Genomic DNA, 56,805 nt, shown 5'->3' with positions numbered 1-56,805 from the left:
ACCTGCCGTTGCCCGCACCTTCCTCCGGCTTAGCGCCGGCAGTCCCCCCAGTGTGCCCGGCTTCCCCGAAGGGAACCGCTGGCAACTGGGGGCGCGGGTCTCGCTCGTTGCCTGACTTAACAGGATGCTTCACAGTACGAACTGACGGCGGCCATGCACCACCTCTCAGCTAGTCTGGTAAGGTCTTCAGCCCGACCTTCATCCCGCTGTCTCCCCCGGTAAGCTTCCCGGCGTTGAATCCAATTAAACCGCAGGCTCCACCCGTTGTAGTGCTCCCCCGCCAATTCCTTTAAGTTTCAGCCTTGCGGCCGTACTCCCCAGGCGGCGGGCTTAACGGCTTCCCTTCGGCACCGGGCGAGCTCGAAGCTCGCCCGACACCTAGCCCGCATCCTTTACAGCCAGGACTACCCGGGTATCTAATCCGGTTCGCTCCCCTGGCCTTCGTCCCTCACCGTCGGACCCGTTCCAGCGGGGCGCCTTCGCCACTGGCGGTCCCCCTGGGATTATAGGATTTCACCCCTACCCCAGGGGTACCCTCCGCCTCTCCCGGTCCCAAGGCCCGCAGTATCCCCAGCAAGCCCCACGGTTGAGCCGTGGGATTTCGCCAGGGACTTACGGGCCCGGCTACGGACGCTTTAGGCCCAATAATAGCGGCCACCACTCGGGCCGCCGGTATTACCGCGGCGGCTGCCACCGGCCTTGCCCAGCCCTTATTCCCGGAGCTCTTTACACTCCGGAAAAGCCGTGGCGATGCCACGGCACTGGGGGTCCCCCCGTCGCGGTTGCCCGCATTGCGGAGGTTTCGCGCCTGCTGCGCCCCGTAGGGCCTGGACCCGTGTCTCAGGGTCCATCTCCGGGCTCCTGCTCCCACAGCCCGTACGGATCTTCGGCTTGGTGGGCCGTTACCCCACCAACAACCTAATCCGCCGCAGACCCATCCTCGGGCGCTAAGCGCTTTCGGAGATGGGACATTCCAGTACCCATCCCCTATGGGGGATTAGCCCCAGTTTCCCGGGGTTATCCCCCACCCGAGGGCAGGTTGTCCACGTGTTACTGAGCCGTCCGCCGGTGCTTGCATCCCCGAAGGGATGCAAGCCCCTAGACTCGCATGGATTAGTCCCAGCCGGATAGCAGCGGCCTCTGGCAGGATCAACCAGAATTGGCGGGGGCTAAAGCGGTGAATACATCCCTCGCCTGCCGGTTTACTCTGCTGGCAAGCCCACATCAGACCGCATTTCACCTGCGGTCCTCCCACAATATACCGTGGGTAGGAAGGCTTCCCCTCATCACGGGCTTACGCCCTTTCGGGGCACTTGCCGGACCCACGGTTTTTCGCTCTTGGCAACATCTTATTTGGTTTTTAGGTTTATAAGGCTTTTGCTCAAGCCTTCACCTTTAACCAACCTGTGTGATGTAAATAGCTCCCGCATCAATCGATATTTAAGACTTTTGGCCATTTTTAGATGAATCTTTTCGTGATTTTTTCTGTAAGATGAGCTCAAGATACGACTCTCTGATACTGTCCTCCCTTGAGTAGCCGAGCTGCTCAGCAATATGAAAAACTTTCTCCTTCACCCCCAAATTCTCGGCCTCAATCTCAATTTCAACAAACTTTCCTAAGTCCTCCACCTCATCAACGCAGATTATGGCATCTCCAAAACCATAGATTTTCCTGAACTTCTTAACCTCGGCAACAGGTTTGAATCCGAGCCTCTCAAGAATCCTTCTCGCTGATTCAAAATCTTTCACTTTGAGCTTAATTTCCTCCCTGCTTTTGGTTTCTGCATCAACTTTGGGACCTTTGTAGGTTAGGGTTATCCCCTCAACATCTCTCCTTATCCTGATTGCTTCATCGGTCTGGGCAAAATCCCTGCATGGATGAGCGAAGTAAACGTCATGCTCGTGTTTTTCTATGATTAGTTCTGCTATTTCTCTGACTTTCTCCTCCACACCTTCGACGTATGGGAACTTTGCCTCAACCTCCATCTCAATCTTTTTATACCCGCCCCTTGGGGCTTAAAAAGGTGGTGTTAATGATATCGGATGGTGACTTCATCAGGCTCAGCTATACCGCGAAGCTTGAAGACGGGACGATTGTCGATACTACAGACGAAGAGGTGGCAAAAGAGCATGGGATATACAACGAGAACGCCAGATACGGAGACATCTACGCTGTGATAGGGAAAGGACATATCCTGCCGGGACTTGAGGAGGACATCAAGGGCAAGGAAGTGGGGTACAAAGGGACAGTTGAAATCCCTCCGGAAAAGGCGTTCGGTGAGTACAACCCAGAGCTAAAAGACACCTTCAGCATAAACAGGTTCAAGGAGAGGCCAGAGATTGGGCAGAGGGTTAGAATCGGAGACAGAATTGGAACGGTTGAAAGAATAGTGGGAAGGAGGGTAATAGTTGACTTCAACCACCCCCTTGCAGGCAAGAAAATCGTATTCGAGTACGAAATCAAGGAAAAGCTTGAAAAGCCGGAGGATAAAATCAAAGCCCTCTTCGTCATCCATACAGGCATCGACGTCAAGGATGTCAAGATTGAGGGCGAGAAGGCCATTGTTGAGGTCTCAAGTGACGTTTACCTGAACCAGCTCTTTCTCATCGGCAGATACAGAGCCGTGAAGGAAATATTTGAGGCAACGGACGTTAAGGAAATCGAAATCGTTGAAAGATTTGAGAGAGAGCAGGAACTGCTAAAGCTCGGAGAGGAACTCAAGGAGACAGAGAAAGAAGCAAGTGAGGAAAAAGAGGGATCCAGGAGTGAAGAGAAAGAAGAATCAAAGGAGGAGGCTTAAGCCCCCTCTTTTAACCTTTATTCCTCCTCAACACCAAAAACTGATTCGTAAAGCAGCTCTACAATATCAACGACCTTCACATCAGCTTTTCTGACTTTTGCGGCATCCTCAAGCATCATCAGGCAGAATGGGCAAGCTACTGCGAGAACGTCGGCAGCCACTATGCCCACCTCATCTACCCTCTTGAGGGAAGGTCTGAACTCCACGTCTCTAACAATGTTGCCTCCTCCAGCTCCGCAGCAAAGGGAGTTCTCACGATTTCTCAGCATCTCGACAAGCTCAACACCGGGAATTGCTTTAAGAGCCTCTCTTGGTTCATCATACAGCCCGTTGTACCTTCCCAGATAGCACGAGTCGTGAAAAGCGACTCTCGCCTCGATTACCTTCCTGAACCTCAAACTCGCATCCTGAATCGCCTTAAGCAGAACTTCGGAAATGTGATAGACCTCAAGCCCGTAATCGTTTTTGAAGGTGTTGTAGCAATGCGGAGAGATTACAATGACTTTCTTCACACCATACTCCTCAAAAACAGCCTGGTTTTCCTCCTTAAGCAGTTCAAAAAGTCCCTCCTCTCCGACAGCCTTGACATCGTTACCGCAGCAGCCCTCCTCCCTCAGAATGGCGAAGTTTACCCCAGCAGCCTCCAGCAGTTCTCCAGCTTTCCTCGCAACCTCCGCAATCCTTTCATCAACAACCCCGCAGCCTGCAAAGAAGAGATAGTCGAACTCTCCTTCATCGGCAAACCTGAACTTGCCCTGATGCCACTCTCTCTTCTTTGCCTTCCCCACTCCAAAGGGGTTGGCGAACTTCTGAATGCTCTCAAGCATCTCCCTCACATCTCCCGGAACTCTGCCTGTCTCTATAACCCTGCTCCTCGCCTCAACAATCAAATCTGTGATAGGTATTCCCCTCGGACATCTATCCTGACAAACGTGGCAGGTGGTGCAGTTCCAGAGCTCCTCGCTCCAGAACTCTCCCTTGGAAATATAGCGCGCTATGAGCTTTCTGACGTTCATGGTGTATCGCATGCTGCAGGATGAGCTGCACACTGCACACTGCATGCAAGCGGTGAGAGAAACCATAGTTTAACCTAAACCTTCTAAATAAAACAGTTACTTTTCCACTATTCTTTCCAGCCTTCTGACAGCCTGCCTCAAGTCGTCATGATTGTCAAAGTAGAGGGTTCTGACGGAAAAAATCCCCGCTCCCTTCAGCCTTATGACTTTTTTCTCTTCATCCACTTCAAATCCCTTGATCTTTTTCAGGTTGGTCTTGAAGGGTTTGTAGTAAACGTAATCTCCCTCGATGTAGTAATGCCTCGGCTTTCCAAGGGTTATGATGGCATAGAGAGAGACGAAAAATGCGAAAAATGCTGCAACTATAAGCGATTTCCCAAGTTCTGCCCCAGTAGCTATTTTGTAGGCTGTGAAGCCAAATCCTGCAGCAATTATTAGCAAAACAAAGATTAACCATTTTCTCCTTGCTGCGGGGTTGTTCAGGGCCCGGTAAGTCCAGATCAAGTTCCGCACCTCCAGTCACTCAAATACCTGATTTGTTCCTCAGTCAATTCGTCAATCTCCACTCCCATCGATTCGAGCTTCATTCTCGCAACCATCCTGTCGAGCTCTTCAGGCAGTCTGTAAACCCTTCTTTCCAGCTTTTCCCAGTTTTCAGCGATGTACTTGGCAGCAAGCGCCTGATTGGCGAAACTCATGTCCATAACTTCGACAGGATGACCATCGGCAGCAACAAGGTTTACCAGCCTCCCCTCTGCAAGCAAATAAACCCTCTTCTCTCCCAAATCGTACTCGGTAACGTACTTCCTCGCCTCCCTCTTCGCCTTTGCCATTCTTTCAAGTGCCGGAATATCAATCTCCACATTAAAGTGTCCTGCGTTGGCGAGTATCGCTCCATCCTTCATCCTTCTTATGTGCTCCTCCCTGATAATGTCCCTGTTGCCGGTAGCCGTGATGAAGATGTCTCCAATCTTCGCCGCTTCCTCCATTTTCATAACTCTGAATCCATCCATCACTGCTTCCAGCGCCCTGATCTCGTCAACCTCAGTAACAACGACATTTGCTCCCATTCCTCTTGCCCTCATTGCTACTCCTCTGCCACACCATCCGTAGCCTGCAACAACCACAGTCTTGCCTGCCATCAGCAGATTTGTGGCCCTGATTACTCCATCAATTGCAGACTGACCCGTACCGTAGCGGTTGTCAAACAGGTACTTCGTGTAGGCGTCGTTAACAGCTATAACGGGGAACTTCAGCACCCCCTCCCTCTCCATAGCCCTGAGCCTTATCACTCCCGTCGTTGTTTCTTCACTCGCTCCTTTCACGTTCTCAGCGTAGCTCTCCATCTCTCCATGCAGGAGAAAGATGAGGTCAGCACCGTCGTCAATTACGATGTCTGGCCTTATCCTTATCACGTTTCTCAATGCTTCGTAATATTCGTCAACATCCATTCCCCTCTTTGCAAAGCATGCAATCCCGATTTCTCTCAGAGCATCGGCCACGTCATCCTGAGTGCTCATCGGATTGCAGCCTGTAATCGCAACCTCCGCTCCTGCATCGACAAGGGTTTTAACCAGAACAGCAGTCTTTGCCTCCACATGCAGAGCCATTCCCACCTTAAAACCTTCTAACGGTCTCTCCTTCCTGAACTGGTCTCTGATTTTTCCCAGAACCTTCATGTAGCGCTCTGCCCACTCTATCTTCCTGAATCCCTCCATTTCTCACACCTTCCTCACGAACTCATCCAGCCTGTCTTCAAGCTCGGAGAGCCAGTCTATCCTTCCGGGCTTATACCTTTTCCTTACCTCCTCATCTCCCCTTATGATGCTATCAACAGCATCCGCAACTTCATCAACGCTCATTTCAGTCGTGTCTATCTCGTAAACCTCTCCAGCATGTTCAAGTGCCTCTACGAGGATTGCATCAAGCAACTCCGCCTCAACATTCTCCATTAGCTTCTCCTCACTCCATTTTCTTTCACTCAACCTTTCCTTCAGCACAGCGGGATTACATCTCAGAACGATTGCCAAATCCGGCTTTAAAAGGTGGGAGAGGTGTCCTTCAACAACCCCATCAAAATCCATCTTGGCGGCAAGCTTCTCAACATCTATAACAAGCTCCCCTTCCACTTCATCAACTACGCAGTCGTACTTTTTTGCCAGCTCAACAACGCTCGCAACTCCATACCCTCTCCTCCTTAACAGCTCTGCAACACTGCTCTTTCCCGTTCCGGGTGTGCCGGTTAAAGCAATCAGCATTCAAGCACCTCTTTCAACGCCTGTAGGAACATGTCGTTCTCATCAGGCTTTCCAACGGTAACGCGGATGTGGTTTTTGCAGCCAGCAAAATTACTGCAATCTCTCACTATCACTCCCCTCTTCAGAAGCTCCTCAGCAAAGTTCTTAACAGGACTTTCGAAAAAGAGGAAATTCGCCTGAGAAGGGGTAACTTCAACGCACTTCTTCAGCTCTCTGTACAGCCTCTCCCTCTCCGCCTTAATCTTCTCCACGCACTTTCGCATCCACTCAATATCGTCAATGGCTGCTTCTGCCGCCCTTGCGGCAGGAGTGGAGAGGGGGAAGGGAGTCATAGCAGCCTTAAATGGACTAACAAGCCATTCAGGCAGAAGAGCATACCCTATTCGAAGGTTCGCCAGTCCGAAAGCTTTGGAGAACGTTCTGGCAATAACAACATTTTCTGCATCTACGTCAATTGAGAAGTCGGAGAACTCCACGTAGGCTTCATCAATAAAAACGATTGCATCAGTTAACTGCACGATTTCTTCTATAATCTCAGCTTTCTCGGCATTTCCCGTAGGGTTGTTCGGATTACAGATGAGTATGAGTTTTGTTTTATTATTTATGACATCGAAAATCGACTCGTCGATCTGGTAGTTCTTCCCTCTCCTGACAATAACTTCCTTTCCACAGCTTAGCTTGGTGAGTATGTGGTAATAGGGGAAGCTCGGAATCGGAATTACAACCTCATCACCCTCGTCAATGAGAATTTTGAAGAGTGTTTCGAGAATCCCATCAATACCTGCGCCAATCACTATTCTTTCCACATCCCATCCGGTGTATTCAGAAATCTTCTCTCTTAACTCTCCGTAATCGGGATTTGGATAGATGTGCAGATCAGAATAGCTCCTGAAAGCCTCAATTGCTTTCGGACTTGGGCCGTAGGGATTCTCGTTTGAGGCGAGCTTTACGACTTTTTCAAGCCCGTATTTCCTCTTAACCTCCTCAATGCTCTTGCCGGGGATGTATTTGGAAAGCTCAACACACTTCCTCAGCAACCCTCTCACCGCACAACCTCAATCTGAACTATATCCCAGTCCTCGTCAACACCCTTCAGCGTTGAAACCAAAGCCTCGATAACTCTGCCGAAAACCTTGGTCACGAATTCGTTCATTTCAATGTCTTCCCCATCGACAACAAGCCTTACCTCCATCGTATCACCTCCTTAAAACTCTCCTTAAATCGCTTATAAAGTTCTTAATAACCTCTTCCGTGACATGGGGCATAACAACGAACCTGATTGCTTTGGGCTCTCTTATGGTTGAGATGACCCAGTTCATCCTGTAAAGCTCCTCCTTAAATCTCTCCGCTTCATCCGTTCTGAATGACACAACATTCATCACAGGTTCAATCACAGGCTCAAAGCCCAGAGCCCTCATCTCTTCGACGAGGATGCGCGTGTTCTTCAGACATGTTTTAACAACCTCCCTCATCCCATCAAAGCCGAGGGATTTGAGAACCGCATAAGCTGAAGCAACTCCCGTGCCAGGCCTCGTGCCGGTTAGTGTGCACTGAGTTTTTGAAGTCAGATAGGGAGTTTCAACTTCCAAGGCCCTCAAGTAGCTCTCATCTTTGAAAATAATCCCTCCAGCAGGAATTGTCGCCATCCCCATCTTGTGCGGGTCGATTGTTACGGACGATACGCCCTTATTCTGGAAATCGAACGGATATGGATCATCCATGAACGGTATTACAAGCCCTCCGAAGGCCGCATCAACATGAAGCTCCACCTGCCTCTCCTCCGCAAGCTTTGAGAGCTCCACTATGGGGTCGATCTGCCCAAGCTCGGTTGTTCCCGCTATACCAACAATTGCAACCGTGTTTTCATCCATCAAGTCCTCAACCTGCCCGACGTCAACCTTGTACTCCTCATCAACTCCTGCTCTCCTGATTTCTACCCTCAGAATGTCTCCGATTTTCTCAAACGAGAAGTGTGCGGTCTTTGGAATTACTATGTTGGGGTTATCCTTTCTTTGAACGTTCCTTGCAGCCCTTATCCCCTGAATGTTCGCCTCCGTCCCTCCAGAGCAGATGTAACCTGCAGGAGTTTTGCAGTGGAGGATTTCGCCAATCAGCTTCATCAGCTTGGCCTCAAGCTCAACTGTCCCCCTGAAAATACCCGGATCTCCGAGATTGGTTTCTATGAACATCCTGTGAGCCTCAACCGCAACTGGATGAGGTATAGTGCACATGGAGCTAAGAACTCTTGAGTAGGGAATGTCCTTTTCCCTGTAAGTCCTCAGCTCATCGATGACGTCCATGCCAAACCTCGGAAAAGTGTAATAAATACCTAACTAATGTAAGCTCGGTGAAGGTTGCGGTTCTCGTTGGAGGAGTGGGAAGGAGAATAGGCAAGGAAAAGACTGAAATCACGCTGTGCAGTAAGAAGCTCATTGAGTGGGCTCTGGAAAAGTATTCACCCTATCAAACCGTGTTCGTTTGCCGAGATGAGAAGCAGGCAAAAAAGCTCTCCTCAAGGTACGATGCGGAGTTTATATGGGATATCTATAAAAACGTTGGCTCAATTGCCGGAATTCATGCTGCCCTAAAACACTTAGGAAGCTGCGTTGTCACCGCAATAGACATGCCTTTCGTCAAACCCGCGGTTGTTGAGCATCTCTACAATGAAGGCAAAAGGCTAGGCTGTGATGCTCTCCTCCCAAAGCACGAATATCCGGAACCCCTACTCGCCTATTACTCGGAAAGAGCCGTTGATGAGGTTGAGAAGGCAATTCTTAGAGGAGATAAGAAAATACTCATTCCATTAGAGAGGTTGAACGTCGTTTATTATCCGGTGGAAAACCTGAGAAAGTTTGATAAGGAACTGATTTCATTTTTCAACATTAACACTCCTGAGGATTTAAAGAGGGCTGAGGAGCTATGCTCAAAGATGAGTACGGGAGAGTTGTAACGAACCTTAGGATTGCTGTAACGAACAGATGCAACCTCCAGTGTTTCTACTGTCATAAAGAGGGGGAAAAAAATCCCGGGGAGGAAATCAGTGCGGACAGGATAATTGAGATTGCCAGAGCATTCCGCGAGCTTGGAGTGAGAAAGCTCAAGATTACAGGTGGAGAGCCACTGCTTAGAAAGGACATTCTTGACATAATCCAGAATCTTCCCGACTTCGAGGAAATTTCCATGACAACCAACGGAATTCTCCTCGAAAAGTATGCGGATGAGCTGAAGGAGTGTGGGCTTAGCAGGGTAAACGTCAGCCTTGACACACTCAACGCGGAGAAGTACAGGTGGATAACGAAGGTTGGGGATGTGGAGAAGGTAATAAGAGGAATCGAGAAATCGTGTGAGGTTGGGCTAACTCCGGTAAAAGTGAACATGCTCGTTATGAAGGGAGTTAATGAGAACGAGGTGGAAGAGCTTCTTAGCTTCACGAATTCCTTTAATGACAACCACATAAGGGCAATCCTTCAGGTAATTGAACTCGTCCCCTTTCCCGGATTCGAGAAGTACTTCTTTGACATTTCGGCAATTGAAGAGGAGTATGCAAAAATCTCCACACAAAGGAGAATCAGGGCGATGCACCGCAGAATTCAGTACTTCACCCCCAAAGGTGTTATTGAGTTTGTGAAGCCCATGGACAACACAGCCTTCTGCATGCACTGCAACAGAATGAGGGTCACTTCTGACGGTAAGCTCAAGCCCTGTCTCCTGAGGGATTACGCAGTAACGATCGACGGAAAGCACGGAGAAGAGTTGAAAAAGGCGATAATAGAGACTGTAAGAAAAAGAGAGCCTTATTTCAAGGGATAAAATGCGGCCTCATGTTTTTGTGAACGTTGCAGCCAGCCTTGACGGCAAAATAAGTGATGAGAACAGGAGGCAGCTGAAGATCTCGTGTGAGGAAGACTTAGAAGTCGTGGACAGGTTAAGAGCCGAGAGTGATGCCATTATGGTCGGGATAGGCACGGTTATTGCTGACGACCCGAGACTTACGGTGAAGAGTGCGATACTGAGGGAAAAGAGGGTTAAGGAAGGTAGAGAGCCAAACCCGCTGAGGGTTGTTGTGGACAGCAGGTGCAGAGTGCCGCTCAACTCCAGAATTCTGAACGATGAGGCGAGAACTCTGATTGCAGTTTCCAAACTTGCTCCAGAAGATAGGATAAAGGATGTTCAGAAGCTTGCAGAAGTTGTTGTCTTCGGAGAGGATAGAGTAGACCTCTCCGCCCTGCTCGATCACCTTTACGAAAAGGGTGTCAGAAGGCTGATGGTTGAGGGAGGAGGAACACTCATCTCCTCTCTTATCTCAGAAGACCTCGTTGATAAGATGAGAATATATTATGGTCCCTTATTCATCGGAGGTAAAAATTCTCCGACAATCTGCGATGGCAACTCCTTCATTAGAAGGTGCAGGATTGAGAAGATTGAAAGAGTAGGGGAGGGGTTTGCTGTAACGGTTAGGTTCTGATGAGATTGGGTAGTGTTAATTTCTGGTTATAAGTGTAAACTTCTTTGTGCCAGAGGTCTGATTTCAACAAAAACAAATATTTCTTCAGACGACACAAAAAGACAATCTTTCAATCCCATCTTGGTCTGATTTCAACGATCTCGAATGGCACAAGATTGGGATTATAAGAGAGGTCCTTTCAATCCCATCTTGGTCTGATTTCAACTATCATGAGCCAATAACTGCATAGATAGCTGTATTCCCTTTCAATCCCATCTTGGTCTGATTTCAACTAGAGACCCGCAAAACTGCCAGCGCTGCGCCTACCTCGCTTTCAATCCCATCTTGGTCTGATTTCAACTGCAGAGGGGATCGGAAAATTAAGGATAGTGCGTTATTTCTTTCAATCCCATCTTGGTCTGATTTCAACAGCCCGGTTGACTTCATAAGCCAGTTTGGAGATTTGACTTTCAATCCCATCTTGGTCTGATTTCAACGTAACGGGCTCGTTGACGGGCACATTGACGGTAAGCCGGCTTTCAATCCCATCTTGGTCTGATTTCAACTTGATGGGCAGCTCTGGGAGGGCATACTTAATAAAATCTTTCAATCCCATCTTGGTCTGATTTCAACATGTCTTATGATAGATTTTACGAGATAATGAACAAACCTTTCAATCCCATCTTGGTCTGATTTCAACCTGCTTGAGGCGGACTATTGCTCTGTCGAGTTCTTTCCTTTCAATCCCATCTTGGTCTGATTTCAACACACAGCATCAGCCCTTACGGGCTGACCACACATTCTTTCTTTCAATCCCATCTTGGTCTGATTTCAACTGTCAAGGTAGAAGAAGTATCCTTTTACTTTGCTCCAAACACTACTCTTTCAATCCCATCTTGGTCTGATTTCAACAAACCCTGCAACAATTCCTTGGGTGTTGGTGGAGGGGTTGTCTTTCAATCCCATCTTGGTCTGATTTCAACTCTTATGTTTTGGACGAGGAGGACCGCAAAGAAGTTGCTTTCAATCCCATCTTGGTCTGATTTCAACCGGTGTTGATCCAGAGTATGAAGTATGCTGACCCCTTTCAATCCCATCTTGGTCTGATTTCAACGGTGATCCTTAGGAAGACGATACTGAAGAACGTGAAGCATCTTTCAATCCCATCTTGGTCTGATTTCAACAAGATAACGGCAGAAATTGACAGGTTGCGAGGCAGCGTCGAGCTTTCAATCCCATCTTGGTCTGATTTCAACGTTGTAGCGGACAAGTATGTAGAGAAACACAGACATCTTTCAATCCCATCTTGGTCTGATTTCAACCCTCTCACTCCTCCTCGAAAATGGAAAGGAGCTCTTCCTTTCAATCCCATCTTGGTCTGATTTCAACTTTTACTTTGTACTCCCTGCTTACTTTTTCGTACTCTCCTTTCAATCCCATCTTGGTCTGATTTCAACAGTTTTTGATTTCCGAAGCTCCTCCCGTATCGGTACTTTCAATCCCATCTTGGTCTGATTTCAACTCCTAACTTTCGCTTTTGCTCCCCGCCGGACTTGCACCTTTCAATCCCATCTTGGTCTGATTTCAACCCATTCCTGTGCCACTCCTGACAGGCTTTGATCTCAACCTTTCAATCCCATCTTGGTCTGATTTCAACAATCGCCAGAAGCAGAAAAGTGCCTGTCAGGAATACTCCTTTCAATCCCATCTTGGTCTGATTTCAACCACGCAGCTATCGCATGCAGATACAGGATATGCATGCCTTTCAATCCCATCTTGGTCTGATTTCAACAAAGATCTATTCAATTGAACCGAGAGAACTTGATGAGCTTTCAATCCCATCTTGGTCTGATTTCAACTCTCAAGCACCTTAACGACCGGTGGGAGGGATTTACCCTCTTTCAATCCCATCTTGGTCTGATTTCAACTCGGACACAATAGCACAGATGACTGTGGATTACTTTCTTTCAATCCCATCTTGGTCTGATTTCAACTTTCAAGATCCTCAGCCATCATTTTCTCTACAACCTCCTTTCAATCCCATCTTGGTCTGATTTCAACACGGCAACGACGGGCAAATATACGGTGCAACGAGCGCTTTCAATCCCATCTTGGTCTGATTTCAACCGGACTCTTCCTGGCCTCTTTATCGCCGATTGAATCCACTTTCAATCCCATCTTGGTCTGATTTCAACCCTCACTACTGGGCTCTCCTTTATTTCCGGATACCTCCCTTTCAATCCCATCTTGGTCTGATTTCAACGCCAGCAAGGTCGAAGAGCTCCGCCTCGAGGTGCTGACTTTCAATCCCATCTTGGTCTGATTTCAACACAGGGTGAAGAGGAAGTACGTCCCCCTCAACTCGCTTTCAATCCCATCTTGGTCTGATTTCAACGCTTGCAATGTTTGGAGTAACGGTAGTGGCCATTTTCTCCCTTTCAATCCCATCTTGGTCTGATTTCAACTAAAGCTCCACGCATTGAGAAGCACCTTGATAACCTCTTTCAATCCCATCTTGGTCTGATTTCAACTGCGTAAAGCCCCTCTCCCTTGTCAATGTCTCTAATCCTTTCAATCCCATCTTGGTCTGATTTCAACGGAAAGAAATACAAAGCAATAAAATCGGCGAGACGGCCTTTCAATCCCATCTTGGTCTGATTTCAACCCTTGACGAGATATGGGACAACATCCAGTTGAAGCTCCTTGAAGTCTTTCAATCCCATCTTGGTCTGATTTCAACTAGCTATAGCTGTAAGTAAGGATATTAGCTCTAGTTGATAAAAACTTTCAATCCCATCTTGGTCTGATTTCAACAGCAGGAAGCCGAAGAGGATGAAGTCGACGCGGACGGACTTTCAATCCCATCTTGGTCTGATTTCAACGAAGATATCAGCGAGGAGTTCTGGAGCCTCGGCTCGCTTTCAATCCCATCTTGGTCTGATTTCAACTCGGAGCCTCTGAATACGACTGGTTCAACAAGCACGTCCTTTCAATCCCATCTTGGTCTGATTTCAACGGTTAGCTCCGCAACCAGATGTGAACAGAGAAGAGCCTTTCAATCCCATCTTGGTCTGATTTCAACATAGACGTGAATACTATGCGCAAAAATATGGAATCAAGTTTGTCTTTCAATCCCATCTTGGTCTGATTTCAACGCAAATAAGCGGAGATATGAAGCCAGATAAAGTTAACTCTTTCAATCCCATCTTGGTCTGATTTCAACGATGAGAAGGGCGGCAAGAGCGATTTTCTTGTATTTGGCTTTCAATCCCATCTTGGTCTGATTTCAACTTGGTTGCAAAGATCGGCTCTTGGATGTTATACTTCTCTACAACCTTTCAATCCCATCTTGGTCTGATTTCAACGATGAGAAGGGCGGCAAGAGCGATTTTCTTGTATTTGGCTTTCAATCCCATCTTGGTCTGATTTCAACTTGGTTGCAAAGATCGGCTCTTGGATGTTATACTTCTCTACAACCTTTCAATCCCATCTTGGTCTGATTTCAACCAAAGAGTCCCGTGACGAACCCTACAACGATGAGTATCAGAATCACCTTTCAATCCCATCTTGGTCTGATTTCAACCTATGATCAACCCAAAGACTTCATCCACTTGATCAAGGCTTTCAATCCCATCTTGGTCTGATTTCAACCGCTTGGCCTGCCGAGCATGAAATTGCGTTCATCCTTGCTTTCAATCCCATCTTGGTCTGATTTCAACGAAGTTAGGAAAACACTAATGGTCGAGAAGTTTCTTTCTTTCAATCCCATCTTGGTCTGATTTCAACCGTTTTTCGACCCATACACCACGTACACTATCTTCTCTTTCAATCCCATCTTGGTCTGATTTCAACAATTAACGGGTATACAATGTCCATCATGCCGTAAACTCTTTCAATCCCATCTTGGTCTGATTTCAACATGCAACACCGTAATGAGCTTAAACGAGTGGCTTAAAACTCCTTTCAATCCCATCTTGGTCTGATTTCAACATGTTCACCTCTTGCACCTGAGCTAGAACCAGTTTCTGCTTTCAATCCCATCTTGGTCTGATTTCAACGCTCTATGGGTGAGATTTACGACCTCTTCAAAAGCTCTTTCAATCCCATCTTGGTCTGATTTCAACTTTATTGCACCACTACTTGTAGCTTTGCAGGCACTCTTTCAATCCCATCTTGGTCTGATTTCAACACGTTGCCCTGCTCCTTACCGATACGGGAGGAGCTTCTTTCAATCCCATCTTGGTCTGATTTCAACTGTTTTGAGTGATGATAGAGAAATAACTCTAACTTTAGACCTTTCAATCCCATCTTGGTCTGATTTCAACCAAAGTGGGTCTCCCCATGAGATAGCCTGATTGTCCTTTCAATCCCATCTTGGTCTGATTTCAACCTGCGGCTCAGAGGAATGCGATTTTTGCGAGTATCCTTTCAATCCCATCTTGGTCTGATTTCAACCCGAGCTCGAGTCCGAACAGATCAGCGAGAGGGTACTTTCAATCCCATCTTGGTCTGATTTCAACTTGGAAATGTACGTAACTCTTGAGGAGATTCAGGCGACTTTCAATCCCATCTTGGTCTGATTTCAACACTCCACCTTTAGCCGATGATGCCAATCTGACGCTCCTTTCAATCCCATCTTGGTCTGATTTCAACTGACGTGCACTCTGTGCCATGTCCGTAAACGTCGTCCTTTCAATCCCATCTTGGTCTGATTTCAACAAAGGAGGGGCTTAAATGACAGATGACTTTGAATTACTTTCAATCCCATCTTGGTCTGATTTCAACTCAACCTTGAAGGTGAGAGTGGCACAATCAGCCCCGCAACTTTCAATCCCATCTTGGTCTGATTTCAACCCATCCCTCACACCTCTAAAAAATAGAATTAGACTCCTTTCAATCCCATCTTGGTCTGATTTCAACGTATTGCGTAGTTTGTTAGATACTTTTAGACCGTTAATCTTTCAATCCCATCTTGGTCTGATTTCAACCGTCGGAGACACGTTTGCATCGAATGGTGCTTGGAACTTTCAATCCCATCTTGGTCTGATTTCAACGTAGTGTAGCGGAAATCATACCGGGCTTTGGAGGGTGAGGGCTATAAGACCTACTTTCAATCCCATCTTGGTCTGATTTCAACTGGATACGGGAACAACGGGACAATAAACAGTGCTACGTGGATAAACTTTCAATCCCATCTTGGTCTGATTTCAACATATAGTAGCTTCGTATTTAGGGATTCATAGTGATGCAAAGAACTTTCAATCCCATCTTGGTCTGATTTCAACTATAGCCTTTGCCACCATCTTTTGCTCTTTTGTCAACTTTCAATCCCATCTTGGTCTGATTTCAACACTGTAGTGTCAGTGCCTTCGACGACAGACCTGATCAACTTTCAATCCCATCTTGGTCTGATTTCAACGTCATTGAGATAAGACTTGATTTCCTTAGGAGAGATGACTTTCAATCCCATCTTGGTCTGATTTCAACAAGCTTGTGCTTCTGTTGTATTTTCTTCGTTATAAAGCTTTCAATCCCATCTTGGTCTGATTTCAACTGGTGCTCTATCATCCGCCGAGTATGCTGTATCAACCGCTTTCAATCCCATCTTGGTCTGATTTCAACAATCAGTAATATTTTCTCCATTTCTAATTTAAAGGTTTCTTGTTCCTCCTTTAGTTTATATACAATCGCGTATCTTTAAAGTTGCAGGTTGTTTATAATGATGTGCGATTTTTATTCTGAAGACCTATTTCAATTTGGGATGACCAAACCACTCTTTAGCGAAATTAGAGTTAAATCAGCATGGGTAAGCATAACAATAAAACTCAGACCACCTCATTTTCAAAGCAAAGGAAATAAAAACTAAAAATGTATACAATAAAATTCAGAAATAAATCATTTTGCGACCGGCTCAGACACTTGTTTTCTAGAATTAAACCTTTTCTAAGCACCCTTTAACAGCCAAAAGTATTAGTGGTAAGCTATTTATTGTACAGCACAGATTAATTTTGTGATGATTGATGAAATGTATATCAGAGGAGTGGAGGTTAACTACTATTTCGTGTGCAAAACCAAACTGTGGCTTTTCAGCCACAACGTGAATTTGGAGAGGGAAAGCGATCTAGTAAAGCTTGGAAAGCTCGTCCATAAGGAATTTTACCAGAGGGACAGAAAGGATGTCCGGATTGGGCCAATAGCAATAGATGTTGTTAGGAAGGGAAATGAGCTTGAGATTCAGGAAGTGAAGAAGGCAAAATCAATGGAGAAGGCAGATGTTTTTCAGATGCTCTACTACCTCTTTTACCTTTCAAATCTCGGGATATCTGCTAAGGGGAGAATTACGTATCCAAAGAGTAAGGAAGTCTTGAACGTCGAGCTGGACGAGGAGAAGCTAAGAGATTTGGAGAAAATTCTGGAAGAAATCGATGAGTTGAAGAAAAACAAGGAGATGCCTAAGCCTGTAAGGAAAAAGCACTGCAGGAAGTGCGCCTATTTTGAATTCTGCTTTGTAGGGTGATAGAATGAGGAAGAAGAACTTCTATATAGTTTCTGACGGAAAACTAAGAAGAAAGGAGAACACGATATACTTTGAGAGTACTGAAGAGAGGAGACCGATTCCGATAAGCTCAATATACGCCATATACGCTCTCGGCTCGCTTACCGTAACCTCTCAAGCTTTAAACTATCTGGCTAAGGAGGGTGTATGCGTGCACTTCTTCAACAGACACGGCTACTATACCGGCTCGTTTTACCCCAGAGAGAGTCTAATTTCGGGTGAAGTGGTGGTGAGGCAGGCGGAGCACTACCTTGACAGGGAGAAGAGGCTATATTTGGCAAAGGCGTTCGTTGAGGGCAGTATAATGAACATGGCACGTGTGCTGAGGAGGAGTGGGGAGGATGATGCAGGAGTGATTTCAGCTCTTCAAGGACTTGGAGAGGCAGAGAGCGTAGAGGAGGTGATGGGAATTGAGGCTGCAGCAAGGACGGAATACTACTCAAAGTTCGATAACATTCTGACCGGAATGAAGTTCGAGAGGAGGAGCAGGCAGCCGCCGGAGAACGAGGTTAACGCCATGATCAGCTTCGGAAATTCTCTTCTGTACTCTGCAGTCCTGACAGAAATCTACCACACCCAGCTCCATCCGGCAATTAGCTATCTTCACGAACCTTCTGAGAGGAGGTTCAGCCTCTCGCTTGACATTGCGGAGATTTTTAAGCCTCTACTCGTGGACAGACTTGTCATCTCTCTCGTCAACAAGAAAATGGTCGGTGAAGGGGATTTTGATGAAGAGTTCAGGGGCGTTCTTCTGAGTGAGAGCGGAAAAAAGAAATTTCTAAAGGCTTTCAACGATAGGCTTGAGAGGACCATAAAGCACAGAACGCTTGGCAGAAAAGTCTCCTATCAGCGGTTGATAAGGCTGGAGTGCTACAAGCTCGTTAAGCACATCTTGAATGCCGAGAAATACAAACCTTTCGTGATGTGGTGGTAGTATGTATGTGATAATCGCCTACGATGTCAATGTTGATAGAGTGAATAAGGTAAAGAAGTTTCTCAGGAAGCACCTGAACTGGATTCAGAATTCGTTGTTTGAGGGCGAGCTCACGCAGGCCGACCTTGAGGAAGTCAAGATGGGGCTGAGGGAGATTATAAACGAGGAGGAGGACATGGTTGTTATTTACAGGCTTAGGAGTGCTGACGCGATGAAGAGAGAAGTTTTGGGGATGGAGAAGAGCAGCATGGATGAAATAATCTGAGCAATGCCCAAACTTCAAATACAGTAAAATATAAAACAAACAAAACAAAGAACAGTACAAGAAAAAATCGGGTACATCATCGAAGCTTTGAATGAGATTCCACAAAACCCTGAAAAACCAATAGAGATCAGCGGAACCTTCTACAACCTCCTAACGGCAATAGAATCAGCCATGGATATTTCCGCAATGCTTGTTAAAGATCTTGGAAAAAGGGGTTGAGGATGACTACACAAAATATAGAGATACTGCACGAGATTGGAGTGATTGATAAGAGACTGACCGAGAAGCTCAAAATGTGCAACGGGCTGAGAAACTGGCTGGTTCACAGATACAACAAAGTGGACAAACAGCTCGTTCTAAGTTCAGTAGAAGAGGTGAAAGAAATTCTGGTAGAATTCGTAAAGAGGGTGGAGAATGTCCTGCCTTGAGAAGGTAAGAGAGGATCTCAGAGCAATTTCAGATTTTGAAGCTGTTATTTTCGGCTCGTACGTTACCGGAGAGTTCAGAGAGGGATCAGATATTGATGTTGCAGTGATTACGAGGATCAGAGATAGGAAGAAAAATGTGGAAATTCAGAAGAAACTGTTCGTTCTTACCAGACCCCATATGATCTGAGAGTATTTGAGCTGCTGCCCATCAAGGTAAAGGCCTCGGTTATGGATGACTATATTGTTCTGTTTGGAGATGAGCTTGAGATTTCCGAATACTTCTACTACTGGAGAAAGATTTGGGATAACGTGAAACACAGGATCAGCTATCACGAAACCCTTGAAGAAAAGATTAGAGCGATTGAGAGGTGTAAAAAGCTGGAGAAGATAATGAGGCCAAAGAGGTGAGGGGGCAAATGATGTCCGAGAGCGATGAGATTTCAAGCTTTAAGAGCGAAAGCGACACTCATAAAAGAGAGATAGTGAGAAAGAAGAGTAGAGGTGAGGTTAAAGCTGAGGAGATAGTAAGAGAGTTTAGAGAGGGTAGATATGGAAAAGATCGTGGTTGATGCCCGTCAAAGTATATTCAGATTATCAGTTTTTACACCATAATCAAACCCTATTTCATAGCTGTACGGGTATCTGCAAATCCAGAACGCTCTTTTCCTTTCCGGCGTCTCATAGAGATAGAAGGCTCCACCACCAGAGTTTAAATCCTCTAGTAAATAGTAAAGTGGTATTTTAGCCGTATTTTGAACTCTCAAGGCATTATCTCTACTCTCTTCAAAAATACATTCCGGAATAACGTCTACATACTGAACATTCTCTTCTCTAACTTTAAATCTCAATCCTTCTTCGCTTTCAGTTGCAACCTTTCTCCAGTGCTCACCGAACACAGCGCATTTTTTGAAAAATATAAGGAGGTCGCTTTTTCCGAGCTCATATTCTGCATAAGCAAGGTCACACAGCTCTTTTATTTCTTTATAACTCACTGGCTTCTGGTAATTCACAATAATCTCTCTAGATTTGTTGATTAATTTTTCATCGTATGGTAGGTGATTTTCTGGTATGTAAATTTTCAGTTTGTGTTCCACTTCATTCTTCCAGAATTTTCCCTTTCTGTTGAGTCTTCCTGCCCTTTGGCCAAGAGCGTCGGGTGGAGCAAGCTCTGAATGCATAACATCGCATGAAATGTCAAGTGAGATTTCTATAACTTGCGTAGCAACAAGAACGAAAGGTTTTTGCTTAATTCTTTGATAAATCTCGTTCTCCTTTTTTATTCTGTCATCATACGTAAACTGAGAGTGATAAAGCATAATATTCGGCTGGTTAAAGGACTCCTTTAGCTTCTCCTTTAATTTCTTGTAGAGATCCTTAGCCCGCTCTACAGTATTCAGAATCACAAATTGCGTTAACCCTTTTCGATAATTTTCTGCAATTTCTTCCAATACCTCACTATCAAATATTGTCTCTCCATCCAGTTCAATTTTAAACGGCTGGAATTTCAATCCTTCCCAGTCGACTACATGTTCATAATCATGAAGTTTTTTGAGCATAAATTCTGGAAGTGTTCCCGACATTACCAAGTGTGGAATGTCCATTTTTCTCAGGAGTTTGAAGAGAGCGAGTAAGTGCTCCAGAGTGTACTTTTCGTAGTAGTGTACTTCATCAAAAATGATAACTGCGTTTTGTAAGTTGCCAAAAGCAAAATCTGCTTGGCTGAAGCCCTTAACGAATGAGTAAATCAGATGGTCTACAGTTGTGATGGTTACTGGCTTGAAGAAAATATTCCCCTTAAAAGTCTCGCTTCTGAGCTCTTCCGCATCTTTTTCCTCATCAAATTCTTCTTCTTTTTCCTTTTTAAGCTCATCTCTTAGTTTAATAAAACTTCTTCCATGATAAAGTCCAACATTTTCTTTTCCAAATTTGAAATCGTGAATAAAACGATCATACATTGCATTGCTTGTAGTTTGAGTTGGCATCGCAAAGATAATCTTGTTTCTTTTATGCTTCTTGAGAATATTGAGAGCCCATAGAAGTGCCGCTTCGGTTTTACCTCTCCCGCACGGTGCAAATAAAGTTACGAACTTTCCCGAGCTCATTACCTTTTTCTGGAATTCATAGGGCTCTCTGTCTCCAAGAACCGCTTTTACAGGGTCATCTATTTGCAGTACAGGAACATATTCACCTGCATCCTCGTCTTTAAGAACCGCGCCAAAAACGCCTCCCTTTTCCTTGCCATTCTCAACGAATTTTCTGAAGCCAACACTTGCGTAATCATCGCATGTCTGGAGTATTGCAAAGATGTATGAGAACACTGACTTCACTCGCTCCCAATCTTTATTTTCCTTCACGTACATATTTATTTTCCTGACAAACCTCTTCCGAGCTTTCTCGATACCATTCCAGCTAAATTTCGGGATGTCATTAAGAGTGAAGCCGTCGAATTTGAAAAATTCATCAAAACCCAGTTCTTTGTATATTCTTGCTGCATCTGATACAAACTTTCTGATCTCCTCTTCCAGAAAAGTTGGTTTTTCGAATTGGTTATAATCTGAGTAAAGATTGTCGTAAAGCTGCGTATGATGCCCTAAAATAGGGGCAAGTTCTATAGGGACATCAATAATCGTGTCGGTAAAGGAATCGTGGAGCAGAAAGAATCCATAGTATGCGTGAGGATACCTTTGCGATCTTCTGTTCTGCCTTATGTTTTGCTGGAACTCCTTGGTTAATTTGCCGATGTCGTGCAGATAAACAGTCAGAAAAAGATTTCTTAGAAATTTTTCTTTATTTAGTTTCCATCTTTCACAGAACTGATCTACTATTTCACGATTTCTTTTAATGTATATCTTCAGTATTTTGAGTGCGTCTACCGTATGACCTTCCAGTGTCTGAAAGTATTTTTCTCCGTTTTTGTTGATTTCAAGTTTGGCTATTGGTAAGAATTTCAACGATCTCACCTTCCTTAGATTTGATCTCATTTAAAAAATCTATTCCGTCTTGGATAATGCAAATTTGAGCTTTTACGTAATGGTACCAATATCTAAGATAGCTGGCACCAACTAAATTGTTAAGATATTCTTCCGCGGCTCTTAATTGTTTGATTTCGCTCGAGTCGTGAGCAATTCTTGTATTTCTAACATATCTCACACCCCTTAAAAAGTCGGAACCACAAATTTCTCCAATCTTTCTAGGTACAGACTCTACTAGTAGTTTATTCAGATCAACGATAAAATCATTAAACGTTGATTCGTCTAATGCTAACTTACCATACCATTTTAAGGCGATTTTTGGAGTGTTATGTGTACTTCGAAATATAGTTTTTTGATCTTTCCATAAAAATTATGATCAACTTCGCACCTTAAGTTTATCAACTTAGTCCATTCTTCTCTTTGTAAGTTTTCAAAATATTTTATGACAGGTGTATCTTTTAATTTGTCGATTTCTATTTCAAAACCATTAAAAATCCACAAATCATCTTTAATCTGTTCAAATCCTACGCTTTGTAAAACTTCAATTTGATCAAAATTCAAATTACAGACATAAATGACTGTATATCCTTCTCCGCCTGATTCTACTTTTTGATAGTCCAAAACATCTACTTCAAGAGCATTTTTCAAGAAATCCTCAACAAAATCATCTATACTAGTGGGAATCAAGTCATCCATACGCTTTCTCCTTCTCCAAAACTCATAGTTTTGAAGATTCCTCTAACGGGGCTTTGTACGGGAATCGACACCGTCTTATACACCACATCAAACCTTCTCCCGACTTTCACGAATTTATACGGAACTTTTTCCACCACGCAACCCTCATGGACACCACCAACAACGCTCCATAGTTCCTTTGTTTCTGTCTCCTCCACTTCTACTGGCTCAAAAACATCTAAATCTACGAGATCATCCGAACCTCCAAGATAGAGGGGTCTTGCCGGATTTAAAAGAGCTAAATACGTTTTCCTGATTTTATCTTCATCTCCGACCAGATACACCTCGTAACTGGGCTCAACCAGAAACTCTCTGAACATCGGTGATGACGGAAAAGTTCTTTCGTATTTCCTGCCGGTCCCCTTCAGCTTCAGAATCTTTGCCATCTCCCTGCTCTTCTCAAATCTCAGCGATTTTATCCCGATCTTAAACCAGTTCTGAACCCTCAAATCATCCCTAGACAATCCAAGAGCGTTCGAGATCACACCTCTAATTGTTGTGTAAGGTGGGATAACATAAGTTAAAATAAGGGATGTTGATGTCGGTTCTCTAAATGTGGCAAAATACGGGCAGTCGATTCTGAACTTCAACCCGAGCAGTGGCATAGTAATCACAGCTCTTGCTTGTTAAGGTAATTCAGAGCTTCTTTTATCGCCTCGTTGGTACTCTTCACTTTGACACCAAGCTCTTCAAGCTTATTTCTTACTTTATTCTCGTTCTCAACAACACCAGGCAAAATTCCAGCGATAATTTTCGGGCTATATTCCTTAACATCGTTGATAACTGCTTCGAGCCTCTCTAAATCAAGCCCACCATTGTTTAGAGCGAGCGCCTTCTGAAGTCTGTGCGAATATACATCTTGGAAAGCTATTAGAATTACGTCTGGTGTGAAATCCGTAAGCAATCTTGCCTGCTTTGAATAGTCTGAAAGATATCGAAGCACCTCAATGACCTTGGATACTCTCTTTTTCCTTGTGTCTGTATCTGCATAGTATTCTATTTCTACGCTTCTTGTTTTCTCATTGACTTTTTCTTCCCCTCCAACCCTTGCAACATCTATCGCGATGCCGCATTTGTACAAATTAACTCCGATCTCCACGTTAACGATATCCCCCCTCATCTCTCCTTTTTCCATCCTGTGCCTTCTTGTCAGGAAATCCACCACAGCGTTTTCTTCGAAGGGCAACAATCCCATAGCCGGAGAAACCTTTACCGGAGACACTCTTGTCATTGCACCGCCTGGATGTCCTTGTGGATAACCCGGAATGACGGTTCCTTTTTTGATGGTCGTCATAAAGCCAAAGAGGTCACATCCGATACAGTCTTTGATGTTTCCGCAAGTCTCCCCTTTATCGTTTGGAACGCACATATATTCTCCATCAAGATTTCTTCTGATTGCTTCTTTGAAGTAGTATCTCATTGCCTGTCCAGAAACGTACGGATATTCTACACCATTTTTCTTGTATTTCTTGATGTCAATGAAGTTTGCCTCTCCCTCCCCAGCGTTTAGATTCGTTAGGTCTGTTTGAGACAACCAGACCACCTCAATACCCCTCATCTCCTTCACCTCCTTCTGATCTCTTCCCCAATTTGTCCAGAGAGTAGTACATTGAAGCGTAAACGACGATTAAATCCCTTACCTCTCTCCATCCATCTTTGTTTCTCTCAACGATTTCCTTAGTGAGCTGAATTACCTCATCCAGCGCCGTTGGCTTTATCTTTTTAAGTTTCTCTTCATTCAAACTCGGTAGTTTCCTTGAGATCTCTCGGAGCACGCTCCAGAACTCATTAATAGTTCTTACCTTGTCCAGTTTGTATATAGGTGATGCATTGTTTTCTGAAATTTTTGCTACGATTCTCCCTACATTTCTAACAGCATCAAGCTTATCCTTCTCAACACTCATTTTCTTCCACCTCCATTCAAAAATTAACTCCTCCAAATTTTGTCTAACCTCAGAAGAAAAGAAAACATAACCTCCTTTCCTTGGAAGTAGACTGTTTGTAAACTTCCTAAAATCGTCCAGTAAAAAGTATTTTGATAAATTTTCCTGAATCTCTCTCGTAGTATCCCAGTCTGTAGTGTTCTTGTTTTGGGAGAAGAAATACATCTTTCTCATAAGGTCCGAATAAATTCTCTCCAACTCTCCACTCTCTTTTAGCTCTTTTATCACTCCGAGAATGCCTTCATCGATGTTCAGGAAATCTATTTTCACGTTCTTAACCGCTCCAAATGGTATGTGCAACACAGCCCAGTTACTGGCAATTATTTCATCTGTTGCGTTCTCAACAAACTTTTCGTAAAAACACAGTAGCGTCGAATACTCTCCAGGAGTGTTTTCAACATCTTGGGCTTTGGGATTTACCTTAATATTGGAGTACCTTTCAGCATTATTCAATATTCCTGCATTTATACAAAGCTTTTTGAACTCGTGAAGGTCTTTGAGATTGTCGAAATAGGGCATAAATAGATATGACTTCTCTCCTGGGAACGTTCTGTAAATCAGCGCCTCATCCGTCCATTCAAGGATGCCTATAAAGTAGCAGAGAGGACATAGATTGTCGTAATATTCCTTAAGCGATAAAACTCCATCTCCTTTATAACTTCTTACTCCACTTAAACTGGCTATCTTTGTAACAAATGGATAGTTCGCCTGCTGGAGTTTTTTAATACTTTTATTGTATTTCCTCCCGCACAGAATGCACGTGTTCTTTCCTTCCTTTAAATCAAAAACACTAGAAATAATCTCGGCTGTTTTTTCAGGCTTATAAATTTCTTCTTTTAAAGCAACCTTGCCGCCGACCTTTTTCTCTTCCTGAATGATTACATGATCTTTCTTAACCTCTTTTTTAATCCTTGTTTTTTTATCCTCTTCAATAACGATTAAATTCTGCCTTTTGTGAATCACAATGCTTGTCAGCTCTTTAACGAACTCCTGTATATCTTTTATCCTGAGTACCATCGAGTTTTTTGTTAATTCTACTTCGCATGATTCCAATTCACTAAGAATTCTGTAAAAATTCTCAACTCCGCTATCCATCCATGGGTCGTTAAATACGTTGATTTCAATGTTCATACAGGTTTCCCCTCTACAACCCACCATACGCCCTCCTCACAACATCAACAACAAATTTGGCATCTTCTATAGCCTGCAAAGCCTCTTCAGCAGTCATCAAGCGGTATGAAATCTTCAGCGCCGTAAAAGCTCAACTCCCTCTCTTTCCTAAGTCTTTTTGATATCTGAGCGATCCTCTTTAAATTTTTCCTTATCTCTTCTGGCAGCAGGTCTTTATATTTCTCTAAAATCCTGCTCACATCGTGTATTTTTGGGACGTCTATTCCAGCATTTCTCAAAACGGCTTTCAGCACTAGCTCTACAACTTCTTGGGCTTCTCTAACCACATCTGCATAATCACCTTTGCTGTAAAATACCTCTAAAACTTCCAGTCTTATATTTGCCCTCTTTAAATAATCCTGAGAGAGCCTATCCAAGCTTTTCACCTCCCACAAACTCGCCCTTTTTTATAACCCACATCCACCTGCCCCCTACGAATTCCTTGTAGCTCCCCCACTTGCCCATTTGCTCGCGAACTCTCTCCAAAATGTTTCTAATGAAATCACCTCTGTCAACAATGATAATTGAATGCTCAACCATATCCAGATAAACAGGATTGAAGTATTTGGCCTCCTCTTCAGACAAAATGATGGGTGATAACTCCATAAATATGCCCTCGTCAATAAGTCTATGGGCCAGAAACTCCAATGGCATTTCAATGTTCTCTACAAATTCTCTAATCCTTTCGTGTCTTGGTTTATTAGTTTTTAAGATCAACAAGATATCAAGATCTGAGTTTAATCTATTTTCCGCTCTCGCATAGGAGCCAAAAACAGCGAGAGATACAAGCTGGTCGCCATAGAACTCTACAATCCTTTCCAGCACTTTTGCTACATATTCTTTGTGAGATTGTGAGAAAAATCTAATAGTTTTGATCTTTTCGGTTATTCTAATATCTCGTGTCATACCCCACATCATACCACCTTCACCATCCCAAAGCCCATTGAGTTCTTGCTCCCGAACCCCGCCTTGTATCCTACATCAAGAAGCTCCTTGCTCCCCTCTGCTACGAAAACCATCTCGGAGCAGCGGTGAAACGTGTTCTTTATCCTCAGCCTCTTCGGCTTCACAGAAATCGGCTTTATCCTCAACTCAGCATCTTCCGGCTCTCTACCGTGGAGGGCGACGTACTTCTTCACGAGATTTCTCCTCAGAATCTCATAGAATCTCGCATCTGACGGGTAGAGGTCGACGCTCCTTCTGGAGTAACCCTGATGTTCAACTGTTGTGACGGTTATCGGGCTAAGGGTGACGAACTTCTCTTTCTCTCCTATCTTCTTCTCTCTCAAAACCTCAACACCCGTGACGAGAAACTGCGCATCTCCAACACTCACCTCTGGATTAGCCAGAACCCCCTCGACGAACTTCTCGCACATCTCGTTCTTTGGTGAGGAGAAGAAGAAGTGGGCTGATCCCTTTATCACCATCCACTCTCCGTCAATTTTGTAGTTTTCAGCAAAGAGCTTGCTGAAGGTGAAAAGCTTGGGGCCGTAAGGACTGTGGAGTTCGAGAGAAAGGGTCTTGTCTACAGAGCTTATCGCCCGATATATGAGGGATGCGAGATAATAAGAGTAGTTCAGGTCAATCTTGGCCACACCCTCAGGGGGTGTCAGATCAACCCTTATACGCATAATAATAGCAAAACATGCTATTATTTAACTTTAACTTAGATTTGTTGACGAATCCAAAATCGAGGAATTGTAAACCACGTTATCGACCGATTTTAAAATGGGGCCGCCGAGATTTGAACTCGGGTCACCGGCTCCCAAAGCCGAGAGGATCACCAGGCTACCCTACGGCCCCTCAGGGATAAATAAAGGCCGTGGCTTTTAAAGCCTTTTGCTCTTCAATCTTATTGAATTAAACAGTATGGTGAAGTATTTAAATCCTGCCTCCTTCATGACAGAAAGATACACTTTATCATGGTGATAAGAATGGCCTACAGCGAGCTTTACTGGCAGAAGGAGGAAGTAATGCCAAAGAAAGAGCTGAGAGAGCTTCAGCTTAAGAGGTTGAGGTGGGTAGTGAGGCACGCGTACGAGAATGTAGCTCATTACAGGCAAAAGCTCAAGGCTGCGGGAGTTCATCCTGACGATATAAAAAGACTTGAAGACGTCGCAAAGCTGCCATTCACCACGAAAAAAGACTTTGCCGAAAATTACCCCTTCGGGCTGTTTGCAGTGCCAAAGGAGGAAATCGTCAGGCTTCACACCTCAAGCGGGACAACTGGAAAGCCGAAAGTTGTAGGATACACAGCCAACGACCTTGAAAACTGGATCAACCTTGTCGCGAGATGCCTCTACATGGTCGGAGTGAGAAAAAAGGATGTTTTCCAGAACATGGCAAACTACGCCTTTTTCACAGGTGGCTTAGGAATTCATGATGGAGCGGAAAGGATAGGAGCGATGGTCATCCCCGCAGGTGTGGGAAACACACAAAGGCAGGTTAGATGCATGGCCGATTTTGGGACAACAGCAATACACTCCACTCCTAGCTATGCGCTCCACGTCAAGGAGGTTGCTGAAGAACTCGGCCTAGATGATAAGCTGAGCCTGAGGATTGGATGTTTCGGTGCAGAGCCATGGAGTGAGAACACGAGAAAAAGGCTTGAAGATGCTTTCAACATAAAAGCCTACGACAGCTATGGCTTGAGTGAGATGAATGGCCCGGGAGTGGCGTTCGAGTGTGAGGAGCAGAACGGGCTGCACATCTGGGCAGACCACTACCTCGTTGAAATCATCGACCCAAAGACGGGAGAACCTGTTTCTGATGGAGAGAAAGGCGAGCTTGTCCTCACATCTCTGACAAAAGAGGCTTTGCCAGTGCTGAGATACAGAACAGGCGATATAACCTTCATAATGGATGAAGATTGCTCCTGCGGGAGAACGCATCCTAAAATACACCGCATATTGGGCAGAAGCGACGACATGATAATCGTAAGGGGAATAAACGTCTTTCCGAGCCAGATAGAGCATGTGCTGATGCAGATTCCTGAGGTTGGAGACCACTTCCAGGTTGTGATTACCAGAAACGGCAGTCTTGATGAAATCACCGTCAGAGTTGAGGTCAGGGACGAGCTTTTCACAGGTGAGCTTTTCGACTTGCAGAGGCTACAGCAAAAAGTCCAGAGGGAGCTTCAGAAGGAGCTTGGGCTGAGGACAAATGTGGAACTGGTTGAGAAGGGGACGATTGAGAGGTCAAAGGGGAAAGCCAAGAGAGTTCTCGATCTCAGAAAAGAGCTCTGAAATGTGCATTCTGTGCATATTTATTCGCATAAAATTTTTAGCTTTTTAATTCATTAAGTTTTTCATGGATACATTCTCCAAGTTCGAGAAACTGATTGTCCTTCTTGCAGCTGCTATTGGCTGGTCTCATGACGCTGTGGGGCTTACATTGCTAAACTTCCTTGCTGAGCCTATAATGAATGACTTCAACGTTGGAACGCTCGAAGTTGGGTTCATATTCTCCGCCCAGTACATCTTCTGCATATTTGGAGCGATGCTTTTCGGAGAGATGGGGGACAGGTTCGGAAGGAAAAACGCTCTGATTCTTTCGATACTCTGGGTTGCGGTTTTCAGCGTACTGTCAGCTTTTGCCCCTAATTTCTGGACTCTTGCAATCTTGAGGCTCATTTCGGGAATGGGGGTGACCTGGGGGCTTGCATTCACCTACATGAGCGAGTTCTACTCCCCGAAAAGAAGGGGGTTGTTCGGAGGGCTGATTCACGCAACCTTCGTTTTCGGCTTCATCCTTTCTGCACTTTCAGTTTCCCTGATATACCCGATTTACGGCTGGAGGGCATGCTTTTTCGTTACACTCTACCCCATCCCATTCCTGATACTCTTCGCCAAATACCTGCCGGAGTCGAGAATATGGGAAAAGCATGTTGAAGAAGAGAGAGCGCTTAGCCTTAAAGAGATAGCCAAAGACAGGAATCTTTTAAAAATGCTCGCTCTTGCAACCTTCCTGTTCTGGCTTGCGGAATTTGCCTATCACGCAATAGTTGACTGGTCTCCAACGTTTATCATAAGGCAGTTCGACTACCGCCCAGAAGAGGCAAGCTTGATTGTTCTGCAGATTTCCCTTGTCGCCATGGTTGTTCTGCCATTTTTCGGTCTCATCAGCGATTACATCGGCAGAAGGTCGAGCTTTGCCTTCTCTGCCTCAATTGGGCTTATCGGATGTCTCATGCTCGCCTACTTCACGCTGATAAACTACAACCCCAGTCTTGCCTTACTTTCCCTTTTCATCATACCTGTTGGTTTTGGCTCACACGCCCTTTTTGGAGTATGGAGCAGCGAGATGTTCCCCACAAAAGTCAGGGCGACAGCTACATCCGTAATCTTCAGCGTTGCAAGAGGTCTGTCTGTGGGCGGGCTAATTGTCGGCTACGTTGCGACTTTCTCAAGCCTGCTTTACGGAATGTTGCTTGGGGGTATCGCGTTCCTTCTCATGTGCATATTCCCGTGGCTTCTTCCTGAAACGAAAGGGAGAGAGCTGGAGGAATTCTAACAGGTGGTGTTATGAACGGTGCTGAAGCTGTTGCAAAAGCTTTGTTGAAAGAGAGAATAGACTGTGCCTTTACTTTGCCAAGCGGGGAAATTCTGCCAGTCTGTGAGTATTTGGAGGCCGAAGGTGTGAAAGTAGTATTTACAAGGCACGAGCAGGCTGCAGGCAATGCCGCTGACGGCTACGCTAGAGTTACAAGAAGGCCGGGTTTCTGCATTGTCCCCACCGGTCCCGGACTGGCAAATCTGATGCCCGCCTTAGCTCAGGCGTATTACGCCTCAAGTCCTGTAATAGCTATCGCAGGGCACAGCAAGTACGAGAATCTCGATAGAGAGGCTTTCGAGGAGATTGACGGCTACCTCTGGGTGAGAGAGTATACAAAGTGGTCAAGGCTCGTACCCTTCACTCACAGACTACACGAATACATCCAAGAGGCTTTCAGGAGAGCGCTGTCCGGGAGGTGCGGACCTGCACTTCTCGAAATCCCGAAGGACGTCTTGAATGCGGACTTTGAGGGCGAGGTTGAGTTTGCAGAGCCGAGTAACTACAGATACACCGGCAGGGTGGGATGTGAGGATGAATACATCCACAGAGTTCTTGGAATGCTGCAGAACGCAGAAAAGCCCCTCTTAGTGGTTGGGGCTGGAGTTTACTGGAGCAGAGCAGAAAATCTGATGCGAGCGTTTGCTGAAAGGCTTTCAATTCCGGTCTGCGTGAGCGGGCTGGGAAGTTGCTGTATCTCTCCAGACCACCCCCTGTTTGCTGGTCAAGCCTCAGCGTCTCCTGCGGTGATGCAAAGCGATTTGGTTATTGTCGTTGGGACGAGGTTTGACGAGTTCTTAGGCTTTGGACAGAAGTTCAGAGGCAAAGCCGTGCATGTTGATGTAGATGCTTACGAGCTCGCCAAAAACAGGTATGTTGATGTTGCAATAAACTGTGATGCAGGATTCTTCTTCTCCAAGGCTCTGGAAATGCTTAAGGGTGAGAAGAGATTCGAGAACTGGACCAGACCTATAATGGAGGGAGTGGACAGGATGTTTGATGAAGCAGCAAAGGGAGAAGAGAAGCCCATGAAGCCCCAGAGGCTCATGAAGGAACTGAATGAAGTCTTAAGAAGGGATGACATTGTCATTCTCGACGGAGGGGAGACTACGGCATGGGGTTTACTTTACCTCAAAAAAGGCAAGATTATAAGCTCCCAGGGGCCATTCGGTCATCTTGGGGCTGGCATTCCGATGGGAATAGCTGCAAAGGCGGCTGAACCTGAAAAAAGAGTTTTTGTTGTCACGGGAGACGGGAGCTTCCTCTTCAATGGCGCTGAGATAGACACGGCAGTCAGGCACGGCTTGCAGATCGTTGTTATCGTGGTAAATGATTCAGCATGGGGACTTGTTAATCACACGAGGCTTCTTTCGACCAAATCACCGGAAAGGGCAATGTATGGGGTTATGCTCAACCCGAACGCCAGGTACGACAAGTTTGCCGAAAGCCTTGGTGGGTATGGGGAGATTGTGGAGGAAGCAGAGGATGTGAAGAGTGCTGTGAACAGGGCTTTTGACTCTGGATTGCCTGCGGTTCTGGACGTGAGGGTAAAGCTCGAAGAAATATCGCCCCTCGCCTACCTTCTTACCGGTTCGGAGGGGTAGGATGGCGGTACTGATCACAGGAGGAGCAGGATTTCTGGGAAGGGTTGTAGCTCGACACTTCGAATCTCCGGTAATTCTCGATTTAAAGGAGAGTAAGGAAGGTGTTTTCGAGTTTGGTAGTATTACAGCATGGTCAGATATTGCTGAGGTTTTCAGGAAGCACGATATTGATGGCATTATCCATACCGCAGCAGAGCTTTCTATAAAGGCTGAAAAAAGTCACATGGATGCGTTTAGAGCAAATGCTGAAGGAACACTAAACGTACTCGAAGCGTGCAGGATTTTTGACGTGAAAAAAGTCGTTTTCACCAGCAGCCATTCCGTTTACGGCCCGAAAAGCTATCCCTTTACCGAATTCTCCTACAGAGACCCAACAACCTTTTATGGAGCAACCAAGGCGTGCTCCGAAATTCTCGGAACTTACTACAGATACAACTACGGGATAGACTTCAGAGCTGTGAGATTGCCAATCCTCATAGGTCCCCTGAGGAAAGGTTTGGGGGCAAGTGTTGTTTTCTCATCCCTAATCGATGATGCCTTCTTCAAAGGTTCGTCCGTTATATCTTTGCCCCAGGAAGCCAAGCTCCCGGTTCTCTACGTGAAGGATGCTGCAGAGCTTGTTTTCAAGCTTTACAGTAAAGATTGCGTTTCACAACCTATATTCAACGCTGGTGGTGTTGTCCTCTCAATAAAGGAGATCATGAAAGCGGTGAAGAAATTCATACCTGAATTCAAACCAAAATTCAGGATTGATGATGAAAGCAAAAAAATAGCTCAGCAATGGACGCTCATGACCGAAATGGTGGAGAAAACAGGAGTTATTGACAAATACAGCAGAATTGAAGAGCTTGACTGGGAGATAAGGTGGAAAAATCCAGAGGAAATTGTTGAAGACCACCTTAGAACGCTTGCAGAGGTGAAAGAATGAAGGTTATGGTGGTTGGAGCGGGGCTAATGGGAAGAGGGATTGCTATGGCCATTGCAGAGAAGCATGAAGTTATTCTGCAGGATGTCAGCGAAAAGGCATTGGAGGCTGCAAGAGAGCAGATTCCAGACGAGCTTTTGAGAAGAGTGGAGTTTACGACCTCCCTTGAAAAGGCCAGAGACTGTGACATTGTGATGGAAGCTGTTTTTGAAGACCTTAACACCAAAGTTGAAGTTCTAAGAGAGATTGAAAAGCTCACCAAAGCTACTCTCTGCTCCAACACGTCTGTTATAAGCGTTGATGATATAGCGGAGAAACTTGAGAATCCGTCGAGGTTTATGGGAGTTCACTGGATGAACCCGCCACACGTGATGCCCCTCGTCGAAATCGTTATTTCGAAATACACGGACAGCGAGGAAATCTCCTTTGTGGAGAGTTTTTTGAAAGGGCTTGGAAAGGAGGTCGTTGTTTGCAGAAGTCAGTCCCTCGTAAACAGGTTTAACGCAGCCGTTCTCAGCGAAGCCTCGAAAATGATTGAAGAAGGTGTAGGAGGTGAGGAGATTGACAGAGTTTGGAAGCACCATCTTGGACTTCTCTACACTCTCTTTGGCCCTCTTGGCAATCTCGACTACATCGGCCTTGACGTTGCCTACTACGCCTCCCTCTACCTCTACAACAGGTTTGGCGATGAGAAATTCAAGCCACCTCAGTGGCTGCAGGAGAAGATAGAGAGGGGAGAGGTAGGAGTGAAGGCAGGAAAGGGAATATACGAATACGGACCTAAGGCCTATGAGGAGAGGGTTGAGAAGCTAAGAAGACTGCTGGAGTTTCTGGGACTGCAATGAATGAGCCAACAATTGCTGCAATGTTCCTTCTCACCTTAACCGCTTTTACAGTCAGAGTTGTGACAGGCTTTGGCAGCGCCATTCTGCTCTCTCCAATCTTCTCCAATTTGATGCCCCCCAAAGAGGCCGTGGTTCTCATAATCCTCCTTGAATCATTTGTTAACCTGATTTTTCTTTTCAAGGAGAGGATGAACTTCAGTCTGAAGGAAATCTATCTGGGAGCCTTCTCCGGGATAGCCGTGGGAATTCTTTTCTTCGGCTTCTTACCTCAGGAAATCATTGGACTTGCGATAGGAATTGGGATGGGAATTATGGCTGCCGTCATGCTTTTTGGTGTGGACTTAAAGGTAAAAAGAACCAAACCACTTTTCCTCAGCATGGGTTTTCTCAGCGGAGCAATGGGGGTTATAACTGGCGTCAACGGCCCTCAAATCGTAATCGCACTTGCAAATCAGGGCTATGCGGCAAGCTACATCAGGAGCTTTATGATTACGTATTTAGTGGTCATAGATACCGTCACGCTCTCAGCGTTTTTCGCCTTTGGCCATGTTAACTCCGAAATTCTGGCCGATTTTTTCACTCTCGCTCCCTCCATCCTCATCGCATACTTAGTGGGGAGCAGAATACTTTTGAGGACGGATGGGGAGAGGTTGAAGAGGATAATTCTTGGAGTTGTCGTTTTACTCTCTTTGGTGGTGAGTCTGAGATATGGAGGTGGTTTGATTGGATGAAAGCTTTGAATTTTTCTGTGTGAGAATCGTTTTCGGATGGGGGAGGCTGTGCAGCCTTGAGGAGGAAGTTGAGAGGCTTAAGGGTAGAAAAGTAATCTTCATCGTTGACAGGGCTGTCAAAAAGTTTGTTGAAGAGCAGGACTTCAGCTTCGACTACGAGGTTTTTTCGGATGTAGAGCCAGAGCCAGAAATAAGCGTTGTTGATGAAATCGTTGACCAATTCACCTTCGACACAGTGGTGGGTGTTGGAGGAGGGAGCACTCTTGATGTTGCAAAGCTTACAGCTGTTGCCGGAGGAGAAAAAGTTAAAGCGCTGGATTTGATGGAAAAAAAGCTGCCTGAGAGAAAATGCAAGCTGATACTCTGTCCAACAACGGCAGGCACAGGTTCTGAAGTCACAAAACTCGCAGTCTTCAAAATTCCGGGAAGAGAGGTTAAGTATGTCTTCGACGACGAATCTCTCTATGCCGATACAGCTTTAGTTGATCCAAAGCTTACGATTTCCGCACCTCAGCACGTGACAGCAAGCTCTGGTATAGATGCACTCTGCCACGCCATCGAGGCGTACACGTCTCTATACTCAAATCCAGTCTCGGACATGTTTGCTGAGAGGGCTTTCAGAATTATACCGAACGCTTTGAGGGAAGCTTATGCGAATGGTGGGAATGTTAAAGCCAAAATTCAAATGGCATTTGCTTCTCTTCTCGCAGGAATTGCCTTCAACTCCGCCGGGACTTCATTGGGGCATGCGCTCGGCTATGCGCACAACCACATCCACAACAGCCCCCACGGCAGGAGTGTAGGGATGACGATGCCTTACGTTCTGCAGTACAACGCCATCGCGAACCTTGAGAAGCATGCGAGGATTGCGAGAGCCCTCGGTGAGGAGGGCAAATCTTTGAGAGAAACAGCCCTTAAAGCAGGAATCGGTTTTGCCAAGCTATTAAAGGATGTTGGAATTCCCTACAGGCTGAGTGACGTTGGAACGAGTGAGGATGACGTTGAGGAGATTACCGAAAGAATTTTCCTTAGCGAAAAGCACGTTCAGAGAAATCCCAGAATCGTGAGAAAAGAGGATGTTAGGGAGGTCGTGAGAAAGTCAATTAACGGACTTCTTTGGGAGGAAGAGTACTGAGAAGCCGTTTACGGTTATGGTATCGACCTTCATTTCATACTTTTTGCTGTAGTACTTTTCGTAGAGATACCTTAACAGGTTAAGGTGGAGTTTCGAGACGGCTTCGCTTCTCATGTCGTGATAGAAGACGAAGTTTATCTTCTCCCCGTCCCTCTGCACCTCAGCATGCTCAGCCCTGTTCAACAGGTTCCAGAGCTTTCCAACAGTTTTAAGCAAATCTTCAAAATCGAGGTCGCTTATCGGCTTCTTCGAGAGGTACTTGACGGCCATCTCAATCATACTTTCTTTCACAGCCCTCTCAGCATCACACTCAGCGAGGGCGGTGTAGTGGTCCTTCGCACACAGCATGAAGTTCAGCTCTTTGACAAATGCGAGGATTAGTATGTCATCTTCTCTTAAACTGCTAAGGTTGTCAGAAGCATAAAGCAAATCAACTGCCTTTTCAACTACGCTGCTTGTTGTCCTGTATTTTTTCTTCAAATCCTCGATTTTCCTCACTGTATCAGATGACACTGTCGTGTGAAGCCTGATTTTTACCATGGTTTTTTATCGTTCCACACCTTTAAAAACCTATCCCGAAGAAATTTTTTATATTGGTAAATCTACTGAAAACATGCAACCGGTTGGTCTTGACATTGGCACGAATTACACCAAGATAACTGCGGATGGTAAAAATGTTCTGCTTTATCCTTCCATTGTGGCTTATGGTGAAGAGAAGGACTGGAGTCTGAAGGGGGAGACTAAGAGCGTTTATATTGGCGACGAGGCTCTTTCCATAGTCCAGTCGATGGAAAACGTTGAAGTTCTCAGACCCCTTCATGAGGGTAGGGTGCTGCACACTTCTTACCTCGAACTTGCAAAATACGGTCTAAGCAAACTCAAGGTGAAGAACGGGATTATAGCAACAGGGCTTCCCGTTAAATCGTCTCGAAAGGAGAGAGAAGAGCTGAAAAAAGAGCTTGAATCCGCTTTAAATTCGAAGGTTCTGATATTTCCTGAGCCTGTTGGAACTATGGCTTACATGGGGATGGAAACCGGAGTGTGTGTCGATATAGGCTTTGGAACGACTGATGTGCTCGTAATTGCAGACATGGAGTACCTCAAAGGAGATACGATGCTGATGGGTGTTGACAAGCTTTACGAGAACCTTGAAGTCGCTGTCAGAAACAGGATTGGTATCAGCATAACTCCTGAAGAGATGACCAAGCTCCTTACTACAGAGGGATACGAAATTGGAAGGATAAGGGGAGGAAAGAAGGTAAGCGTCAGCAGGGACGAAATAATGCCGGAGTATGAAGGCTACGTAAAAACGTGGGTGGAAAGGATAGCGAGCAGGGTTAAGCTCGTTCTTGAGGGATTATCGACGACGCTGGTGGAGAACTTCGCAATTACAGGTGGAGGAAGCATGCTGCCCGGAGTTTACGAGATGTTCAAGGAGAGCTTCAGCGATATTGGGGACGTCAAAAGACCTGATGAGCCGATAAAGGCTAACTCCATCGGATACTACATCCTCGCTAAGTCACTTGTTGAGGAGGAGAAAGGAGGAAAGGTGGAGGCTGAAGCCGAAATTCTCGACGCTGAAGAGACCAAGAAAGGGAGGAAGAGCAAGAAATGAAGATAACAGTGGAAATTCCGCCAGATATGGAAAGACTGTTGATGAAAAAGTGCGAGGAGTCTGGCGTCACTCCATCCGAGTTCGTCTACCTTCTTCTTGAGTGGTACTTTTTCAAAAGGGGAAAGAAGGCAGAGGTTACAGGCGAGTTGAACGAATTTATGAGGGTGGCTAAGGAGGTTGCAGATGAGAGGGTGAGGTTCTGCAAGTTCAGCGATGGAGCTTACTGCGCTGTTGAGACTTTCGAAGACGTGTTTTCTGACAAGGAGCCCACACCCATATCTCCCTACAGGTGTCTTTTCTGCTTATACTACGTTGACAAGAGAAAAGATAAACGCAGAACTGAGTTCAGGGAGCTCACGGAGGCGAAGATGTACGACCTAGCAAAGATCGCAGCGAAGTTCGTAGTTGAACTCTACGGGGACAGGCTCGGATACAGACCGAAAACGAAGTCTGAAAGCATCGTCGAGTCCAAGGAAGAGAAAAAGGATGAGAAACTACCCAAGGTCAAAAAACTTCTCGATTGGTAAGGTTGGTCTGAACATAAACGGCGATTTGAGCGAAAAGGAGATAGAGGAAAGAGTCAAAATTGCCGAAAAGGCCGGAGTCAGAGTAATATGGATTGGGGAATTTGAGGGATTTGAAGACCCATTCAAGGTGGCTGATGTTGTTAGCTCATGCAGTAATCTGAAAGTCGGATTCGGGGTTCTTTCAGCACAGAAAGGTTGTGAAAGAATAGTTTCGGGCGTTGAAAGGCTGAGAGAAAGATACGGTGACAGATTCATTGTCGGGGTAGGAGCGGGAAGCTACGCAGACCCAAAGGAAGGATATGGGAGGCTCAAAAAATGTTTAGATTTTTTGAAAGATCTTGACGTTCCTGTTGTTGTCGGTGCAGGATCCCCAATGACCACCGCTCTCTCTAAAGGGACGGATGGCGTTCTGTTTAATTCGGTGAAAGAGGAGTTCATATCGTGGCTTCTCCGCTATGCTGACACACCATTCAAGGCAGCCTACGGTCCTGCTTTGATTTTACCGAGCAACAATGAAGAAGACCTGTTATTAGCAGCAGCAATAGTCTTCACAGGTAGCAGGAGGCTCATAGAGGAGTTCCAGTTTGAGAGAATTGCTAATGAGCTGCTGAAAGTGGACATCATGTCCCTCGTTAGAACAAGATGGGAAGGAGGAAGTATTGCGGACTGTGAGGGGGCCGAGGCTCTTTTCAAGTATAGAGACTTCCTGCTCGATAACTTCACCATAAGCGGGAGTGCTGAAGATGTGAAAGCAAGAATAAAGTCCTTGCTTCAACTCTGCGACCATGTCGTGCTCGCAGACCCCTTTTTCCGCGATATTGAATCCGTCAAAAAGCTAAAAGAAGTGGTTGTATGAGGAACGTTATCAGATTAATAAACCCATATGATGCCGGCCTTTTTCCCGAAGACTTTCCTGACAAAGAGGTTGTAAACCTCGCCTCGAATGAGAATCCGTATGAACCGAGTGAGGAGGTTAAAGAGGCGTATTTGAGAGCCGTAAACAAGATTTCGAGATATCCAAAAGCAGATTACTTCCGGCTGAAAGAGGCGATTGCAGAATATACGGGCTTTGAGGTGAAGAATATAGCAGTAGGTTGTGGGGCTTCTGAGATAATCTCGTGCATCTGCAACGTTATAGTTGAGGAGCTTGACAGAGTCGTGATTCCGATGCCTTCCTACACGCTCTACTCCATCTATGCCATGCTCCGCAACGCATCCATCAGCTTTCCCGTTTTTGAGAAGTACAATGTTGATGCGGAAGCCATCGCAAAGGAGAAGCCGAAGCTCGTGTTTTTGTGTTCTCCCAATAACCCCACAGGTAACAGTTTAAGCAGGAAAATTGTCGAAAGAGTTGCTGAAAGTGCGGATTATGTTGTGCTTGATGAAGCGTACGTCGAGTTCAGCGACGATTCCAAGATAGATATGGTTGAGGAGTTTGAAAACCTCATTGTGCTCAGGAGCTTCTCCAAGTTCTTCGCCTTGGCTGGAATGAGGGTTGGGTATGCTGTTTGCAGTGCAGAGATTGCAGAGGCAATTGAGAAGGTCAGACTTCCCTTCAGCATCAGTCATCCGGCAGTAGAGACGGCAATTGCTGCATTAAAGTCACTGGACTACTACGAGAACGTCAAGAAAGAAATAGTCGCTGAGAGAGAGAGGTTGATTGCGGGGCTTAGGAGAATTGACTGGCTCGAAGTTTATTCATCCGATGCCAATTTTGTGCTTGTAAAGGCGAATAAAGAGGGCGTAGTGGAGAAGCTGGCTGAGAAAGGCATCCTTGTCAGAGATGCGAGTGTTATGGGGCTGGAAGGGCTGCACATCAGGATTACAGTTGGGAAACCTGAGGAGAACGACAGGCTAATTGAGGCTTTTAAAGAAATTTAAAAGAGGTCGTCAGATGTAAGTACCTCAACACCGTCAACCTTCATTTTCCTGTCGCTCACAACCTTGGCTTTCAGTTTTTTGGCAGCAGTTATGCATTCTGCAAGCTCAACGCCATAGTCGAGGTACTTTGCAATGTCCTCTTCCGGAACCTCAATAACTTCGAGGTTCATTTTTAAACCAACCTTTGGCGGAAGTTTTCTGTAGCTCTCTCTTGTAACATAGACTTTTCCACCGTAATTCCTCTTATTTAGTTCCAAAACACCCTTTGAGTCAGCCACAATTCTCAGTGGAAGTTCGGGAAGTGGCATTGAGAGCAATATGTACACTCCAGCAGTCATCAAAATCCAGATTACAACTAGAGAGACTATGGCAAAAATTCCTCTCACGAATTCCTCAAGTCTGATAACGTTGAGAAGAACGAGGGCAAGGAAGCCAAAGAGTACGAAAGACGTTGAGATGAGTAAAGCTGCTACGGTGTCTCTTCTCCTTACCTCTTTGATCAGCTCTTCAAGCACAACCTCGAACTCGTCCAAATCAACCACCTCTCAAAAGCATTGGTATGCAGCCGTTTCTCACAGCTATTTCGGCCACATCTCTTCTCGTCGTTACCAGCGGTCTCTTTATCATGATTGCAGCGGCGATTGATTCCGCATACTTTCTCTCCAATCCCATATCTATGAACCTCTCCACAAGTTCTTCATCGGGAGATATAATAATGCTTCCGGGCAGAGCATTGGATGGTGTGGAGTATATCCTCCTGCCGTAAGCTCTCAGAAGTGCATAGTTTTGAGGTGTGACGGCCTCAGATGTAACAACAACACCCCTTCTGGTCATCAGGGGAACGAAAACAACAGCCATGAAAAGTACGTAAGTTGCAGGAAGCATCATTGCAACGTAGCTTTCCAAAACCTCAACAGGAATTTCCGGGACAGTTAAAGAGGGAAGAGAAACAGATATTGGCAGTGAGACAGGCTGTGGCTGTGCTGGCTGCGCAGGTTGGGCAGGTGGAACCTGGCCACCAGATGATGGTCTACCACCACCAGCACCTCCAGCACCACCCCCCGCTCCGCCTCCTCCTCCACCTGGACTTGGAAGTGTTTGGGAGAAGCCTTTCAGAGTTGCCCAGCCAACTATGTAGTTGCCCTCCACAAAGGTGGCAGGCAAAACGTAAACCTCACATTTATCGGAAAGTCTGGCCCTAGCCTTTGCGTAAAAAACCGGAACCTTATCGCTGGTCAAAGAGCTCTGAAACGTTCTGTTTCCCCCCGGTGGAAGATGGAAAGTTTCGTTAAAAAGGGGTTCTCTCTCGGTAAAAGTGTAATCGTCAATTTTCAGAACGTACCAGGCATCGAAGCTCACATTGACATCCTGATCGAGTGGGTTCTTTATTTTGAATTTTGCAGACCAGTTATCTCCAATTTGCTCCTTTTCGATTGATATAAGCAAATCCACTCCGTAATCAACAGGTACTGAACTCTTAAGCTCAAAGGACATGTCTGAATCGGGTATTTGAACTGAATTTCCTGAAACCAGGATTGAAAACGACCTTTCGCCATAGGCAGGGACCTCAGAGCGGAATTCTAGAGCCTCTCCAACTTCACAGCCAACACATTTCAGAAAATTGGCTGGTTTGGGTATTGTGAGGTTTACTTCAACACTCTCAGCGTAATTATTCCTCATGGTGAAAGTAACGTTAACACCACCACCCTCCCTTTTTGCGGTGCTAACGACTTCAAGGGGGAAATTTTCTGGAGTGAGAGTCTTGTAGGGGTCTATCTTTAGGTTTGAGTTTGCAGAAATAAGCGGGATATAAACGTATTCCCCCCTGTAGGAGAGGTTGACATCGTAAAGGTCGAAGGTGTAAGGGTTCGTGAAGTTGACCACAATCCAGTCCCTTCCAACCTGCTGGGTGGCGTTGGGGTAGAATACAACCTCTCTTATTTCGTAAATGCAAGCCGTTGTGGGAGTAATAAGGATGGCCAGGATAAGAAGAAATTGTAAGGGCTTCATCTCCTTAACCCTATAACCAGCAAAATCAAAAAGAGGCCCAGCAATGCCCCCCATATTACCACGTACCCTCTGACAGGCATGGTTGGAAGCGGTAACATCGAGAATTCTGCCGTGTAGAATGCTATGCTTCCTGCTGGAAGACTTCCCCTCCACATCGGAGAGTTTCCAGCTGGTGGTTCAGCAAACGTGAGCTTCCAGTTCGAGTTGACATTGATTTCGAGGTTCCTTATGTCCGTGTCCGTGCCAATAGGAATGGTAACAGACTTGAAAAGCAATCCGCTGTCAACTATGTCTGCGTTGTACTCAACAGTAAAGCTCAGAGTTTTTCCAGGTTCTATCGGATACCAGATTTCGTAAACAATTACAGTGTAGTCCTCCTTCTCCTCCACACTAACTTTAAAGGTTTTGCCGTCAGAATAAGCCTTAACGTCTGAAACTTTCACAGCTTTCCTCTGCTCTGTAAAAGGAACTGAGATGAAAGCAACCTTTAGCGGTTCAACCTTCTGGAGCCTTATCTCACCTATACCCGGCACAACAGGTTTGTCGATTAGATTTTTCAGAGTGATGTCATAACGAACATGTGCAAGGGAGTTAACATCCACAGTAATTTTGAAGTCGGATATTTCCTCAACTTTCTGAGCCTGAGCGGTTACAGGCAAAATTAGGAGCAATGCAATCAGCAATAACTTCCTGACCATCATTTTAAAAAAAGTAGGTGAAATTTAAAAAATTAACTTCTTTTTCTGTAACTAACGATAGCAACCAGTCCAGCAAAGGCCGTTGCGAGGGCCATCACCGATTCATAGCTCGTTGCCTTCGCACCGCTTACAAGGGTTATCTTCGGTGAGGTCTGCTCGTTCATGGAGAGCATTGGGTCAATACCGACCAGGAACGCATCGAGGACTTTGAAGTCTCCAGACCCTTGCACCTGGTAGAAGATAACCACTGACTGGTTGGCGTCGATTTCATCGTAATCCATGTAATCTCCGTCTCCATTGGCTCCTCCTTCAAGCGGGTATAGTCTCCACCAGTATCCTTTAGTATATCCGCCCATTGGATTATTGACATTCCCGATTCCCGAAAACATGCTTGAATTATTAACCCAGTTGCCGTCTTGCCTCACATCTGTCCAATTGTCGTTCCAGTTATACTCGCTAAATCTTTCAGGAATCAAATCGTAAACGTAAACATACGGAGATCTCTCGCCTCCAAGGTTTTCCACAACCAGCCAGACATCGAATACATTGTCTCCAGCACTTGCATTTGCCTGAACATACTTTGTAACCTTAACGAGGTATGTTCCGATGACGTATATCTTCTCAATCACTATAAAGTCGCTGCCGTATGTAATGTTTGCAGCATTAGCCGTGTTGCTTGCTGTTCCCCATCCATTTGTATCATCCTCTATCAGCTTAAAGGTGGCGTTTGCCCAGATTATGGGAACTTGGTCGTATGTGAATTCCATATTTCCAGTGGTGTAAGATGTGGATTCTGTAAGCTGCTGGTTTGGCTCGTAACCACATATTACATTTGGTGAGTCTAGAGCTGTTCCTCCGCTGCAGTTCAAATTGTTAAAGTTGTTATTCTGCACATAATTTGAGAAGTCTCCCTGCTGAGTTGCCCAAAGAGTGACATTCGTAACAACATACGTAAGCCCACTTGCAGTGTTGGTTATGGTGGCATTGCCCATCCAGTTGTTGTTTGCATCCGGACCGCTCTTGTTTACTGCGATACTGGCATTTCCGAATGCAAAAACATCCACAACTTTTGCTCCACTGACGTTTCCACTGCTTATACTGAACTCGAAAACCGCAAAGCCAAACGGCTCAAACCGAGTGGTGAAGGCGTCATTGCTCGTGTAGTTTCCTTCGACCTGGAACGATGTGTTAACTGAATTAGAGGGATTATTGAGATTAAGGCTGATTCTTGAAAAGACAATTGTACTATCAGCCGCTCCTGTGTAGTTTCCTGAATATGTATTAACATTTCCGTTGTTTGTTGTGGGTGTACCTACAACTTTCAGCGTCTTCCAGTTTTGGCTTCCGAAGTGCATTGTGTCATTGCTTAAATATTTGACAATTTTCATAGATGCTGTTGCTGTGTTTGGTAGTTGTGTATTACCTAACCAAGTGATATTGGGTGAAACATTAAGATACACAGTCCACGTGAATTCCCCTCTCGAAGGAATCTTGAACGGATCGTACCTCTCCTCCACAACAAACGGTGCTCCATCAGCGAGACCTGCTTCACTGTCATTAACATCGTAGAAAACACTCACAGTTTCACCGGGCGCTAAAACCGGTATGTGGATAAAGCAGTTAGCTCCACTCGTATTGAAAACTCCCTGTTTGTTTATTTTGTCAGGAACTGCAAGCGAAGAACCTGCAGAAACATCCGTCCTTGAACCCTCATAAGAGCATTCTCCCTTCAGATTCGGAATGTCTACTGCAACCCACACATCGTACAGATAATCATCCGGATCGTTGTTCGTTATGTTAACGAACCCCGTTACGTTTGTCTGGTAGCTGAACTGAACGTTGCCGTTGTTCTCTATGCCATCTGGTGTAACAGTGCTCCCTATCTTCTCCTCTATGTTAACCTGCAGTGGTGCTGCCGCTGAAGTGTTAATGGTTATTATTATGAGTGTAATTATTATCCCTACGAGCCCTATTTTCCGAAATCTCTCAACTGCCATGCTTGTGATGGTAATAAGCATATATAAAAAATTTTCGAGTTTTTGAATACATCGCAAATGAAGAATATAAACCCTACCGGAAACGTTTAATACTTCCTCGATTTTCTGATTCTGAAATGACTGAAAACGGCAGGTACGAGTACATAGTCATCGGCAGTGAAGCTGCCGGTGTGGGACTTGTCAGAGAGTTGACTGCTGCGGGAAAAAAGGTTCTTGCCGTTGACAAGTCCAAGGAAAAGATTGAACTGCTTGAAGATGAGGGATTCGATGCTTTAATTGCGGATCCGACCGATGAGAATTTCTACAGAAACCTTGACCTTGAGGGTGTTTCTGCTGTCCTAATTACAAGTTCTGATGATGAACTGAATCTGGAAACCGTTAAAGCGTTGCGAAGCGCTTCGGACGTTTACACAATTGTGAGAGTCTCTTCACCCAAAAGAAAGGAGGAGTTTGAGGAAGCAGGGGCAAATCTGGTAGTTCTTGTGGCTGACGCCGTAAAACAGGCTTTCATGGATAAAATAAAGAAGATGGAGACGCTGAAAAAGATAGAAAAGCTCAAGAATATAATGGAGTCGCTGAGAGGTAAGAGGCTCGGCATTTTTACCCACGATAACCCCGACCCGGACTCAATGTCGTCAGCATACGCCCTGAGGGAAATTGCAAAGCAATTTGACGTTATCGCGGACATTCTTTACTACGGAGAAATCTTGCATCAGAAAAACAGGGCTATGGTCAACCTGCTCGAAATACCAATGATTCGGGCGGATGAGGTTGAGTTAAGCCACTATGACGCTTTTGCAATTGTCGATTCTTCAGGGCCCGGAGTTAACAACTCAATCCCGCCTGAAATAGACATCTCCATCGTAATCGACCACCATCCTGCAGAAAAGGTCGTTGCAGACTTCATCGACCTCAGAGATGATGTCGGAGCTACTGCTACGATTCTGACGGAATACATAAAGGAGCTGAAAATAACTCCGAGCAAGATCCTCGCTACTGCACTTTTCTTCGGAATAAAGAGCGAAACGGACGAGTTTAAAAGAAACACCAGGACGGCAGACTTTCTGGCATGTGCATTTCTCTATCCGTTTGTTGACCAGGATTTGATTGAGAAAATTGAGAGTCCGTCCATCTCTACAGAAACGCTTGATATTCTTGGCACGGCAATCAAAAACAGGCAGGTTTATTCCAGCTTCCTCATAAGCTTTGCCGGATTCATCAACGACAGGGATGCGTTACCCCAGGCAGCAGACTTCCTGCTGAAGCTTGAAGGTATCTCCACCGTGGTCGTTTTTGGTGTGATAAAGGACACCGTTTACGTCTCAGCAAGGAACAAAGACGTGAGGATTCACATGGGTGAGGTTCTCAGGAGGGCTTTCAGTGATGTTGGAAGTGCTGGTGGACATGCGCATGCTGCAGGAGCACAGATACCTCTTGGAATCTTTGGAGAGACCAACGAAAAGGATTTGCTTGCAAAGCTGATAACGGAAGCAATTACAAAGAGATTACTTTCAGCAGTGGGCATGGAACAGAGCTAAGTTTAAATGCATAAAGTCTAAGGATGGCAGATGAGGCTGAACATAGTCGTTGTCGGTGTTGGCGGACAGGGTGCTTTAACAACTTCGGGAATAATAGCGAGGGCTGCAATGAAAGCAGGGCTGAATGTGGTTACTGCTGAAACTCACGGAATGGCGCAGAGGGGAGGAAGCGTTGAGGTTCATGTGAGAATCGGTGATGTTAAGGCGCCACTCATTCCAGAGGGTGGAGCTGATGTTATGATCGCTCTTGAACCTGCAGAAGCTCTGCGATACGTAAAGTTCCTGAACCGAAATAGCCTCGTGATTCTTAACACGAGAAAGATAATTCCTCCTTCTGTCACAGCGGGATCGGCAACCTATCCTGATCTGGACGATATCATCAGCGAGCTAAGAAAAATAACTCCAAGAGTTATACCCGTCAACGCCTCTGAAATTGCGGAGAAAGCGGGCAACGTTCTGGCAACGAATGTCGTCGTCGTTGGGATGCTTTTTGGGTATTACAGCATGCCATTCGGCATAGAGCACGTTGAAGAGGCTATAAAAGAGACGATGAAAAGCAAAATTGTCGATCTAAACTTGAAAGCATTAAAAATGGGTTATAATCAGGCTATATCAGCCCGGCCCTCTGCAGTATGAGCAAATCCTCCGTTTCAATTTTCTCTCCTCTCTTGAACATCTCGTAGATTTCCTTCGCTTTCCTTATCAGCTCTTCCTTCTCTCTCTGCTCCTTGCTCTTAACCTGCTTCGACTTCAAAGCCTTTATTACCTTCTCAAGATCCTTGATATCCTTTCTCCTCTTTATCGCCTCGTTGTGACATCTGTCCGCTTCCTTCTTGCTTTCTATGAACTTCTCATGCATTTCATCAGCCAGCTTCCTCGTCTCGTCGATCTCGCTGAACATTTGGGTTAGCTGCTCGTGGTACTTGTCCGCCTCTTCGGCATACGCTTTTAACTCATTCAGCAATTCTCTTGCCTGATCCTTCAGCTCTCTTATTCTCGATATCAGTCTCCTGAACTCCTCGTGCCTCTCAAGCTGAGCCTTCCTTTCCTCAAGCTCCTTCCTCAGCTTGGCGATTCTCTCTACCAGAGCCCTCTCTTTTTCTATCGTCAGAACTGCAGTCTGCTGCTTGAACTCCAGCCTCCTTATCTCCTTCTCGATCTCTCCAAGCGGCCTACCTCCCTTGTCGATGCTCCTTCTCAGCTTGTCGACTTCTTTATAAAGCGCGTCCACTTCCTTAAAAATCTCATTTCTCTTTGCCCTGATCTCCCTTACCTTGGCATTCAGCTCGTCTCTCTTTTCTTTCACAGACTTCGTTGCTGCAAGCATTTCTCTGACTTTCTTGTTTAGCTCGTCTCTCTTGTTCGCATACTCCCTCGCAGCCGCATTCAGCTCATCTCTCCTCCTAATGAAATCCTGAAGCTCTTTTTCGAGTTGTTCTTTCCTTTCTTCCAACTTTTCCAGCATCATGCTCTCACAACAGCGCGTTTTTTGGAAAACTCTGAAGTCACTTAGTTGGGATGTCTTAGACTGGATTTAAATTTTTCTCTTATTTCTCCGTTCAAGTTATGGACGGGATTGTCAGAGTGTGGAAGGGTTGCAGGCGAAAATGTTAAAAACATCTAACATTATGTTAGAAATACCTAACAAATGAGGTGAGAGAGTGGACAGGAAGAAGTTCGCGTTAATTGGGACTGTATTGGCAGTAGGGCTGGGCGGAACTGTGGGATATGCTGTGGAGAGCAAGCAACCGTATTTGGCAGTAATCGCAGTTATTGCAGCACTTGTATTGCTGAGAGCGGCAAGAGGAAGAGTCGATGAGTTCTGGAGGATGAAAGGATTGAAAGAGTGTCAGAGAGAGCATCAAGGAGAACTCTCGAATTGTTCAGCATCTCAGCCGCACTGCTGAGTGCATTGCTGATTGCCATGGGAAATGATGCAGGTTACGTTCTTGGATTTGCCGTTTGTACCATCTTGATACTTTACATTGGCTTTTACGCTTTCTATTCGAGGAGAGCTGTTTAAAGGTGTATTCAACTTTCAAATTTAACTACTAAGAGTGATGTGGTATGAAGACGAGAATAAAGGAATACAGAGCTAAACACAATATGACCCAAGAAGAGCTTGCAAAAAAGGTTGGGGTTAGAAGAGAAACGATAGTGTTTCTTGAAAAGGGGAAATACAACCCATCGCTAAAGCTCGCCTACAGGATAGCCAAGGTTTTTAATGTTAAAATAGAGGATATATTCATTTTTGATGATGAGTAATAATAACCAACGTTTAGTTCATGATGACTTTCATTGTGATAATGGAGAAAGCTTATCTATTGGAAAAGCAATCATAAATTAGTGAAGGATGACCTGAAACGCAAAAACATTACAGAGGCCGATGACGAGACTTTGAAGATAATAGTCGAGCGCAGTCCGGATCCTGTCATTATTCACGATGGTGAAAGAGTTCTTTACGCTAATCCCAAAGCTTTAGAGTACGTCTCCGTAGAAGACCTTATGGAGAAGAAACTTGTCGAATTCATTCACCCAGACTACCGGGCAATCGCGGTAGAGAGAATGTCCAAGGTGATGAGAGGTGAAGAAGTTGAGCCGTATGAAGAACTTTTCATTCTTCCCTATGGGAGAGAGGTTTGGTTCGAAACGAACCCAACTCCCATCACCTTCAGGGGTAAACGAGCGGTTTTACTCATTCTGCGAGATGTTACGGCAAGGAGAAGAACAGAAGAGAGGTACAGGGATTTCTTCGACAACTCTCTCGACATAATTGCCGTGACCGACTTGGAAGGGAATTTTATTGAAGTGAACAAGGCGTTTGAGGAAACTTTTGGCTATTCTAGGGAAGAAGTGAGAGGCAGGAACTTTGCAGAAGTCCTGAAACTCAGCAAAGAAGTGGCAGATGAGATATTCAGGGCCTACAACAAAGCTTTCAGGGAGAGAAAAAATCTTTCCGGACTATTATTCAAGGTCAAGCGAAAGGATTCACAGGAAATATTTATTGAAGGCAACGTCAGGCTGCTGTGGGAAGGAAACAAAGTTACAGGGTTCGTTGGGAACTTCAGGGATGTGACTGAAAGGGTTAAGCTGGAGGAGAGGCTAAAAGAGAGCGAGGAAAAATACCGATCTGTTTTCAACTACTCACCCTTAGCTATTATCGTTTTTGACGATAAGTCAAGGATCGTAGACTGGAACAGGAGAGCAGAGGTGATTTTTGGATGGAAAAAAGAAGAGGTTCTTGGAAAAGATATCATTGAACTCCTCGTTCCAGAGCCGCTGAAGGGCAAAATGCGGCAAATTGCGAAAAGAATCCTCAAAGGAGAGATTTACACGCACTCGATAAACGAGAATTTAACGAAAGACGGTAGAACCATCACGTGTGAGTGGCGCAACACGATTTATAGGGATGCTAAAGGAAGGATTTACGGCATTTCCATTGCCTCAGACGTCACCGAGAAAATAAAGATGGAAAGAGAGATAAAGGAGAGTGAAGAAAGATACAGGGCAGTTTTTACGCATTCTCCTGTCCTTATTGCGATTCTGGATAAAGAAGGGAGGTTTGTCGAAGCAAATCCAGCGATGGTGAAAAGCATTGGGGAAAATCCGATAGGCAGAACTTTATCTGAAATTTTTCCAGCAGATGTTGCAGAAAGAAGGCTCATGTACCTCAAGAAAGCTCTCGAGGAAGATTCGCTTGTTGAGTTTGAAGATGAGAGGAGTGGAAGATACTTCATCAACTTCTACCTGCCGATTGAAGTTAAGGGTGAAAAGCACTGCCTGGTGATCGCGCAGGAGATAACTGAACTTCGAAAGCTGAACAAGCTGTTGAGAGAAATGGTGGAAGTTAACGAAGCAATAGTCAGGATACGCGACCGCGGAGAACTTGTGAAGAAGATAGAGGAGACATTGTCAGATTATTCCGCAAAAATTGTAGAGAAACCTATTGGGGGAGAATGTATTGAAATAAGTTACGGCGAAAAAACGTACGGCTTTCTGTGTGTGAAAAGAGTGGATGAGGAAATGCGGTCTTTGCTGAAAACACTGATTGACGACATCGCATTTGCCTTCAAATCTATGGAAGATGAGGAAAGAAGAGAAGAGCTACTCAAACAGCTTGTTGAGAACATAAAAATGCTAGCTTACCTCGTTGACAGAATAAGGAATCCACTCGCAGCCATCAGGGCTTTTACTGAAATTTACATTGAGGATGAAGAGGTCAGGGACAAGATATTCAGGCAGATTGAAAGAATCGTGGAAATTGTCAGAAATCTCGACGTTTCGTGGGCAAAATCGGAAAGAATCGCCAAAATAAAAGAGGAAATTTACGATGTATCAAAAATAGAGAAGGAGTTTGAAAAAGCTTAGCTGGAGTACATCTGCCTCAGGACTTTCTTGTCTATCTTGCCGACGCTCGTCTTGGGGATCTCATCGACGATCTCAAATCTGTCCGGAACTGCCCACTTCGTTATCTTGCCCTCCTCAACAAACTTCATTAGGTGCTCCCTCAACTCTTCTTGTGTTGGCTTTTCTCCGGGCATTGGGACGATTATTGCAAGCGGTCTTTCTCCCCACTTCTCGTCCGGCACACCAATAACTGCAACCTCTCTAACCTTGGGATGCAGGCTCAGAAGGTTTTCGAGAGTCAGTGTTGAAATCCACTCTCCTCCGCTCTTGACGACATCCTTCAGCCTGTCAACGATTGTTATATATCCTTCCTCGTCCATGACGGCGATATCTCCGGTGTGCAGCCAGCCTCCCTCCCAGAGCTCCTTCGTCTTTTCCGGATCCTTGAGGTAGCTGTCAGTAAGCCAAGGTGCCCTCACAACTACCTCTCCCATGTCCTGCTCGTCAGGCTTGACGTCCGTGAAGTCTTCGTGCACGACTCTAACGTAAACCAAGGGGAATGGAATGCCAGTCTTTATCGAAAGTTCGACCTTCGTTTCCTCATCAACATCAAGCAGGTGTGGCTTCAGAAAGCCTCCTGTCAAAGCTGGGCAAGTTTCCGACATACCGTATGCAGCCATTGTGTATATTCCCTTCTCTCTCGCTCTTAATGCAAGACCTTTCGGGAGCTTCGCTCCGCCAATAAGAACCTTCCAGCCTGGGAACTTGAAACCTTCGGGGAGGTTATCAACGATCATCTGCAGAATTGTCGGGACACAGTGGCTGTAGGTAACCTTTTCAGTCAGCACAAGCTTTGCAATCATTTGAGGTTCATATCTCCCAGGATAGACATGTTTGAGGCCAAGAAGCCAGCTCATATACGGTACTCCCCAAGCATGGACATGGAACATTGGGGTAAGGGGCATGTAAACCTCGTTATCTCCAGTCAGGCGGAGAGGAGAACGGATACCAGTAAGTGCAACACTCCCCGCTAAAGTATGTAGGACAAGTTTTCTATGGGTGAACCAGACACCCTTGGGTCTCCCCGTTGTGCCTGTAGTGTAGCTCAAGGTTGCCATGGTGTTCTCGTCGAAGTCCGGGAATTCATAGTTAGGACTCGCCTTTTTCAGCATCTCCTCGTACTCTATGTCAGTGAGCTTTGTCTCAGGCATAGTGTCGTCGGTCATAACGACATAATTTTTCACAGTATCAAGTTTGTCTGAAATTGATTCAACAAGCGGTACAAAGTCCTTGTAAACAAGAACAACCTCATCCTCTGCATGCTGCATTGTGTAGAGGAGATCCTCAGGGCTCAGTCTTACGTTTACCGTATGCAGAACAGCCCCCATCATCGGGATAGCAAAGTAACATTCGAGATAGCGGTTGCTGTCCCAGTCAAGAACCGCAACTTTCGTTCCCTTCTTCACGCCAAGCTCCTCCAGCGCACTTGCAAGCCTGTGCACTCTCTCATAGATGTCCCTGTACGTGAACCTCCTCAAATCTCTGTAAACTATCTCCTGCTTCGGTGCATAGGTCACACCGCTCTCAAGAATGTGTTTCAGCAAAAGCTGGTAGTTATACGCCTCACTCATCAAACCACCTCTCTAATATCATTGATACTCAACCTAATCATGAGTATAAGAAAATTTTGGTATGTTCTGAAATTTACGTTACAAAATTTTAACTGGCCAAAACTTTTAACCAGGTCTTCGTACTTTTCTTCATGATTGCCAAATTTCTCAGAGAGCACGATGCTGACTTCATAATTCTCCATGGTTCAAGCAACGACGCGAACTTCTACTACGTGACGAAATTCAAAACATACGACCCCCTAACGTATATCGCAGGTATTGACGGTTCTGACATCCTTATTGTCCCTGAAATGGAAAAGAGGAGGGCGGAGAGGGAGAGCAGAGTTAAGGAAGTTGTTTCGCTCAACGACCTCGGATACATGGATAAACTGAAGGAGACGAAAGACGCAAAGAAGGCGTATCTGGACATTCTGGTGTCGGTTTTGAAGGAAGGGAGATGCAGGAAGCTCCTTCTCCCGGAAGAGCTGCCAACTTATATCTCCTTTGAGCTAATGAAGCACTTCCAGGCTGAGGTCGTAAAGAACCCTTTCACAAAGCTGAGAGTTATTAAAAGCTCTTCTGAAATTGAGAAAATAAGGGACACGAGCAACGCAATCCTTAGATGTGTTAAATGGGCAGTGGAGAACTTCAACTTTAAAACCTGCGAGGAGTTGAGGAGAGCGGTTGAGGTTAAGCTGTTTTCTGAGGGGTATTTGGCGGAGAATACAATAGCATCATCGGGAAAAGCCTCCTCCGACCCCCACGAGATTGGAAAGGGGGATATAAAGGATCACGTAGTTCTCGATGTCTTTCCGAAGAGCATTGAGCATCTTTACTACTCCGACTTTACGAGAACGATTTTTTTGAGGAAAAATGTCGAGCTTGAGGAGATGTACAAAGCTGTGGTTGATGCGCAGGAAAAGGCGATTGGGATGATAAAAAACGGGGTTGATGCGAGAGATGTTCACCAGCTGGTGAAGGACGTGCTCAACAACTACGGTTTCAAGACAGAGAAAGGAGAAGGGTTCATACACTCCACGGGGCACGGAATAGGACTTGAAGTGCACGAAGAGCCGAGGATTAGTGAGCTTAGCGTTGAGCTGAAGAAGGGGATGGTGGTTACCGTTGAGCCTGGGCTGTACTACTCCAAAATTGGAGGTGTAAGAGTTGAAGATACTGTTGTTGTGAGAGAAAAAGATTGTGAAGTCCTCACACCTTTCGAGAAGTTTATAAGGCTCTACTGAGTTTTTGCGGGAAGGATGAAGTCCTTGGGTGCGGATTCAATGGGCTCGAGATATTTTCTCAGCACTTTTGGAATCTCAACCCTTCCATCTTCCTGCTGGAAGTTCTCGATTATGGCTGTGATTGCCCTTGTAGTTGCAATTGCCGTAGAGTTTAGAGTGTGGACAAATCCCTTGCTCGGCTTACCTCTCTCCTCTGCAAACCTTATGTTGAGTCTGTAGCTCTGCCAGTCCGTGCAGTTGCTGCAGGAAACCATCTCTCTGTATTTGCCCTGAGCAGGCATCCACGCCTCAAGGTCGTACTTTTTGGCAGCAACAATTCCCAGATCTCCAGTGCAGATGTTCACGATTCTATACGGAATGCCTAACCCCTGCCACAGCTTCTCCACATTTTCCAAAAGCTTCTCATGCCAGTCCCAGCTTTGTTCCGGCAAGCAGAAGACGAACTGCTCGACCTTGTTGAACTGGTGGACTCTGAATATTCCCTTCGTGTCCTTTCCATGCGCTCCAGCCTCCTTTCTGAAGCAGGGGGAGACTCCGGCATAGAGCAGAGGTAACTCTCGCTCCTCAAGAACTTCCTTCATGTGCATTGCAGCGAGAGGATGCTCGCTCGTCGCTATGAGGTAGAGGTCATCATCCTCAACCTTGTATATCACCTCTTCAAAGTCGCTGAAGGCTGTAACTCCGCTGTAGGCCTCTCTTCGCATCATATAAGGTGGATTGACGACTGTAAATCCCGTCTTCTTGAGATAATCGAGAGCGTACATCATCAAAGCAAAATCAAGCCAGACGAGGTCGTTCAGCAAGTAGTAAAACCTCGCTCCCGCAACCTTCGCCGCCCTTTCGAGGTCAGCCCAGCCGAAAATTTCAACAGCATCAGCGTGGCCAACGGGCTTTACATCAGTCACCTCATACTCCGCCATACCACCAGTCATCTCGACAAAAGAATCAACATCTTCAAAGTAGACTTTCGCCTTCCCCCAGTACTTTATCGGCACGTTCTCTGTATCATCCTTCCCAATTGGAACGGTCTCATGAATTATGTTCGGAATGGAAAGCAGAACTTCCTCAAGCTCAGCCTCAAGCTTCTTAAGCTCCTGTTCCGCCCTTTTAACCTCTTCTGAGATAGCCTTTGCCTCCTCTATAATTTTCGCCCTCTCCTCACCCTTCGCCTCCTTCACCTTGCGTGCAAGCTCGTTTCTCCGCTTTCTTAGCTGATTCACTTCCTTAAGCTTCTCTCTCCACTTCCTGTCAAGTTCTACTGCCCTATCAACAATTTCAACACTCAAACCTCTTCTTCCTTGAGATTCGTAAAGAATTTCCGGATTTTCACGGACCGCCTTAAGAATGCTCCACATCAGCTTAAGTAAGAATGGCTTGTTTATAAAAATACGCCCAGAAGAAGTGAAAAGTATACCAGGCCGAGAGTTATGCTCGCAAGCTTGTACATTTTCCTTGCCTTAACTCTGTCAGGAGAGAGAGCAAACTTTATCGCCTTTAAAAGGAAAAATGCCACCGCAGAAGTGGATATAACGAGATAGAAAACCCCAAGCGGTAGTAGGATGTAGAGGCTGGCAGCTAAGACAAGCATCGCAGCGGTGGCGAGGACTATCATCCACGAAGCTCTCTCCATCCCCACCACAAGAGGATACATTGGAATGTTGGCCAGCCTGTAATCCTCCTCGTAGTGCATTGAAATGTACCAGATGTGAGAGGGAATCCAGAGGAGAACGATTGCTGCAATTATGAATCCGGGCAAGGTGAAGCCCTGCACCGCAACCCATCCTGCCAAGGCTGGCATCGCACCTGCAAACCCACCCAAGATGATAGAGTAGGGACTCCTTCTCTTTAGAAGAATTGTGTAAACGACGATGTCAAAGAAGAGGCCGAGGAAGACTACAAGAGCAAACTCGAAGCTTACCAGGAATCCAAGTGTCTGACCGATGGCAAAAATCCCTGCACCGAAGGCAGCGCACTCTGAAGGTTTCAAAATTCCTGCCGGGACAGGCCTTTGCCTCGTTCGGGGCATTATAGAATCAATATCCCTGTCAAGCCACATGTTGATTGCAGTTGTTCCGGAAATGGCCAGCCACATTGATAATGTAGCAATGAGGAAATTGAAGTCCGCCCCACCGCGGGCGACGATATAGGAGACTAAGAAAGTAATCATCAGAAGGAAAGTCTGCTTCGGCTTGGTCACCTCAATTAATGCCCGGATTTTGTTCACATTGAAAATTCGTGGTGGCGTCAAAAAAGTTTTCGCAATTTTTTGCATCAAAGATAGCTAATCGAAGTGCCTTGAATTCAGCGTTATTTCCTCCTCCTCTATTCCGGCATAGCCCAACCTTTCTGTAATCACTATGTAGGCCATTTCAGGCGGGATTGCACCGATTTCCGTAATGATAACGTCAATGTAGTCCCTCGGAGTGACATCGAAAGCCGGATTTCTCACCTTCACTCCAAGCTTCAGCAGTTCTTCCGGAGCAACTTCCCTTGCATCCCTCTCCTCGATAACAACAAGCTCTCCGAAGAGCGTTTTTGGGCTAAACTTGTATGTCTCAGCGGCGACCATAAACGGGACTCTCGCCTCCTTTGCTGCAAGAGCAATTTGTGAAGTGCCGATTTTGTTTATCAAAGCTCCATTGGCAGTTATCGTGTCAGCTCCAACCACAACACAGTCCACGTCGTCGATGAAATATCTTACAGCAGAGTCAACGATTAAAGTCACGTCAATCCCTGCCTCCCTTAACTGCCTAGCCGTTATATGCCCCTGCCACCTTGGCCTCGACTCGGTGGCTATGACCCTAATGTCCTTTCCATTCTCATGAGCTCTCTTTATCACTGACAAAGCAGCGGAGGAGTTGCAGTGAGTCATTATAGTGTAACCGTCCTTTATCCTCTTCTCCCCAATCTCACCGATTTTTCTCTGCGCGGTCTCAACCCAGTTAACGAACTCCTTCGCCCTCCTTATAACACTCTGCCTCTTCTCATCAACGCTTTCGCCGCTGTAACGCATGACATAGTTTATGGCGTTATAAAGGCTAACGGCCGTGGGGCGTGTTTTGAGAAGTGTGTCAGCTGCCAATCTCATCTCCTCATCAAACCTCTCGCCAGAAGCTCTTTCGGCAAACTTCATTAGCGTTTCAGCGGCAAATTTGGCAATTCTCGCTGCCCCCCTCACTTCCATGCTTTTGATCTTCTCTGCAGCTTCGAGGACTTCCTGCATAGTTAATCTCTTAACCAGCATAGGTTAAAAATTTTAGGCACTATAATAATTCTGGTTCTGAGGGGGGTTTTGGGACAAAATTCACCAATACCTTTTTGAAGCGTTTTATTCAGCCTCTGTTATAGTTAAAATTTGTCTATCTCTGAATATAGGTTTTGCGCACAATTCTAAAACAATAACGAATCTCCGGCTTTATTTCTCCATCTATGTGTCTGGTACCATAATTCAGGGTAAAATAGAATGAAGAAAAGTTATATCAGCAAAAACACAGCGTAAGATTTTTATAATGTTCGATAGAAATTAAAATGTCATGCAAAACATTTTGAGATGCCAAAGGGGGGAGGGAGTAGTTTTGTCCCAAAGCCTCTGAGGGGAGAAAAATATCAAAAATATGGGTAGCAATGAACAGTCAGAAAGAAAATTCAAAAACTAAACTTAATAAAAAATTTTTATAAAATATTTACTGCTGTATAAAGATAAAAGCCACCCGTCTCTCCAGAAACAAGCAGAACTTTTCCATCGTCGCTTAGCTTTACATACCCAATATCGTTCCGCTCTACATTCCATACTTCGTGCAGGTCTTTCAGAGAGTAGCAGTGAAGAACGCCATCCTTTCCAGTTACAACGAAGTTTTCATTGGCAAAGTAGGGAAAACCGGGCAGTTCTCCGACCTCCGAGAGGTTCCACGCAAGCACATGGGTGTTTTCGAATGCTTCATGCCAGAAAATGTATTTTTCGGATGGAATAAGGGACCTGTCCACTTAACACAAACACCACCTCAATCGGTTGTAGTACAGCATAA

Annotated in this window: 57 protein-coding genes, 1 tRNA gene, 1 rRNA gene and 1 CRISPR repeat array (1 of these 60 only partly in view); of the genes, 30 read left to right on the top strand and 29 right to left on the bottom strand. The window is 45.5% G+C overall.

The window, feature by feature from the left end; genetic code table 11:
- Nucleotides 1-1,160, bottom strand: a 16S ribosomal RNA gene (locus H0Z19_RS02490); it reaches 331 nt to the left of the window's first position.
- Nucleotides 1,161-1,440: 280 nt separating this feature from the next.
- Nucleotides 1,441-1,986, bottom strand: coding sequence for a class IV adenylate cyclase (cyaB, locus tag H0Z19_RS02485; RefSeq protein ID WP_290723496.1), 546 nt, complete (start codon nt 1,984-1,986; stop codon nt 1,441-1,443).
- Nucleotides 1,987-2,033: 47 nt separating this feature from the next.
- On the opposite strand from cyaB, the gene H0Z19_RS02480 reads away from it, so the two are divergent.
- Nucleotides 2,034-2,801 carry a peptidylprolyl isomerase gene (locus tag H0Z19_RS02480; protein ID WP_290723495.1) on the top strand — a complete coding sequence of 256 codons (768 nt, stop codon included), beginning with the start codon at nt 2,034-2,036 and terminating at the stop codon, nt 2,799-2,801.
- Nucleotides 2,802-2,818: 17 nt separating this feature from the next.
- Here the strand turns inward: H0Z19_RS02480 and H0Z19_RS02475 are convergent, their stop codons facing one another.
- The 7 genes from H0Z19_RS02475 to mfnA are packed head-to-tail and all read right to left on the bottom strand — an operon-like array spanning nt 2,819 to nt 8,375.
- The gene (locus tag H0Z19_RS02475) at nt 2,819-3,883 is read right to left on the bottom strand and encodes a (Fe-S)-binding protein (protein ID WP_290723494.1); all 1,065 of its coding nucleotides are present in this window, start codon (nt 3,881-3,883) and stop codon (nt 2,819-2,821) included.
- 30 nt (nt 3,884-3,913) lie between these two features.
- The gene (locus H0Z19_RS02470) at nt 3,914-4,321 is read right to left on the bottom strand and encodes a hypothetical protein (RefSeq protein WP_290723493.1); all 408 of its coding nucleotides are present in this window, start codon (nt 4,319-4,321) and stop codon (nt 3,914-3,916) included.
- The gene (gene ahcY / locus H0Z19_RS02465) at nt 4,318-5,535 is read right to left on the bottom strand and encodes an adenosylhomocysteinase (RefSeq protein WP_290723492.1); all 1,218 of its coding nucleotides are present in this window, start codon (nt 5,533-5,535) and stop codon (nt 4,318-4,320) included. Before ahcY ends, H0Z19_RS02470 begins: the two co-directional genes overlap by 4 nt.
- Nucleotides 5,536-5,538: 3 nt before the next feature.
- Entirely contained in the window at nt 5,539-6,075 is a 537-nt protein-coding gene (locus H0Z19_RS02460) for an adenylate kinase family protein (RefSeq protein ID WP_290723490.1), read from the bottom strand.
- Nucleotides 6,069-7,121, bottom strand: coding sequence for a histidinol-phosphate transaminase (gene hisC / locus H0Z19_RS02455; RefSeq protein WP_290723488.1), 1,053 nt, complete (start codon nt 7,119-7,121; stop codon nt 6,069-6,071). The genes H0Z19_RS02460 and hisC (H0Z19_RS02455) overlap by 7 nt, the downstream gene beginning before the upstream one ends.
- A complete protein-coding gene (locus tag H0Z19_RS02450; RefSeq protein ID WP_010879495.1) occupies nt 7,118-7,267 on the bottom strand; it encodes a hypothetical protein in 150 nt (49 codons plus the stop codon). Before H0Z19_RS02450 ends, hisC (H0Z19_RS02455) begins: the two co-directional genes overlap by 4 nt.
- Before the next feature lie 4 nt (nt 7,268-7,271).
- Nucleotides 7,272-8,375 carry a tyrosine decarboxylase MfnA gene (gene mfnA / locus H0Z19_RS02445; RefSeq protein WP_290723474.1) on the bottom strand — a complete coding sequence of 368 codons (1,104 nt, stop codon included), beginning with the start codon at nt 8,373-8,375 and terminating at the stop codon, nt 7,272-7,274.
- Between the two features lie 47 nt (nt 8,376-8,422).
- Between mfnA and H0Z19_RS02440 the strand changes: the two genes are divergently transcribed.
- The 11 genes from H0Z19_RS02440 (at nt 8,423) to H0Z19_RS02390 (ending at nt 19,271) form a co-directional block, all read left to right on the top strand.
- On the top strand, nt 8,423-9,025 hold the full coding sequence (locus H0Z19_RS02440) for a molybdenum cofactor guanylyltransferase (protein WP_290723471.1): 603 nt from the start codon (nt 8,423-8,425) through the stop codon (nt 9,023-9,025).
- Nucleotides 8,995-9,885 (top strand): GTP 3',8-cyclase MoaA, encoded by an 891-nt coding sequence (moaA, locus tag H0Z19_RS02435; protein WP_290723469.1) that lies wholly within the window; start codon nt 8,995-8,997, stop codon nt 9,883-9,885. Before H0Z19_RS02440 ends, moaA begins: the two co-directional genes overlap by 31 nt.
- Nucleotide 9,886: 1 nt before the next feature.
- Nucleotides 9,887-10,540, top strand: coding sequence for a 2,5-diamino-6-(ribosylamino)-4(3H)-pyrimidinone 5'-phosphate reductase (locus H0Z19_RS02430; protein WP_290723467.1), 654 nt, complete (start codon nt 9,887-9,889; stop codon nt 10,538-10,540).
- A gap of 38 nt (nt 10,541-10,578) precedes the next feature.
- A CRISPR array of direct repeats spans nt 10,579-16,141; the repeat unit is 30 nt; unit sequence CTTTCAATCCCATCTTGGTCTGATTTCAAC.
- A gap of 391 nt (nt 16,142-16,532) precedes the next feature.
- Nucleotides 16,533-17,036, top strand: a complete 504-nt coding sequence (gene cas4 / locus H0Z19_RS02425; RefSeq protein ID WP_290723465.1) for a CRISPR-associated protein Cas4 — start codon at nt 16,533-16,535, stop codon at nt 17,034-17,036.
- 4 nt (nt 17,037-17,040) lie between these two features.
- The gene (gene cas1b / locus H0Z19_RS02420; protein ID WP_290723463.1) at nt 17,041-18,009 is read left to right on the top strand and encodes a type I-B CRISPR-associated endonuclease Cas1b; all 969 of its coding nucleotides are present in this window, start codon (nt 17,041-17,043) and stop codon (nt 18,007-18,009) included.
- Nucleotide 18,010: 1 nt separating this feature from the next.
- Nucleotides 18,011-18,274 (top strand): CRISPR-associated endonuclease Cas2, encoded by a 264-nt coding sequence (gene cas2, locus H0Z19_RS02415; RefSeq protein WP_290723461.1) that lies wholly within the window; start codon nt 18,011-18,013, stop codon nt 18,272-18,274.
- Between the two features lie 87 nt (nt 18,275-18,361).
- A complete protein-coding gene (locus tag H0Z19_RS02410; RefSeq protein WP_290723459.1) occupies nt 18,362-18,493 on the top strand; it encodes a hypothetical protein in 132 nt (43 codons plus the stop codon).
- A 2-nt stretch (nt 18,494-18,495) separates the two neighbouring features.
- Nucleotides 18,496-18,702 (top strand): HepT-like ribonuclease domain-containing protein, encoded by a 207-nt coding sequence (locus tag H0Z19_RS02405; protein WP_290723458.1) that lies wholly within the window; start codon nt 18,496-18,498, stop codon nt 18,700-18,702.
- The gene (locus H0Z19_RS02400; protein WP_290723456.1) at nt 18,689-18,889 is read left to right on the top strand and encodes a nucleotidyltransferase domain-containing protein; all 201 of its coding nucleotides are present in this window, start codon (nt 18,689-18,691) and stop codon (nt 18,887-18,889) included. Before H0Z19_RS02405 ends, H0Z19_RS02400 begins: the two co-directional genes overlap by 14 nt.
- 41 nt (nt 18,890-18,930) lie before the next feature.
- A complete protein-coding gene (locus H0Z19_RS02395) occupies nt 18,931-19,110 on the top strand; it encodes a hypothetical protein (RefSeq protein ID WP_290723454.1) in 180 nt (59 codons plus the stop codon).
- An 8-nt stretch (nt 19,111-19,118) separates the two neighbouring features.
- Nucleotides 19,119-19,271: a hypothetical protein gene (locus H0Z19_RS02390; protein WP_290723452.1), complete on the top strand. Its 153-nt coding sequence runs from the start codon at nt 19,119-19,121 to the stop codon at nt 19,269-19,271.
- A 6-nt stretch (nt 19,272-19,277) separates the two neighbouring features.
- Here H0Z19_RS02390 and cas3 read toward each other — a convergent pair whose 3' ends face one another.
- The 9 genes from cas3 to H0Z19_RS02345 all read right to left on the bottom strand — a co-directional run bounded on the left by cas3 (nt 19,278) and on the right by H0Z19_RS02345 (nt 27,325).
- Nucleotides 19,278-21,662, bottom strand: a complete 2,385-nt coding sequence (gene cas3 / locus H0Z19_RS02385) for a CRISPR-associated helicase Cas3' (protein WP_290723450.1) — start codon at nt 21,660-21,662, stop codon at nt 19,278-19,280.
- 318 nt (nt 21,663-21,980) lie between these two features.
- Nucleotides 21,981-22,370, bottom strand: coding sequence for a hypothetical protein (locus H0Z19_RS02380; protein ID WP_290723448.1), 390 nt, complete (start codon nt 22,368-22,370; stop codon nt 21,981-21,983).
- Nucleotides 22,358-23,014: a CRISPR-associated protein Cas5 gene (gene cas5 / locus H0Z19_RS02375; RefSeq protein ID WP_290723446.1), complete on the bottom strand. Its 657-nt coding sequence runs from the start codon at nt 23,012-23,014 to the stop codon at nt 22,358-22,360. The genes H0Z19_RS02380 and cas5 overlap by 13 nt, the downstream gene beginning before the upstream one ends.
- Before the next feature lie 5 nt (nt 23,015-23,019).
- Nucleotides 23,020-23,967 (bottom strand): type I-B CRISPR-associated protein Cas7/Cst2/DevR, encoded by a 948-nt coding sequence (gene cas7i / locus H0Z19_RS02370; RefSeq protein ID WP_290723443.1) that lies wholly within the window; start codon nt 23,965-23,967, stop codon nt 23,020-23,022.
- A complete protein-coding gene (locus tag H0Z19_RS02365) occupies nt 23,954-25,483 on the bottom strand; it encodes a hypothetical protein (protein WP_290723431.1) in 1,530 nt (509 codons plus the stop codon). The genes cas7i and H0Z19_RS02365 overlap by 14 nt, the downstream gene beginning before the upstream one ends.
- An 86-nt stretch (nt 25,484-25,569) precedes the next feature.
- On the bottom strand, nt 25,570-25,899 hold the full coding sequence (locus tag H0Z19_RS02360) for a HEPN domain-containing protein (RefSeq protein ID WP_290723429.1): 330 nt from the start codon (nt 25,897-25,899) through the stop codon (nt 25,570-25,572).
- Nucleotides 25,892-26,440 carry a nucleotidyltransferase domain-containing protein gene (locus tag H0Z19_RS02355; protein WP_290723427.1) on the bottom strand — a complete coding sequence of 183 codons (549 nt, stop codon included), beginning with the start codon at nt 26,438-26,440 and terminating at the stop codon, nt 25,892-25,894. Before H0Z19_RS02355 ends, H0Z19_RS02360 begins: the two co-directional genes overlap by 8 nt.
- The gene (gene cas6, locus H0Z19_RS02350; RefSeq protein ID WP_290723424.1) at nt 26,437-27,153 is read right to left on the bottom strand and encodes a CRISPR-associated endoribonuclease Cas6; all 717 of its coding nucleotides are present in this window, start codon (nt 27,151-27,153) and stop codon (nt 26,437-26,439) included. The genes H0Z19_RS02355 and cas6 overlap by 4 nt, the downstream gene beginning before the upstream one ends.
- A gap of 98 nt (nt 27,154-27,251) precedes the next feature.
- A tRNA-Pro gene (locus H0Z19_RS02345) sits at nt 27,252-27,325 on the bottom strand.
- A 131-nt stretch (nt 27,326-27,456) separates the two neighbouring features.
- Between H0Z19_RS02345 and H0Z19_RS02340 the strand changes: the two genes are divergently transcribed.
- From H0Z19_RS02340 to H0Z19_RS02310, 7 genes are all read left to right on the top strand, one after another.
- A complete protein-coding gene (locus H0Z19_RS02340) occupies nt 27,457-28,767 on the top strand; it encodes a phenylacetate--CoA ligase (RefSeq protein WP_290723422.1) in 1,311 nt (436 codons plus the stop codon).
- Nucleotides 28,768-28,831: 64 nt separating this feature from the next.
- The gene (locus H0Z19_RS02335) at nt 28,832-30,034 is read left to right on the top strand and encodes an MFS transporter (protein ID WP_290723420.1); all 1,203 of its coding nucleotides are present in this window, start codon (nt 28,832-28,834) and stop codon (nt 30,032-30,034) included.
- An 11-nt stretch (nt 30,035-30,045) separates the two neighbouring features.
- Nucleotides 30,046-31,677: a thiamine pyrophosphate-binding protein gene (locus H0Z19_RS02330; RefSeq protein WP_290723419.1), complete on the top strand. Its 1,632-nt coding sequence runs from the start codon at nt 30,046-30,048 to the stop codon at nt 31,675-31,677.
- A gap of 1 nt (nt 31,678) precedes the next feature.
- Nucleotides 31,679-32,605 (top strand): NAD(P)-dependent oxidoreductase, encoded by a 927-nt coding sequence (locus H0Z19_RS02325; protein WP_290723418.1) that lies wholly within the window; start codon nt 31,679-31,681, stop codon nt 32,603-32,605.
- Nucleotides 32,602-33,447 (top strand): 3-hydroxyacyl-CoA dehydrogenase family protein, encoded by an 846-nt coding sequence (locus tag H0Z19_RS02320; RefSeq protein ID WP_290723416.1) that lies wholly within the window; start codon nt 32,602-32,604, stop codon nt 33,445-33,447. The genes H0Z19_RS02325 and H0Z19_RS02320 overlap by 4 nt, the downstream gene beginning before the upstream one ends.
- The gene (locus H0Z19_RS02315; RefSeq protein ID WP_290723414.1) at nt 33,444-34,178 is read left to right on the top strand and encodes a sulfite exporter TauE/SafE family protein; all 735 of its coding nucleotides are present in this window, start codon (nt 33,444-33,446) and stop codon (nt 34,176-34,178) included. The genes H0Z19_RS02320 and H0Z19_RS02315 overlap by 4 nt, the downstream gene beginning before the upstream one ends.
- On the top strand, nt 34,171-35,313 hold the full coding sequence (locus H0Z19_RS02310; protein WP_290723412.1) for an iron-containing alcohol dehydrogenase: 1,143 nt from the start codon (nt 34,171-34,173) through the stop codon (nt 35,311-35,313). The genes H0Z19_RS02315 and H0Z19_RS02310 overlap by 8 nt, the downstream gene beginning before the upstream one ends.
- Here H0Z19_RS02310 and H0Z19_RS02305 read toward each other — a convergent pair.
- A complete protein-coding gene (locus H0Z19_RS02305) occupies nt 35,278-35,853 on the bottom strand; it encodes a hypothetical protein (RefSeq protein WP_290723410.1) in 576 nt (191 codons plus the stop codon). The genes H0Z19_RS02310 and H0Z19_RS02305 overlap by 36 nt on opposite strands.
- Before the next feature lie 73 nt (nt 35,854-35,926).
- Here H0Z19_RS02305 and H0Z19_RS02300 point away from each other — a divergent pair, with 73 nt between their 5' ends.
- Genes H0Z19_RS02300 through hisC (H0Z19_RS02285) form a run of 4 tightly spaced genes read left to right on the top strand, consistent with a single transcriptional unit; the run spans nt 35,927 to nt 39,336 of the window.
- A complete protein-coding gene (locus tag H0Z19_RS02300) occupies nt 35,927-36,928 on the top strand; it encodes a rod shape-determining protein (RefSeq protein WP_290723409.1) in 1,002 nt (333 codons plus the stop codon).
- Nucleotides 36,925-37,455, top strand: coding sequence for a hypothetical protein (locus tag H0Z19_RS02295; RefSeq protein ID WP_290723408.1), 531 nt, complete (start codon nt 36,925-36,927; stop codon nt 37,453-37,455). The genes H0Z19_RS02300 and H0Z19_RS02295 overlap by 4 nt, the downstream gene beginning before the upstream one ends.
- On the top strand, nt 37,415-38,311 hold the full coding sequence (locus tag H0Z19_RS02290) for a hypothetical protein (protein ID WP_290723407.1): 897 nt from the start codon (nt 37,415-37,417) through the stop codon (nt 38,309-38,311). Before H0Z19_RS02295 ends, H0Z19_RS02290 begins: the two co-directional genes overlap by 41 nt.
- Nucleotides 38,308-39,336, top strand: a complete 1,029-nt coding sequence (gene hisC / locus H0Z19_RS02285) for a histidinol-phosphate transaminase (protein ID WP_290723405.1) — start codon at nt 38,308-38,310, stop codon at nt 39,334-39,336. The genes H0Z19_RS02290 and hisC (H0Z19_RS02285) overlap by 4 nt, the downstream gene beginning before the upstream one ends.
- Here the strand turns inward: hisC (H0Z19_RS02285) and H0Z19_RS02280 are convergent.
- From H0Z19_RS02280 to H0Z19_RS02265, 4 genes are read right to left on the bottom strand one after another with little or no spacing between them, the layout of a single operon-like run.
- Nucleotides 39,333-39,869 carry a hypothetical protein gene (locus H0Z19_RS02280; RefSeq protein ID WP_290723403.1) on the bottom strand — a complete coding sequence of 179 codons (537 nt, stop codon included), beginning with the start codon at nt 39,867-39,869 and terminating at the stop codon, nt 39,333-39,335. The genes hisC (H0Z19_RS02285) and H0Z19_RS02280 overlap by 4 nt on opposite strands.
- 1 nt (nt 39,870) lies before the next feature.
- A complete protein-coding gene (locus tag H0Z19_RS02275; RefSeq protein ID WP_290723402.1) occupies nt 39,871-41,400 on the bottom strand; it encodes a hypothetical protein in 1,530 nt (509 codons plus the stop codon).
- Nucleotides 41,343-42,047 (bottom strand): hypothetical protein, encoded by a 705-nt coding sequence (locus H0Z19_RS02270; protein WP_290723401.1) that lies wholly within the window; start codon nt 42,045-42,047, stop codon nt 41,343-41,345. Before H0Z19_RS02270 ends, H0Z19_RS02275 begins: the two co-directional genes overlap by 58 nt.
- 29 nt (nt 42,048-42,076) lie before the next feature.
- Nucleotides 42,077-44,041 (bottom strand): hypothetical protein, encoded by a 1,965-nt coding sequence (locus H0Z19_RS02265; protein WP_290723400.1) that lies wholly within the window; start codon nt 44,039-44,041, stop codon nt 42,077-42,079.
- A gap of 116 nt (nt 44,042-44,157) precedes the next feature.
- Here H0Z19_RS02265 and H0Z19_RS02260 point away from each other — a divergent pair, with 116 nt between their 5' ends.
- Nucleotides 44,158-45,579 (top strand): DHH family phosphoesterase, encoded by a 1,422-nt coding sequence (locus tag H0Z19_RS02260; protein ID WP_290723398.1) that lies wholly within the window; start codon nt 44,158-44,160, stop codon nt 45,577-45,579.
- 30 nt (nt 45,580-45,609) lie between these two features.
- Nucleotides 45,610-46,215 carry an indolepyruvate oxidoreductase subunit beta gene (locus tag H0Z19_RS02255; protein WP_290723397.1) on the top strand — a complete coding sequence of 202 codons (606 nt, stop codon included), beginning with the start codon at nt 45,610-45,612 and terminating at the stop codon, nt 46,213-46,215.
- Here the strand turns inward: H0Z19_RS02255 and H0Z19_RS02250 are convergent.
- Nucleotides 46,187-47,047, bottom strand: coding sequence for a coiled-coil protein (locus H0Z19_RS02250; protein ID WP_290723396.1), 861 nt, complete (start codon nt 47,045-47,047; stop codon nt 46,187-46,189). The genes H0Z19_RS02255 and H0Z19_RS02250 overlap by 29 nt on opposite strands.
- 193 nt (nt 47,048-47,240) lie before the next feature.
- On the opposite strand from H0Z19_RS02250, the gene H0Z19_RS02245 reads away from it, so the two are divergent.
- The 4 genes from H0Z19_RS02245 to H0Z19_RS02230 all read left to right on the top strand — a co-directional run bounded on the left by H0Z19_RS02245 (nt 47,241) and on the right by H0Z19_RS02230 (nt 49,947).
- Nucleotides 47,241-47,486, top strand: coding sequence for a hypothetical protein (locus tag H0Z19_RS02245; protein WP_290723394.1), 246 nt, complete (start codon nt 47,241-47,243; stop codon nt 47,484-47,486).
- The gene (locus tag H0Z19_RS02240; protein ID WP_290723392.1) at nt 47,426-47,602 is read left to right on the top strand and encodes a DUF2178 domain-containing protein; all 177 of its coding nucleotides are present in this window, start codon (nt 47,426-47,428) and stop codon (nt 47,600-47,602) included. The genes H0Z19_RS02245 and H0Z19_RS02240 overlap by 61 nt, the downstream gene beginning before the upstream one ends.
- 44 nt (nt 47,603-47,646) lie before the next feature.
- Nucleotides 47,647-47,844, top strand: coding sequence for a helix-turn-helix transcriptional regulator (locus H0Z19_RS02235; RefSeq protein ID WP_290723390.1), 198 nt, complete (start codon nt 47,647-47,649; stop codon nt 47,842-47,844).
- Nucleotides 47,845-47,925: 81 nt separating this feature from the next.
- Nucleotides 47,926-49,947, top strand: a complete 2,022-nt coding sequence (locus H0Z19_RS02230; protein ID WP_290723388.1) for a PAS domain S-box protein — start codon at nt 47,926-47,928, stop codon at nt 49,945-49,947.
- On the opposite strand, the gene H0Z19_RS02225 is transcribed toward H0Z19_RS02230, so the two are convergent.
- Nucleotides 49,944-51,557, bottom strand: a complete 1,614-nt coding sequence (locus H0Z19_RS02225; RefSeq protein ID WP_290723386.1) for a fatty acid--CoA ligase — start codon at nt 51,555-51,557, stop codon at nt 49,944-49,946. The two genes, H0Z19_RS02230 and H0Z19_RS02225, sit on opposite strands and share 4 nt — an antisense overlap.
- A gap of 131 nt (nt 51,558-51,688) precedes the next feature.
- Here H0Z19_RS02225 and H0Z19_RS02220 point away from each other — a divergent pair, with 131 nt between their 5' ends.
- Nucleotides 51,689-52,780 (top strand): Xaa-Pro peptidase family protein, encoded by a 1,092-nt coding sequence (locus H0Z19_RS02220; protein ID WP_290723384.1) that lies wholly within the window; start codon nt 51,689-51,691, stop codon nt 52,778-52,780.
- Here the strand turns inward: H0Z19_RS02220 and serS are convergent.
- The 4 genes from serS to H0Z19_RS02200 all read right to left on the bottom strand — a co-directional run bounded on the left by serS (nt 52,774) and on the right by H0Z19_RS02200 (nt 56,764).
- On the bottom strand, nt 52,774-54,138 hold the full coding sequence (gene serS / locus H0Z19_RS02215; RefSeq protein WP_365892250.1) for a serine--tRNA ligase: 1,365 nt from the start codon (nt 54,136-54,138) through the stop codon (nt 52,774-52,776). The genes H0Z19_RS02220 and serS overlap by 7 nt on opposite strands.
- 20 nt (nt 54,139-54,158) lie before the next feature.
- The gene (cyoE, locus tag H0Z19_RS02210) at nt 54,159-55,004 is read right to left on the bottom strand and encodes a heme o synthase (RefSeq protein WP_290723380.1); all 846 of its coding nucleotides are present in this window, start codon (nt 55,002-55,004) and stop codon (nt 54,159-54,161) included.
- Nucleotides 55,005-55,061: 57 nt separating this feature from the next.
- Nucleotides 55,062-56,003, bottom strand: coding sequence for a ribose 1,5-bisphosphate isomerase (locus tag H0Z19_RS02205; RefSeq protein ID WP_290723378.1), 942 nt, complete (start codon nt 56,001-56,003; stop codon nt 55,062-55,064).
- A 449-nt stretch (nt 56,004-56,452) separates the two neighbouring features.
- On the bottom strand, nt 56,453-56,764 hold the full coding sequence (locus tag H0Z19_RS02200) for a hypothetical protein (RefSeq protein ID WP_290723376.1): 312 nt from the start codon (nt 56,762-56,764) through the stop codon (nt 56,453-56,455).
- Between the last annotated feature and the right edge of the window lie 41 nt (nt 56,765-56,805).

This window comes from Archaeoglobus sp., from assembly GCF_017656475.1.
In the GTDB taxonomy this organism is placed as follows: Archaea; Halobacteriota; Archaeoglobi; order Archaeoglobales; family Archaeoglobaceae; genus Archaeoglobus.
Note: the sequence above shows the minus strand (reverse complement) of the source record. Positions and strands in the feature narration are given on the sequence as shown.

Coding starts and splice junctions, on each gene's coding strand:
- cyaB (WP_290723496.1), bottom strand. CDS start 1,986: ATGGAGGTTGAGGCAAAGTTCCCATACGTCGAAGGTGTGGAGGAGAAA.
- H0Z19_RS02480 (WP_290723495.1), top strand. CDS start 2,034: ATGATATCGGATGGTGACTTCATCAGGCTCAGCTATACCGCGAAGCTT.
- H0Z19_RS02475 (WP_290723494.1), bottom strand. CDS start 3,883: ATGGTTTCTCTCACCGCTTGCATGCAGTGTGCAGTGTGCAGCTCATCC.
- ahcY (WP_290723492.1), bottom strand. CDS start 5,535: ATGGAGGGATTCAGGAAGATAGAGTGGGCAGAGCGCTACATGAAGGTT.
- H0Z19_RS02460 (WP_290723490.1), bottom strand. CDS start 6,075: ATGCTGATTGCTTTAACCGGCACACCCGGAACGGGAAAGAGCAGTGTT.
- H0Z19_RS02450 (WP_010879495.1), bottom strand. CDS start 7,267: ATGGAGGTAAGGCTTGTTGTCGATGGGGAAGACATTGAAATGAACGAA.
- mfnA (WP_290723474.1), bottom strand. CDS start 8,375: ATGGACGTCATCGATGAGCTGAGGACTTACAGGGAAAAGGACATTCCC.
- moaA (WP_290723469.1), top strand. CDS start 8,995: ATGCTCAAAGATGAGTACGGGAGAGTTGTAACGAACCTTAGGATTGCT.
- H0Z19_RS02430 (WP_290723467.1), top strand. CDS start 9,887: ATGCGGCCTCATGTTTTTGTGAACGTTGCAGCCAGCCTTGACGGCAAA.
- cas4 (WP_290723465.1), top strand. CDS start 16,533: ATGATTGATGAAATGTATATCAGAGGAGTGGAGGTTAACTACTATTTC.
- cas1b (WP_290723463.1), top strand. CDS start 17,041: ATGAGGAAGAAGAACTTCTATATAGTTTCTGACGGAAAACTAAGAAGA.
- cas2 (WP_290723461.1), top strand. CDS start 18,011: ATGTATGTGATAATCGCCTACGATGTCAATGTTGATAGAGTGAATAAG.
- H0Z19_RS02405 (WP_290723458.1), top strand. CDS start 18,496: ATGACTACACAAAATATAGAGATACTGCACGAGATTGGAGTGATTGAT.
- H0Z19_RS02400 (WP_290723456.1), top strand. CDS start 18,689: ATGTCCTGCCTTGAGAAGGTAAGAGAGGATCTCAGAGCAATTTCAGAT.
- H0Z19_RS02395 (WP_290723454.1), top strand. CDS start 18,931: ATGGATGACTATATTGTTCTGTTTGGAGATGAGCTTGAGATTTCCGAA.
- H0Z19_RS02390 (WP_290723452.1), top strand. CDS start 19,119: ATGATGTCCGAGAGCGATGAGATTTCAAGCTTTAAGAGCGAAAGCGAC.
- H0Z19_RS02380 (WP_290723448.1), bottom strand. CDS start 22,370: ATGGATGACTTGATTCCCACTAGTATAGATGATTTTGTTGAGGATTTC.
- cas5 (WP_290723446.1), bottom strand. CDS start 23,014: ATGCCACTGCTCGGGTTGAAGTTCAGAATCGACTGCCCGTATTTTGCC.
- cas7i (WP_290723443.1), bottom strand. CDS start 23,967: ATGAGGGGTATTGAGGTGGTCTGGTTGTCTCAAACAGACCTAACGAAT.
- H0Z19_RS02365 (WP_290723431.1), bottom strand. CDS start 25,483: ATGAACATTGAAATCAACGTATTTAACGACCCATGGATGGATAGCGGA.
- H0Z19_RS02355 (WP_290723427.1), bottom strand. CDS start 26,440: ATGATGTGGGGTATGACACGAGATATTAGAATAACCGAAAAGATCAAA.
- cas6 (WP_290723424.1), bottom strand. CDS start 27,153: ATGCGTATAAGGGTTGATCTGACACCCCCTGAGGGTGTGGCCAAGATT.
- H0Z19_RS02340 (WP_290723422.1), top strand. CDS start 27,457: ATGGCCTACAGCGAGCTTTACTGGCAGAAGGAGGAAGTAATGCCAAAG.
- H0Z19_RS02335 (WP_290723420.1), top strand. CDS start 28,832: ATGGATACATTCTCCAAGTTCGAGAAACTGATTGTCCTTCTTGCAGCT.
- H0Z19_RS02330 (WP_290723419.1), top strand. CDS start 30,046: ATGAACGGTGCTGAAGCTGTTGCAAAAGCTTTGTTGAAAGAGAGAATA.
- H0Z19_RS02325 (WP_290723418.1), top strand. CDS start 31,679: ATGGCGGTACTGATCACAGGAGGAGCAGGATTTCTGGGAAGGGTTGTA.
- H0Z19_RS02320 (WP_290723416.1), top strand. CDS start 32,602: ATGAAGGTTATGGTGGTTGGAGCGGGGCTAATGGGAAGAGGGATTGCT.
- H0Z19_RS02315 (WP_290723414.1), top strand. CDS start 33,444: ATGAATGAGCCAACAATTGCTGCAATGTTCCTTCTCACCTTAACCGCT.
- H0Z19_RS02305 (WP_290723410.1), bottom strand. CDS start 35,853: ATGGTAAAAATCAGGCTTCACACGACAGTGTCATCTGATACAGTGAGG.
- H0Z19_RS02300 (WP_290723409.1), top strand. CDS start 35,927: ATGCAACCGGTTGGTCTTGACATTGGCACGAATTACACCAAGATAACT.
- H0Z19_RS02295 (WP_290723408.1), top strand. CDS start 36,925: ATGAAGATAACAGTGGAAATTCCGCCAGATATGGAAAGACTGTTGATG.
- H0Z19_RS02290 (WP_290723407.1), top strand. CDS start 37,415: ATGAGAAACTACCCAAGGTCAAAAAACTTCTCGATTGGTAAGGTTGGT.
- hisC (WP_290723405.1), top strand. CDS start 38,308: ATGAGGAACGTTATCAGATTAATAAACCCATATGATGCCGGCCTTTTT.
- H0Z19_RS02275 (WP_290723402.1), bottom strand. CDS start 41,400: ATGGGGGGCATTGCTGGGCCTCTTTTTGATTTTGCTGGTTATAGGGTT.
- H0Z19_RS02270 (WP_290723401.1), bottom strand. CDS start 42,047: ATGATGGTCAGGAAGTTATTGCTGATTGCATTGCTCCTAATTTTGCCT.
- H0Z19_RS02265 (WP_290723400.1), bottom strand. CDS start 44,041: ATGGCAGTTGAGAGATTTCGGAAAATAGGGCTCGTAGGGATAATAATT.
- H0Z19_RS02260 (WP_290723398.1), top strand. CDS start 44,158: ATGACTGAAAACGGCAGGTACGAGTACATAGTCATCGGCAGTGAAGCT.
- H0Z19_RS02255 (WP_290723397.1), top strand. CDS start 45,610: ATGAGGCTGAACATAGTCGTTGTCGGTGTTGGCGGACAGGGTGCTTTA.
- H0Z19_RS02250 (WP_290723396.1), bottom strand. CDS start 47,047: ATGATGCTGGAAAAGTTGGAAGAAAGGAAAGAACAACTCGAAAAAGAG.
- H0Z19_RS02235 (WP_290723390.1), top strand. CDS start 47,647: ATGAAGACGAGAATAAAGGAATACAGAGCTAAACACAATATGACCCAA.
- H0Z19_RS02225 (WP_290723386.1), bottom strand. CDS start 51,557: ATGAGTGAGGCGTATAACTACCAGCTTTTGCTGAAACACATTCTTGAG.
- H0Z19_RS02220 (WP_290723384.1), top strand. CDS start 51,689: ATGATTGCCAAATTTCTCAGAGAGCACGATGCTGACTTCATAATTCTC.
- H0Z19_RS02205 (WP_290723378.1), bottom strand. CDS start 56,003: ATGCAGGAAGTCCTCGAAGCTGCAGAGAAGATCAAAAGCATGGAAGTG.